The sequence below is a fragment of the Veillonella parvula genome (assembly GCF_032472435.1).
GTDB lineage: Bacteria > Bacillota > Negativicutes > Veillonellales > Veillonellaceae > Veillonella > Veillonella parvula_N.
This window is the reverse complement of sequence record NZ_JAWEGM010000003.1, coordinates 173,015-230,685: the sequence shown is the minus strand read 5'-3', so window position 1 is coordinate 230,685 and position 57,671 is coordinate 173,015. Positions and strand designations below refer to the sequence as shown.

General features: G+C 39.1%; 24 protein-coding genes (2 of these 24 running past the window's edge). 2 read left to right on the top strand and 22 right to left on the bottom strand.

What is annotated here, in order from left to right:
* From E7A03_RS06220 to E7A03_RS06210, 3 genes are all read right to left on the bottom strand, one after another.
* Positions 1–3,447, bottom strand: partial view of an ESPR-type extended signal peptide-containing protein gene (locus tag E7A03_RS06220; protein ID WP_316073866.1) — the 5' end (the start) only. 6,846 nt of this gene lie to the left of the window's left edge; the window shows 3,447 of its 10,293 coding nt (coding positions 1–3,447); its start codon is at positions 3,445–3,447; the stop codon falls past the left edge of the window.
* Between the two features lie 518 nt (positions 3,448–3,965).
* Positions 3,966–14,306, bottom strand: a complete 10,341-nt coding sequence (locus tag E7A03_RS06215) for an ESPR-type extended signal peptide-containing protein (protein ID WP_316073865.1) — start codon at positions 14,304–14,306, stop codon at positions 3,966–3,968.
* A 466-nt stretch (positions 14,307–14,772) separates the two neighbouring features.
* Positions 14,773–20,874 carry an ESPR-type extended signal peptide-containing protein gene (locus tag E7A03_RS06210; RefSeq protein WP_316073864.1) on the bottom strand — a complete coding sequence of 2,034 codons (6,102 nt, stop codon included), beginning with the start codon at positions 20,872–20,874 and terminating at the stop codon, positions 14,773–14,775.
* Between the two features lie 704 nt (positions 20,875–21,578).
* On the opposite strand from E7A03_RS06210, the gene E7A03_RS09965 reads away from it, so the two are divergent.
* Positions 21,579–21,845: a hypothetical protein gene (locus tag E7A03_RS09965; RefSeq protein WP_004692901.1), complete on the top strand. Its 267-nt coding sequence runs from the start codon at positions 21,579–21,581 to the stop codon at positions 21,843–21,845.
* Positions 21,846–21,962: 117 nt separating this feature from the next.
* On the opposite strand, the gene E7A03_RS06200 is transcribed toward E7A03_RS09965, so the two are convergent.
* The 6 genes from E7A03_RS06200 to E7A03_RS06175 all read right to left on the bottom strand — a co-directional run bounded on the left by E7A03_RS06200 (position 21,963) and on the right by E7A03_RS06175 (position 41,998).
* Positions 21,963–22,607: a hypothetical protein gene (locus tag E7A03_RS06200; protein ID WP_004692902.1), complete on the bottom strand. Its 645-nt coding sequence runs from the start codon at positions 22,605–22,607 to the stop codon at positions 21,963–21,965.
* Positions 22,608–22,713: 106 nt separating this feature from the next.
* Positions 22,714–28,212: an ESPR-type extended signal peptide-containing protein gene (locus E7A03_RS06195; RefSeq protein WP_316073862.1), complete on the bottom strand. Its 5,499-nt coding sequence runs from the start codon at positions 28,210–28,212 to the stop codon at positions 22,714–22,716.
* A gap of 419 nt (positions 28,213–28,631) precedes the next feature.
* A complete protein-coding gene (locus tag E7A03_RS06190) occupies positions 28,632–29,276 on the bottom strand; it encodes a hypothetical protein (protein ID WP_004692905.1) in 645 nt (214 codons plus the stop codon).
* A 75-nt stretch (positions 29,277–29,351) separates the two neighbouring features.
* Positions 29,352–37,769: a YadA-like family protein gene (locus E7A03_RS06185; RefSeq protein ID WP_316073860.1), complete on the bottom strand. Its 8,418-nt coding sequence runs from the start codon at positions 37,767–37,769 to the stop codon at positions 29,352–29,354.
* Between the two features lie 513 nt (positions 37,770–38,282).
* Complete coding sequence (locus E7A03_RS06180) at positions 38,283–40,691, bottom strand: YadA C-terminal domain-containing protein (RefSeq protein ID WP_287510023.1); 2,409 nt, start codon at positions 40,689–40,691, stop codon at positions 38,283–38,285.
* A 263-nt stretch (positions 40,692–40,954) separates the two neighbouring features.
* Entirely contained in the window at positions 40,955–41,998 is a 1,044-nt protein-coding gene (locus E7A03_RS06175; protein WP_278469361.1) for an inverse autotransporter beta domain-containing protein, read from the bottom strand.
* Between the two features lie 391 nt (positions 41,999–42,389).
* Here E7A03_RS06175 and E7A03_RS06170 point away from each other — a divergent pair, with 391 nt between their 5' ends.
* Positions 42,390–43,799, top strand: coding sequence for a YadA-like family protein (locus E7A03_RS06170; RefSeq protein WP_278469360.1), 1,410 nt, complete (start codon positions 42,390–42,392; stop codon positions 43,797–43,799).
* 679 nt (positions 43,800–44,478) lie between these two features.
* On the opposite strand, the gene E7A03_RS06165 is transcribed toward E7A03_RS06170, so the two are convergent.
* The 13 genes from E7A03_RS06165 to wbaP form a co-directional block, all read right to left on the bottom strand.
* On the bottom strand, positions 44,479–44,805 hold the full coding sequence (locus tag E7A03_RS06165) for a hypothetical protein (protein WP_058948373.1): 327 nt from the start codon (positions 44,803–44,805) through the stop codon (positions 44,479–44,481).
* A 66-nt stretch (positions 44,806–44,871) separates the two neighbouring features.
* Positions 44,872–45,948, bottom strand: coding sequence for an acyltransferase (locus E7A03_RS06160; RefSeq protein ID WP_278469357.1), 1,077 nt, complete (start codon positions 45,946–45,948; stop codon positions 44,872–44,874).
* Between the two features lie 362 nt (positions 45,949–46,310).
* Positions 46,311–47,861, bottom strand: a complete 1,551-nt coding sequence (locus tag E7A03_RS06155; RefSeq protein WP_278469355.1) for an O-antigen ligase family protein — start codon at positions 47,859–47,861, stop codon at positions 46,311–46,313.
* A gap of 43 nt (positions 47,862–47,904) precedes the next feature.
* Positions 47,905–49,146 (bottom strand): flippase, encoded by a 1,242-nt coding sequence (locus tag E7A03_RS06150; protein WP_278469353.1) that lies wholly within the window; start codon positions 49,144–49,146, stop codon positions 47,905–47,907.
* Positions 49,147–49,306: 160 nt separating this feature from the next.
* A complete protein-coding gene (locus E7A03_RS06145; protein WP_278469350.1) occupies positions 49,307–50,260 on the bottom strand; it encodes a glycosyltransferase in 954 nt (317 codons plus the stop codon).
* A 3-nt stretch (positions 50,261–50,263) separates the two neighbouring features.
* Positions 50,264–51,085, bottom strand: a complete 822-nt coding sequence (locus E7A03_RS06140; protein WP_287510030.1) for a LicD family protein — start codon at positions 51,083–51,085, stop codon at positions 50,264–50,266.
* An 11-nt stretch (positions 51,086–51,096) separates the two neighbouring features.
* On the bottom strand, positions 51,097–52,431 hold the full coding sequence (locus E7A03_RS06135; RefSeq protein ID WP_288565367.1) for an adenylyltransferase/cytidyltransferase family protein: 1,335 nt from the start codon (positions 52,429–52,431) through the stop codon (positions 51,097–51,099).
* A gap of 1 nt (position 52,432) precedes the next feature.
* Positions 52,433–53,509, bottom strand: coding sequence for a pyridoxal-phosphate-dependent aminotransferase family protein (locus tag E7A03_RS06130; RefSeq protein WP_316073857.1), 1,077 nt, complete (start codon positions 53,507–53,509; stop codon positions 52,433–52,435).
* A 14-nt stretch (positions 53,510–53,523) separates the two neighbouring features.
* Positions 53,524–54,378, bottom strand: coding sequence for a LicD family protein (locus E7A03_RS06125; RefSeq protein WP_227037436.1), 855 nt, complete (start codon positions 54,376–54,378; stop codon positions 53,524–53,526).
* A 33-nt stretch (positions 54,379–54,411) separates the two neighbouring features.
* A complete protein-coding gene (locus tag E7A03_RS06120; RefSeq protein WP_311574275.1) occupies positions 54,412–55,170 on the bottom strand; it encodes a DUF4422 domain-containing protein in 759 nt (252 codons plus the stop codon).
* Positions 55,171–55,228: 58 nt separating this feature from the next.
* Entirely contained in the window at positions 55,229–56,332 is a 1,104-nt protein-coding gene (gene glf / locus E7A03_RS06115; protein ID WP_316073856.1) for a UDP-galactopyranose mutase, read from the bottom strand.
* A gap of 10 nt (positions 56,333–56,342) precedes the next feature.
* Positions 56,343–57,290 carry an acyltransferase family protein gene (locus E7A03_RS06110; RefSeq protein WP_316073855.1) on the bottom strand — a complete coding sequence of 316 codons (948 nt, stop codon included), beginning with the start codon at positions 57,288–57,290 and terminating at the stop codon, positions 56,343–56,345.
* Positions 57,291–57,322: 32 nt separating this feature from the next.
* Positions 57,323–57,671 carry the end of an undecaprenyl-phosphate galactose phosphotransferase WbaP gene (gene wbaP, locus E7A03_RS06105; RefSeq protein ID WP_316073854.1) on the bottom strand. The gene runs 1,091 nt beyond the window's last position, so 349 of the gene's 1,440 nt are visible here — the last part of the coding sequence; the start codon falls outside the window, past its right edge; it ends in the stop codon at positions 57,323–57,325.

Genomic DNA, 57,671 nt, shown 5'->3' with positions numbered 1-57,671 from the left:
ACCTGCTGTACCATCAAGAACTACTTGATTGTTACCGCTACCTAATGTCACTTTGTTATTCAAACGAAGATCATATTTAGCACCTTCAGTGCTTGTAGCAGGAGTAGTTGTCAATTTGAGGTTATCATCGGAAACAGTAACTTTAGAATGTTTACCTGCTTCGATTTTCACATCATGTAATTGACTACCGTTTACAGCATCTGTAGAAGTAGAGGATACTTCACCAGCTTTCAAGTTAGTAATTGTTGTACCGCCTTGGCCTTCCAAAGTAACCTTGTTTTTATTAACAGTAGTACCGTTAAGATCATATTTAACAGCGCGTTCTGTCAATTTATCCAATTCAGTTTTGGATGCGATGTTGTTAATTGTTACTGTATTAGCAGGGTTGTTAGGATGAGCTTCATCTTTAACTTTTAAATCAACCTTGTTATTTTCTACAGAGTAAGAACCATCCGCAGAGTTTGTATTGTTGATCAAACGGTAATCTGTTTTAGCCGCATTAGTAGTCTTGATTTCATCAGACACTTTTTTCAACTGATCTTCAGTTGCTGCACGACCAGATGTGATGGTAGGGTTTTGAACATTCCATTCTTTATTGTCCAAACCAGTTACATAGTTTTTATTGTCGCTATGTTTACCTACACGCACAGAACCTGCAGTTACGCTATTCAAGCCAGTTAGGTCTTTTGCCAACTTAACATTAAGGTTACCGTCTTTAGCTACAACACCGATGTTGTTGTCTGTTAAAGCACCGGTATTTGCACCACCTGTAACGCCCAATGTATCACCAAGTTGTTTATTGATTTTAACATTGTCATCGCCTCTGAAGCTCAAGCCTTTAGCGATTTTGTTAGTGTTATTTGTGATATTAGTAGTGTTAATATCTTGTTGCTCTTTAGAAGCAAGGTTCGTCAACTTAACTTGTCTAGGGTTGGAACCGTCAGCATCAGCAACAGTCAATGTCATGCTACCATCAGCAGCTACTTTATATTCGCCATTGCTACCTGCTGCAGGGTTTGCAATCAAACGGTAGTCAGTTTTGGAAAGACCATTAGAGATTTTAGAGATATCAACATCGAATGTTTGATTGTCATTACGTGTCAATGTCAATCTCTTACCGTCATTGGATACTGTACCAGATGTAACATACGTGTTTTTCAAACCTGTTACTTCAGCAGTCAAACCATTTGTACCGGTCATGTTAATCTTGCCATTACCGTTTGCTTCATACGTTGCAGAACCACGTTGCAAGTATTTATCGTATTTTGCAGCAATACGAGAAATATCACCGATATTAGCCGCATTTGTTAATGTATCACCGCCAGATTGTACATTGGTAATTTGATAACCACCAGCATTGATACCGGTTTTGCTCATAGATACGCTACCAGTTGTAACGGAGTTGAAGTTTGCATTATCAACTGTTGCAACTGTAACATTGTCTCCGGCGCCTTCTAATTTAATATTTTTACCAGCGTTAAAGTTCACTGTACGGTTTGGAGCTTTTACATCTTTAACCTTTTGGCCATTAACTTGAAGTTCCCAACCGGAGTTTGCGGATTTAATAGCTTCATGAACAGTGTTTTTACCTGTATCACCAATATTAGTCATGGTGATAGTACCGTTTTGGTCAACCTGAGCATTACCGCCCAAGATATTCTTAGTGCTGTTAGCTACATTACCTACTGCATTAGCAACGCCATATAATTGGCTACCGTTAATAGCATCTGTAGATTGTGCGCTTACACGACCAGCAGCAACATTAGTAATTGTACGTTTTGTAGAAGTATTACCTACGCTAACTGTGGAATCAGCACTACCACCTGCATAGTTGTATTTCAAACCGTTAATTGTTTCACTAGCAGTACTTACAGGAGCAGCTGTTGCAGAATTAGCACCTAATGCAACGCCACGAACATTATTTACTGTTGCTTTGCTACCGAGAGCTAAGCCTTCGTTTTCTTGTACACTTGCTTCGCTACCGATTGCTACCGCATCAGTTACTTCTTTTTGAGCTTTAAGTTTAGTGATTAATTCAGGATTATCTTTGTAAACGCTACGATCACGTACACGTTCTAATGTACCAGCTTGAGCGCTTACGCCCAATGCGATGGAACGGGAACCAGTTGCTTGTGCATCATCACCGATAGCCACAACATTTTTCTTGTCCCCATCTTGAGTACTCAAAGCACTCGCTTCACGACCCATAGCAATAGAGCCGTAACCTTCAGAATGAGCATTGTTACCGATAGCTGTGGAACGTTCACCTAATGCCCATGCCGCATTACCTGCAGCCACAGAAGATCCGCCCAATGCATATGTATCATTACCAAGAGCAACGCCGGAACCACCATGAGCACGTGCAGAGTTACCTACAGCAACGGAATTATTTACTTTGTATTGAGGATCATTTTGAATGCCGGATTCAGCATTGTTACCGATTGAAACACCATCTACAGCATATGTTTTAGCATTGTTACCAATAGCTACTGCGTTATCACGATAATGAGCAGCACGATTACCAATTGCTACACCTTGTATTCCCTGAGAAAGGGCATTACTGCCGATAGCTATGCCATGAGTAAAGTTTTCACCTTTATAATTTCTACCTGCCGCTACATTAGCACCTGTACCCATAGCTATACTATCATCAGTATTTGATTTAGCACCTTGACCGATAGCAATAGCACGAGCTGCATTAGCTTGAGTATTAGTAGTTCCGTCATATGCTGTGTACGGTGTACCTTTTGCATCTGTTAATGGATCAGGATTTGCAGAACCGATAGCAATGGATTGATCACCTGTTGCTAATGCGGAGTGGCCCATAGCCAAGCTCGCTTTACCTTGTGCGGATGCTGCCGTACCAATAGCTGCCGCATATTGTTCACCTGCATAGGCTTGACGCATCATCGCCAAGGAGTTAAAGCCTTTTGCCTTCGCAGCAGAACCAACAGCAATAGCACCGATTTGTTCAGATTGAGCATAGTGGCCTAAACCGATACCCAACGCACGAGATTGGGAATAGTCACCGATAGAAATACCGGATACGGAGCCATCATTAGCACGAGCATTCGCATTGTTACCGATTTGGATACCAAACACCTTATTATTTGTATATAAATTTCCTAGTCCTGGATTCCCTGGTGTTTTGTAATCATACATCTGAATATAAGGAGAATTTTGGCTAGGATATAAATACGTAAACCCACCATCACTAGGGCCTTCACCAGGAGCCAAAGAAAGGCCTCTGTTAGGCGCTGCATCAACACCCGAAATCAACCCACTACCGCAGGTTAAAACCATAGCCGCCAAGCCAACTTTTACCGAAGCTTTAGCGGAATTACTAACAAAGCTTTTGGAGCCACGAGTATGGCTTTTTGCAATTTCAGATACAACGACATATGCGCCCCGTACCTGACTCCAAATTACCCTATAAATACGATTCATTTAGTAGTACCTACCTTTCACACAGTTTTATAAGGGATTCTAAAACCAACACTAAAACACTAAAAATAATAAAATTTTCATCAAAAATTTAATTACTATACATATAAAATATCAGATTAGTTTATGAATGTAAATATATTTTTTTCACATTTCGCTCATTTATTTTCAGAACTTTAAACTTCTTTTAAAAATTGATTTTCTTACTCATTTAAATATATTTTCAATCATAAAAACCCTTGCTACAATGGGCCAAACAACACTTATAATCTAAAACTAATGATTTTATAGTAAATTAATCATATTCATAATTTTCGATTAAAATTATATGTTCTGTATTATACACTATTATGAAAGGTTTGTGAAGTCAAATACAAAAAAAGAACAAAAGTCTTTTCACAGTAGACTTTCGTTCTTTCATCTTATATACCATATAGGGTTAAAATCATCTAATCTTCATGGGTATTTTCTGGTACATTAACAGATTTTACCACATGAATATAAAATGAAATTTATATGATTTACATGCCTAAACGACTCATAATAAGAGCTAATTGTCGTTTAGTTTCTTCGTTATCTTTCTGTAGACGAAGGTTGTCTTCTTTCAATGCCGCATAGTCTGCAGTTAATTTTTCATCCTGCGCTTTCATGCGTGCATTTTCAGCTTTCAAAGCAGTCATTTCATCCTGCATTACGTACATAGAGCTGATAGGACCGCCCTTGTAGCGCTCAGGAATAGCCTTCTTCTCATCAGAAGAACCGAATTTACGAGTTACACCGGCATTCACCATATTATGACGACTACCAACAGATACGCCTGCATGGAACATAGTATCTTCCGATGTATAATGTGCAACACCTAACGCCGCTGCGGTTTCACCTCTGTAATTGCCGATACCAGCCATCACTTGAGTTGGTTCTAACGGATCATATTGAATCGGTTTCAACGCAGACATAGCTGCCGCATGAGCACCTACACGTTGCGTTTCGCCCGCCACGGAATTAATAGCATTAGCCATTCCTTCCGTAACACCCTTCAATTGATTTACGTTAACCGCATCCGTGCCGTTTACACCAGGGCCTACATTGCTAATTGTTTTACCACCGTTATTCAATCCATCTTTAGTAAGGCTTACGGTGTTACCGCTAGCAGGAGTAATGGTTATGCCACTGCCGTTTACAACCGTAGAGTTACCTCCAGCATCCTTAGTAGTTACAGATGTAAAACCTTTCAAATCTTTCGCCATACGAACTTTAAGATTAGTCCCGTCAGATACGACGCCTACATTATCTTCGGACGTCAACTTGCTAGCATCAGTAATGCCACCGACTACGTTTACCTGTTCGTTAAGCTTTTTGTTAATCACATTACCGGAATCGCCACCGTATTTCATACCATCGTCTTTGGTTGCCACTTGATGTGTCTTGCCCTGTTCATCTTGGTACTTAATACGAGTAATAGCATTGCCTCCGAGATCAGAATCACCCTTATCAGCAGTTATATCCGCATTGCGACCATCTTTGCCAGTTAAACCGATGTGACCAACGCCGTCTTTGCCCGACATAGATACAGCATCTTTACCGTCTTTACCTGTAACAGCTACTTTGCCGTCTGTACTATTCGCAGCGTCTGGACCTGTAATGGAAACGCCATCTTGACCATTTTTGCCGACTTTCACCTTATCAGTCGTTACCGTATCGGCAGTGACCGTTTTGGTAGTAATGCTATCGGTCTTAAGATTCTTAGCCATTTTAATAGTAACATTACCATTTTCGGCTACTGTTTTAATATTTTCTCCAGAATAATCACTATCGGCCCCTTGGCCTTCACCTTTTATGGTAACCTTTTGACCTAAATCACGGTGGAAATCACCTGTATTACCGGCAAAATCCATGCCTTTCTTCGTAATGTCATCACCTAAATTATTAATCTTATTATCCAAGGCTTTATGGGACTTCTGCAATTGATCTTCTGTAGCAGCACGACCACTTGTGATATTGTTAGGATCCCAATCTTTGTTTTCCAAACCTGTCACATGACCGTCCTTGCCATCAACAGAGACCTTACCTGCTGCAATCTTACCATCTTTACCATCAATAGTTACCTTGTCGCCAGCCTTAATTGTACCGTTTGTACCGTCAATCGCCACATTACCAGCCTTGATTGTGCCCTTATCACCATCGATTTCAACTTTATCACCTGCTTTAATGGTGCCTTTGTTGCCGTCGATTGTAACCTTGTCACCGGCTTTGATTGTACCGGTTGTACCATCCATCGCAATTTGTTTCGTAGCATCAGATCCCATTGTTATTTGGTCTTTGAGGCCCACTTTGTAATTTGTAGAGCCATCACCATTAGTGGTCTTATCTACTTTAATATTATTACCTTCTGTTACGATTGCCTTAGCAGCGTTAGCCGCTGTATCCAATTGAGATTTATTAACCGCATCCTTAGGATTTGTACCGTCAGCTACGTTTGTAATCTTATTGCCGGCTGCATCAATACCATCTTTCGTCATAGATGGACCATTGGTAATCTTCACGCCGTCCTTTGTAATAGCAGTCAACGGGTTGCCATCCTTATCTTGAACGGTCATGCCTTCACCATTAACAACGGTTTTACCGTTTGCACCATTAGTGCCATTGTTGAAAGTTATGGAATCTAGGCCTTTCAGATTTTTTGCCAAACGAACATTAAGGATATTATTTTTGCTAATAACACCGATATTGTTTTCGGTCAACTCAGATTCATTGGTGACACCACCCTTAATGTCCAATTGTTCATTAAGTTTCTTCTTGATGGTAGTACCGGAGTCACCACCATATGCCATGCCATCATCTTTGGTTGCCACTTGATGGGTTGTGCCATTTTCATCTTGGTATTTAATGCGCGTGATTTCATTTCCATTAACATCAGCAGCGCCTTTATCAGCGATAATATCCGCACTGCGACCATCTTTACCAGTTAAACCGATGTGACCTACACCGTCTTTACCGGACATAGACACTACATCCTTGCCGTTTTTATCTGTAACAGCTACTTTACCGTCGGTGCCATTCGCCGCATCCGGACCTGTAAGAGATACGCCGTCCTTACCGTCTTTGCCGACTTTCACAGATTCAGCCTTAAGGTTTTTGTTCATTTTTACATCAATTGTTGTATTACCTGTTGCAGCATCTTGTTTGATGAAAGTCTTAATATTGTCACCGCTATAGTCGGCATCAGCAGCTTTTCCTTCACCTTGAACAGTGATAGTAGAGCCTAATTTATTAGTTTGTACACCGCCTACATTGGCATTGAATTTAAGGCCTGTATCAGTTTGACCTGCCAAGGCTTGTTTCAATTGGTCCTCTGTTGCAGCACGACCGGATACGACATTACTTGCATCCCAAGTCTTATTATCAAGACCTGTTACGTAGTTACCCATATTAACAGGGCTTGCACCATCGGACTGTTTACCCATGGTTACAGTGCCAGCTTTCACAGTTTCCGCTGCCGTAACAGTGGTAACGTTAAGGTCTTTCTTCAATTTAAGGCCAATCTTCGTATCGTCACCGGTTTGCGTGATTTCCGTCGTAATATTGTCGTCGCCGTTTACTGTTACCTTAGAGCCTAGTTTATTCGTTTTTTCAGCGTTATTATCTGCGTCAAAACGAAGGCCTTTATTGGTAAGTTCAGTTTTAGCGTCATTAATATTATTGTTGAGTTCAGTTTTGGTATCACTGATATTTTTATTCAACTCGGTCTTAGCATCGCTAATATTTTTATTTAACTCAGTTTTAGCGTCATGCAATTGACCGCCGTTAACCGCATCTTTAGAATTAGCCGCAATATTACCATCAGCAACATTGGTAATCTTTTGGTCGTTCGCATTAATGCCATTTGGAGATACATAATTCTTACCGCCTACGGTCAAACCACCACTATTGATGGTTGTACCGCCAGCTGTTACGCTATCTAAACCAGTTAATGTTTTAGCCAACTTCACGTTCAATGTGCCTGTGCCATCAGATACAACACCAATATTATTATCCGTTAAATCTGTAGCCGCAGCTCCACCTTTAATGGCAACAGTACCACCTAGCTTCTTATTGATAGTCGTACCAGAGTCACCGTCAAAGTTCAAGCCTTTATCCACTTCGGATTTAGACGCCACATCTTTAATCGTTACGGTTTTTGTTTGATCTGGATGATTCTTATCTTGAACTGTCAATGCTACGTCACCGTTGGCATCTACAGTGTAGTCACCATTGGAACCCGCCGTAGGATTCGCAACGAGACTAAAGTCTGTTGCACTAGCACCTTGTTTCTTAACTTCATCACTAACCGTTTTCAATTGATCTTCCGTTGCTGCACGGCCAGATGCAATCGTAGGGTTATCAATGCTCCACGCCTTATTATCAAGACCTGTTACGTAATTACCCGTATTAGCTGGAGTTACACCATCGGCTTGTTTACCCATGGTTACAGTGCCAGCTTTCACAGTTTCCATAGCCGTAACAGATGTAACATTAAGATCTTTCTTCAATTTAAGGCCAATCTTCGTATCATCACCGGTTTGCGTGATTTCCGTCGTAATATTATCGTCGCCGTTTACCGTTACCTTGGAGCCTAATTTATTCGTTTTTTCATCGTTATTATCCGCGTCAAAACGAAGGCCTTTATTGGTAAGTTCAGTCTTAGCATCATTAATATTATTGTTGAGTTCAGTTTTAGTGTCACCAATTTTTTTATTGAGCTCAGTCTTGGTATCACCGATGTTTTTGTTTAATTCGGTCTTAGTATCACTAATGTTTTTATTTAATTCAGTCTTTGTATCAACGATATTTTTGTTTAACTCAGTTTTGGCTTCATGCAGTTGACCACCGTTAACCGCATCTTTGGAGTTTGCCGCTACTTCACCGTTAGCCACATTGGTAATCTTTTGGTCATTTGCATTGATACCGTTCGAAGATACATAAGTCTTACCACCTATGGTCAAACCACCACTATTGATGGTTGTACCGCCAGCTGTTACACTGTCTAAACCAGTTAATGTTTTTGCCAACTTCACGTTTAATGTGCCTGTCCCGTCAGATACAACGCCAATATTATTATCCGTTAAATTGGCAGCTGCAGCTCCACCTTTAATGGCAACAGTGCCACCCAACTTTTTATTGATAGTTGTACCAGAATCACCGTCAAAGTTTAGACCTTTATCTACTTCGGATTTAGACGCCACATCCTTAATCGTTACGGTTTTTGTTTGATCAGGATGATTCTTATCTTGAACTGTCAATGCTACGTCACCGTTGGCATCTACAGTGTAGTCACCATTGGAACCCGTCGCTGGATTAGCAACAAGACTGAAGTCCGTTGCATTAGCACCTTGAGTTTTGATAGCTTCAGTAACTGTCTTCAATTGATCTTCTGTTGCAGCACGTCCGCTGACAGCAGTAGGATTAGTTACACTCCATGTCTTATTATCAAGACCTGTCACGTAATTACCCGTATTAGCAGGAGTTGCACCATCGGATTGTTTACCCATGGTTACAGTGCCGGCTTTCACAGTTTCCGTAGCCGTAACAGATGTAACGTTAAGATCTTTCTTCAATGTAAGGCCGATTTTTGTATCGTCGCCAGTTTGGCTGATTTCCGTCGTAATATTGTCGTCACCGTTTACAGTTACCTTGGAGCCTAATTTATTCGTTTTTTCGTCATTATTATCTGCGTCAAAACGAAGGCCTTTGTTGGTAAGTTCGGTCTTAGCGTCATTAATATTATTGTTGAGTTCAGTTTTAGTGTCAGCGATGTTTTTATTCAACTCGGTCTTAGTATCGCTAATGTTTTTATTTAATTCAGTCTTTGTATCAGCGATATTTTTGTTTAACTCAGTTTTGGCTTTATGTAATTGACCACCGTTCACCGCATCTTTGGAATTCGCCGCAATTTCACCATCAGCCACATTGGTAATCTTTTGGTCATTTGCATTGATACCGTTCGAAGATACATAAGTCTTACCGCCTACAGTTAAACCACCAGCATTAATAGTTGTACCACCAGCTGTAACACTATCTAAACCAGTCAATGTTTTCGCTAACTTCACGTTCAATGTTGTGCCATCAGATACGACACCGATATTATTATCCGTCAAGTTCGCAGCCGTAGCACCACCTTTGATGCTGAGCTTATCGCCCAACTGTTTGTTAATTACAGCGCCGCTATCTCCATCGAAGTTAAGACCTTTAGCGATAGTCGTATTAATCGTAGAGATAGCATTTCTATTGGTCGTAATATCTTGTGTATTTTGAGCGATATTTTGTTTATTTTGTGCAATATCAGTCGTATTCTTGCCAATATCGGTTGTATTCTTGGTGATATCAGCCGTATTTTTAGCTATATCTTGCTTATTCTTACTGATATCAGTCGTATTCTGAGCTATATCAGTCTTGTTCTTAGCTATATCTTGCTTATTCTTGCCGATGTCAGTTGTATTTTGAGCTATTTTGTCCTTGTTTGTATTAACTTGTGTATTAACAGACTTCAACTGATCTTCCGTTGCAGCACGGCCGGTTACGGCTTGAGGATTATCTACATCCCAAGCAGTATTGGTAAGACCTGTTATCGTGCCTGCAGTACCATCAACAGATACAGGATTAGCAGTTCCTAGGGTGATTTTATCGCCTAGTCCGATTGTAAATTCCTTACCACCAGCTGCATTTGTACCTTCTTCTACAGTGATATTGCTGTTTTTAGCTTTCACAGTACTTGCCTTAGCAGTTCCACCGATAGCATCCTGCAACTGACTAAAGTTAACCGCATCAGTAGGATCTGTGCCTTTTGCTAGACCGGTAATCTTTTGATTATTCGCATTGATACCGTTCGTCGTCACATAGGTCTTACCGCCTACAGTCAACCCACCACTATTAATAGTCGTTCCGCCAGCTGTTACGCTATCCAAACCGGTTAATGTTTTAGCCAGCTTCACATTTAATGTGCTGCCATCAGATACGACACCGATATTATTATCTGTAAGATCCGCCGTAGCACCACCTTTAATGGTAACAGTGTCGCCTAATTTTTTATTAATCGCAGCACCGCTATCACCGTTAAAGTTTAATCCTTTATTGATATTAGTTACATTTGTATTGACCTTATCATTAACGGATTTCAACTGATCTTCTGTTGCAGCACGACCACTTACAGCTTGAGGATTATCCGCATTCCAAGACTTATTATCGAGCCCTGTCACAAAGTTACCGTTTGCACCACCGGCACCACCTGATTGTTTGCCCATAGTCACAGTGCCAGCTTTCACAGTATCAGCGGCAGTAACAGTAGTAACATTGAGATCTTTCTTTAATTTAAGACCGATCTTAGTATCGTCACCAGTTTGACTGATTTCTGTCGTAATATTATCATCGCCATTTACCGTTACCTTGGAACCCAGTTTATTGGTCTTAGTTCCACCTGTATCCGCATCAAACTTGAGACCGGTATTAATCACATCATTCTTCGCTGTCGATATATTATTGTTTAGCTCGGTTTTTGCATTATCTATATTGCCGTTCAGTTCGGTTTTAGCGTCATTAATATTTTTATTGAGTTCAGTTTTGGTATCACCGATATTTTTGTTTAATTCAGTCTTAGCATCATTAATGTTGTTATTTAATTCGGTTTTAGCCGCATGAAGTTGACCGCCGTTAACTGCCTCTTTGGAGTTAGCCGCCACGTCACCATCAGCAACATTAGTTATTTTCTTGTCGTTTGCATTGATGCCGTTCGGAGATACATAGGTCTTACCACCTACGGTTAACCCACCACTATTGATCGTTGTACCACCAGCCGTTACGCTATCCAAACCGGTTAATGTTTTAGCTAGTTTTACATTTAATGTGCTGCCATCAGATACGACACCGATATTATTATCCGTCAAATTCGCAGCCGCTGCACCGCCCTTGATGCTAAGCTTATCGCCCAACTGTTTGTTAATTACAGCACCGCTGTCTCCATCAAAATTTAGACCTTTAGCAATAGTTGTATTGATTGTAGAGATAGCATTTTTATTAGTCGCAATATCTTGTGTGTTCTGAGTAATATTTTGCTTGTTTTGTGCAATATCAGTCTTATTTTTACCGATATCAGTAGTATTTTGAGCTATATCAGTCTTGTTCTTAGTTATATCTTGTTTATTCTTACCGATATCAGTCGCATTTTGAGCAATGTCAGTTGTGTTCTGAGCTATTTTATCCTTATTTGTATTGACTTGCGTATTAACAGTTTTTAACTGATCTTCCGTTGCAGCACGACCAGTTACGGCTTGTGGATTATTTACATTCCAAGCAGCATTAGTAAGTCCTGTTACAGTTCCTGCGGTTCCGTCCACAGTTACAGGATGTGCCGTACCTACCGCAAGTTTATTGCCCAATCCAACAGTGTATTCCCTACCACCATTCACATTGGTACCTTCTGTTACGGTTACATTTGCATCCTTTGATTTTACTGTAGTCGCCTTTGCAGTACCACCGATAGCACTTTGTAATTGACTGAAATTAACCGCATCGTTAGGCGCTATACCATTAGCAACACCAGTAATCTTTTGATTATTAGCATTGATGCCATCAGGTGTTACATAGGTTCTAGCACCTACACTCAAACCATTTTTACTAATAGTAGTATTTCCTGCATTAACGCTCTCTAATCCTGTTAAATATTTTGCCAACTTTACAGTCAATCTACCGGTACCATCGGATACAACACCAATATTATTATCGGATAATGCCCCTGTAGCACCGCCTTTAATGACTAAAGTATCACCTAATTTTCTCTTAATCGAAGCACCTGTATCGCTGCTAAAATAGAGCCCTTTTTCAAGAGTATTATTGATAGTGTTAATATCATTCTTATTAGTAGTAATATCACCTTGTATTTTTGTGATATTTCGTGCATTGGCACCAATACGGCTTGAGTTATCTGAGATATTCTGCGTATTTTGATTAATAAAATACTGATTGGAATTAACTCTCTCATTAACCCGCTTTAACTGATCTTCCGTAGCAGCACGTCCTGTAACAGGTGCTGGATTATTTACATTCCATGATGTATTGGTAAGACCTGTGACCGTTCCTGTACCACTATCTATGGTTACAGGATGCGAGGCCGCCCCTTTCCCTACAGTAATCTTATAATTTAAGCCAACAGTATACTCCTTACCACCTTTCGCCGTTGAGTTTTCTTTTATCGTAATATTACCATCATCATTTGCTTTTACTATGGCTTCTTTAGCTGTACCGTTAATTGCGCGTTGCAACTGACCGTAGTTAACTGCATCCTGACTACCGCTACCGTCTGCAACACCTCTAAGCTGTTGATTATTGGCATTAAGACCACCTGTTGACACATAGAGTTTACCGCCTACAGACACCCCTTTATTATCAATCGTAGCAGTTCCTGCTGTTACGCTATCCAAACCAGTTATTTTTTTAGCCAATTTCACATTTAGTGTGCCATTTCCGTCTGCTTGAACCCCAATATTGTTGTCAGCCAAAGCACCGGTAGCGCCACCTTTTATTCTTACTGTGTCACCTAATTTTACTTGGTTCTGAACAAAGTTATCACCATAAAAGAACAATCCTTTATCGATATTGTCCTTATTATATCTAATAGCATCGTGGATCGTGCTTTTACCTGTAAAGCCGATATCACTCATCGTTAATTTACCGGTATCAGGATCGAGCGCTGCATTACCGCCAAGGATATTTTTAGTAGTAGTGGCTAAATTGCCTAAGCTATTTGCTACGGCATATAGCTGACTACCATTAATAGCATCTGTAGACGAAGAATTCATACGCCCTGCTGCCACATTGGTAATCGTACGTTTTACCGTATCATTACCGATACTAACAGTAGAATCCGCATTGCCACCAGCTAAATTCTTATACCACAAACCATTTACAAGTTGATTCGGTGTACTATGAGTATCCGCAGTCGCAGAATTAGTACCTAATGCAACTGAACGATTATGATTTTTATTTACCGTCGTATTTCTGCCGAGAGTAACGCTATCCTCTGCATAGCTAACTGCACGATTACCGATGGCAATACTATTTTTCTGAACTGAATCAGAATTTGTACCAATAGCTAAAGAAGAATCCTCACGTGCATTACTTTCCCAGCCCATTGCAATGGAGTTGAGTCCTACTGCATAGGAGTTTACACCAAGAGCTCTGGACCCTTCGCCCTTAGCTTGTGCATTATTACCGATTGCAACACCCCATTTACCTCTTGCTTGCGATCCATTACCAATCGCTACTGCACCAGCACCGCCTGCTTTAGCATCATTACCAAAGGCCATGGAGGATCCACCCCAAGCTCTGGCATTGGTACCAAATGCTTGATCATTATCAGCTCCTATATAATTACCCGCCTCATCATATCCAGCCCAAGAGGTATTCCCGAGGGCAAAACCATTTAAAGAGGCTACCTTTGTCGCATTTCCTATCGCAACACCATTATTGACTTCAACTGTTGCATTTCTTCCGATTGCAATGCCTTGCACATTACCAACATTAGCCCTATTAGTTTTTGTAACAGTAGCCCCTGTCCCCAAAGCCACACTGTTATCTGCCATTGCTGTACTATTGTCACCTATCGCTACAGTGCCATTTTTAGCCTGAGCACCGGCCCCTTGTACAATAGTACTCCCATGCACGATCATTGGAGACATCACGGACATACACAAAGCCGCAGCGATTACAGGCCCTGACATCTTGGCAAATACCGTTGTCATTGTCGAGCGTTTCGACATATTTTTCGCTGTTTCAGCTACAACGACATAACATCCCTTTGTACGACTCCAGATTACTTTAAAAATTCGGTTCATCTCGTCTTACTCCTTGCATAAAACTATCAGATTATATGAATATAATAAAATATTTTATAACTATTTTAAAAAGTAAAAATACAGTTAATATATGGCTATTTACCGATGCATATCATATTAAACATATCATATTCTATGGTAAAAGTAAAAAATTTTTCACGCTACACTCACTTCCAAATCATAAATATTTATGAATATACAAAAACACCATCATATACTTTATGAATATGCTAAATGTACTAATTTTTTCGCATAAAATTAACTTCATAAAAAAATGTATTTCACCTTAGTAAACTATTATGATCCAATTATTACTCACCTATTTTAATTACATTACAAATTAACCATGACATATATATGCTCATAACAGCCATTTAAACTATTTTTTTATATAGAAAAAGGCGCCAAAAGCATTTCGCTTTTGGCGCCTTTTATAAGCACTGCCGTATCAATATGTTATTTCATATTATTTCAAGCCCGCTTGTTGCATCAATAATGCAATTTGTGCTCTCATTTCTTCATTGTCGCGTTGTACTTTTTCGTACTTAGCTTTCAAAGCAGTCATTTCATCTTGCATTACGTACATGGAGCTAATAGGGCCACCTTTGTAACGTTCAGGAACTGCTTTCTTAGCATCAGAAGTACCGAATTTACGAGTTACACCAGCATTCACCATGTTATGGTGGCTACCAACAGATACACCTACATGGAACATTGTATCTTCTGCTGTGTAATGTGCAACGCCAAGAGCCGCCGCAGTTTCACCTCTGTAATTACCGATACCAGCCATTACTTGAGTTGGTTCCAATGGATCATATTGAATAGGTTTCAATGCAGACATAGCCGCTGCATGTGCGCCTACACGTTGTGTTTCGCCTGCTACGGAGTTAATAGCATTAGCTAAACCGTCTGTAGCACCTTTCAATTGATTTACGTTAACTGCATCAGTGCCGTTTACACCAGGGCCTACATTGGTAATTGTATTACCGCCGTTGTTGAGGCCATCTTTAGTAAGGCTTACAGCATTACCGCTAGCAGGTGTAATTGTTACACCGCCACCGTTCATAACAGTAGTATTACCTGAAGCATCCTTAGTGGTTACTGTTTCAAGGCCTTTCAAGTCTTTCGCCATACGAACCTTAAGGTTACCAGTACCATCGGATACGACACCTAAATTGTCTTCTGTAGTCAACTTGCTAGCATCAGTAATGCCACCCACTACATTAACTTGTTCGTTAAGCTTTTTCTTGATTACGGAACCGCTATCGCCACCGTATTTCATACCATCATCTTTAGTTGCCACTTGGTGGGTCTTACCGTTTTCGTCTTGGTACTTAATACGAGTGATGTTGTTACCGTCTAAGTCTGGATCACCTTTATCAACGGTAATGTCCGCATTACGGCCGTCTTTACCAGTTAAACCGATATGACCAACACCATCTTTACCGGACATGGATACAGCATCTTTACCGTCTTTGCCTGTGATACCTACTTTGCCGTCTGTACCATCAGCACCGTTAGGGCCTGTAATGGATACGCCATCTTGACCGTTTTTGCCAACTTTTACTTTATCAGTAGTTAAGCTGTCAGTCTTAAGGTCTTTCGCCATCTTGATATTAACATTACCATCTTGGTCGGCTACTGTTTTAATATTTTCACCAGAGTATTTATCGTCAGACTCTGTACCTTCACCTTTGATAGTAACCTTTTGGCCTAAATCACGGTGGAATTCACCTGTATTACCGGCGAAATTCATACCTTTTTTCGTAATTTCATCACCTAGGTTAGTAATCTTATTATCCAAGGCTTTGTGAGATTTTTGCAATTGGTCTTCTGTAGCAGCACGACCGCTTGTGATATTGTTAGGATCCCAATCTTTATTTTCCAAACCTGTCACGTAGCCGTCTTTACCATCAACAGATACCTTGCCTGCCGCAATCTTACCATCTTTACCGTCGATAGTTACCTTGTCGCCAGCTTTAATGGTACCGTTTTCACCGTCAATTGTTACATTGCCAGCTTTAATTGTGCCTTTATTGCCATCGATTGTAACTTTATCACCAGCCTTGATGGTACCTGTAGTACCGTCCATCGCGATTTGTTTCGTAGCATCAGAGCCCAATGTCACTTGATCTTTAAGACTTACTTCATAGTTCTTGGAACCGTTCGCATTGGTGCTAGGTGTCACAGTAATATTATTACCTGCCGATACCGTTGTAGATGCAGCTGCTGTAGCTTTATCCAATTGAGATTTATTAACTGCATCGTTAGGGTCTGTGCCGTCAGCTACATTCGTAATCTTGTTACCGCCGTTATTTAAGCCGTCTTTTGTAAGACTTACTGCATCGCCACCAGCACGATTGATGGTCATACCATCACCATTGATAACAGTATTATTACCACCGTTTGTGAAAGTAGCAGATGTCAAGCCTTTCAATTCTTTCGCCAAGCGCAATTTCAATGTATCGGAACCGTCAGAAACTACACCAATGTTATCTTCAGCAGCTAATTTGCTTTCATCGGAGATACCACCCTTAACATTCACTTGATTGTTAAGTTTCTTTTTAATTACATTACCTGTATCGCCGCCGTACATCATACCATCATCAAGGGTTGCAAGCGTATGTGTATTGCCATCTTTATCTTCAGTCACTAAACGATTAATGCTTGTACCATTTACACCGTTTTTAGCGTCGCCACCTTTAAGTGTAACGCCATCTTGACCCGGTTTACCAGCAATAGCCACACTATCAGCTTTGAGGTTTTTGTTCATCTTCACATCGATAGTTGTGTTGCCATTTTTATCTTGTGTAATGAAAGTTTTAAGGTTTTCACCGCTGTAGTTAGCATCAGCATCATTACCTTCGCCCTTAACAGTAACCGTAGAGCCAAGTTTATTAGTTTTTACACCGCCACTGTTAGCGTCGAATTTCAAACCTTTATTAGTTAATGCATCTTCGCTATCTTTGATTCTATCTTTCAAGTAATCCACATTAACCGCTTCGCTGCCATTATTACCTGTCGCATACGCCACATTTGTTACGTGAGTACCACCAGTCTTATTACCATAGGCAGGGCCTTCATAAGTTACTTTTGTGTAATCTGGACTGCCAGCAGGATCCAAGTCATACTTAACAGCACGATCGTTTAATTTTTCGAGGCTAGATTTAGACGCAACGTCCTTAATCTTAACAGTCTCTTTTGTACCTGCATGGTTTTTATCCTCTACAGTCAAGTCAACATCACCGTTAGAATCAACTGTATAAGCATTATCTGCAGCAGCTGTATTTTTCACCAAACGGTAATCTGTAGCAGCAGCACCTTGGTTCTTAACAACATCACTAATCTTTTTCAATTGATCTTCTGTAGCAGCGCGACCGCTTACAGGATTAGTTGTATTCACATCCCAATCTTTATTATCAAGACCAGTTACATAGTTGTTAGAATCAGCGTGTTTACCCATTGTTACACCGCCGGCTTTCACAGTATCTGTAGCCGTCAATGTTTGAACATTAAGATTTTTGTTCAATTTAACGCCGATTGTAGTATCATCGCCGGTTTGCGTAATTTCAGTAGTAATATTACCATCACCATTTACTGTTACTTTAGAACCAAGTTTGTTCGTTTTTACATCGTTATTATCAGCATCGAAACGAAGGCCCTTGTTGATAAGTTCATTTTTAGCATCGTGCAATTGACCGCCGTTGACTGCATCTTTGGAATTAGCAGACACATCCCCGTTAGCAACATTCGTTACCTTTTGGTCATTTGCATTGATACCTGTTGGAGATACATATGTTTTACCACCTACAGTCAAACCGCTGTTGTTGATAGTAGTACCACCAGCTGTAACGCTATCTAAACCGCTTAACGTTTTCGCCAATTTCACATTCAATGTGCCATTGCCATCAGATTCAACACCGATATTACCGTCGGATAATGTGCCTGTTGCACCGCCTTTGACAGACAGTTTTTCACCTAATTTTTTATTGATAACTGCACCGGAGTCACCATCAAAGTTCAAACCTTTATCAATAGCAGTTTTATTAGTGTTAACTTTATCATTAACCTTTTTCAACTGATCTTCTGTAGCACCGCGACCGGATACAGCCACAGGATTATCTACATTCCAATCTGTATTTGTAAGGCCTGTTACATGACCAGCATCACCGTCTACAGTTACAGGGTTTGCAGTACCTACGGTAATTTTATTACCTAAACCAACAGTATATTCCTTACCGCCTGCTGCGTTTGTACTTTCTGTTACAGTTACATTCGCATCCTTTGCTTTTACAGTGGATGCTTTGGCTGTACCGCCGATAGCAGCTTGTAATTGTCCATAGTTAACTGCATCATTAGTGCTACTACCATCTGCAACATTAGTAATCTTTTGATTATTCGCATTGAGACCTGTTGTAGATACATAGTTCTTACCACCTACGGTCAAGCCACCATTATCAATCTTAGTATTACCAGCTGTAACGCTATCTAAGCCTGTCAATGTTTTAGCTAATTTCACATTCAATGTGCCATTACCATCGGATACAACACCGATATTACCGTCAGACAATGTGCCTGTAGCACCGCCTTTAACAGTTACAGTATCACCTAATTGTCGATTACTTACAGTGCCTGTGTCGCCAGCAAAGTTCAAGCCTTTATTAATCTTTGTGTTAATAGTGGAAATATCTTGCTTATTTTTAGCGATATCAGTTTTGTTATTCGCAATGTCGCCAGCATTTTTTGTGATGTTTTGCTTGTTAGTATTGATATCTCCAGCATTTTTATCGATGGCAGCTTTATTGGTATTAACTTTATCGTTTACCTTTTTCAACTGATCTTCTGTCGCAGCACGGCCGGATACAGCTACAGGATTATCTACATTCCAGTCTTTATTTTGAAGGCCTGTTACATGGCCTGTAGTACCATTAATCGTTACAGGGTTCGCTGCACCTATTGTAACGGTGTTACCCAAAGTCATATTAATAGTTGTATCACCATTAGCTTGTGTAATTGCGGCATTAATATTGTTGCCGTCACCTTTGATGGTAACTTTAGAACCTAATAGATTATTTTTCGTGCCACCTGTATTAGCATCAAAGTTAAGGCCTTTATCTATTGTGTCTTTATTGAATTTAATAGCATCGTGAATCGTGCCTTTACCTGTGTTACCGATATTGCTCATCGACAAGTTACCCGTATCAGGGTCAAGCGCTGCATTGCCACCTAAAATGCCTTTTGTAGTACTTGCCAAATTACCTAAAGTATTAGCAACACCATATAATTGGCTACCGTTGATTGCATCTGTAGATTGTGCATTCACACGACCGGCAGCTACATTTGTAATGGTACGTTTTACCGTATCACTACCTACACTGATTGTGGAATCAGCAGAACCGCCGGCATAGTTTTTATACCATAAACCATTTACCAATTGATTTGGTGTGCTTACTGTAGCATCAGTCTTGGAGTTAGCACCTAGTGCAACGGAACGTTCATGTGCAGCATTAGCAGATACACCTAATGCCATAGAGTTTGTTTGCTCAGCTTTACTGCTTAAACCTAATGCTACAGCACCTACCGCACCAGTAGATGTAGAAGATTGCACACCTATTGCTAGGGAATTACCACCAGATGCAACAGAACCATCACCAGCCGCGATATCAGCGTAGCCATTTGTAGTACTACCCCAACCGAGTGCAGTAGAGTGAGAGCTATTAGTTGTAGCATTCGTCCCCAATGCAGAAGAGCCCTGTTTCAAAGCTTTAGAGCCATTACCGATAGCTACCGCCCAATCACCTCTAGATTGAGAACCGTTACCTATAGAAACCGCACCACCACCACTGGATTTCGCATCATTACCGAACGCCATGGAAGAACCACCATAAGCACGTGCATTGGAACCGAAGGCTTGGTCATTAGGAAGACCTATCAATTTATTGGTTTCATCATAGCCGGCACGCGCATTATTACCAAGAGCAAAACCATTAAGAGATGCCACGCGTGTTTCATTACCTAATGCTACACTGTTATTGGTAATCGAACGAGAGTTATGACCGATAGTTACAGCTTGTGCACCATCAGCACTAGTACCGGAACCAACAGCAATTGCATTAACAACCTTGGTCGTTGCACCTTGACCGATGGCGATACCACCTGTTCTTTGATCTGCTGGAACATCTGCCCCTTTGGCAACATCAACAGTTACAGTTGCACCTTGTCCGATAGCAATACCGCTCTGTGTTTTACCTTCATCAGTATCACCTCTACCTACAGATGCATTAGTACCGATTGAAATACTATAGTCACCCTTAGATGCCGTATTATCACCGATAGCAATACCACCGTCATTTTCAGCTTGTGCACCGTTACCTCTTGTAATAGGTGCCCCTAAGGCATCGGTAGGCATCATAACGCCTGTCAGCATAACGGCAACTGCTGTAGCACCTACCATTTTAGAGAATACAACCGACAAAGAAGAACGTTTCGTCATGTTCTTTGCTGTTTCTGCCACAACAACATAGCAGCCCTTTGTGCGATTCCAAATCACTTTAAATACTCGATTCATTAATCTTTCTCCTATAAAACTTATAAAACTTACTAACTAACTATCTACATATTTAATGAAATAACAATGATGTATCGATGATGTATTAAGAATTCATCGACATTCTTGAATGTGTATATCTAAAATACCACATATTACGGGAAAAGTAAACTTTTTTTCATTTTATTTTCATAAAACTTTTGTGTTTAAGTTATTAATAATTTCGATAAAATTAAATATACTGAATATTCTGCATAAATGCTGTATTTTTTTACTATTATTCACCAACTTTCATAAATAATACTAATATGCTCCATAATTATGTACCAATATTACACCATATATAATCAATTTATTTTCTCTTCATCATTCTGATTTATGATAGATCATATAATAGAATGATATCTTTTCATAAATGGATATCGTACAGTGTTTCTGCCATTTTGACTCAATGTACGTACACAATTACTACATACCTACTTAAGCCAATTAACTATTGCACAATCAATAAAGGTAGCATTTTATTATATAGTAAAAGGAATGACAGGTGAAATTCAAATCGCCTTCATTCCTTTTTTTATTCCAAGTCCCTCTAAAGGCGTATCGGCGGGCTTTATAGGCTTTATAGAAATAGAGCATATGTGTATAAAAACAATTTATACGATTACTCCATGTGTTTTTTAATTTTTATTGTTATACTGAAAGCAGAAAGGAGGAAGAAATCTATGTCAGAACTCAATATCTTACAACAAAATATAGATAAACCAAATACGGTTACCGAAGAAGATATCGTAGTTACACGAGATAATCAAACTTTCACAATCAAAGGTCGCTTTAATGGGGAAGAAGGCGTATTCACATATGATGCGGACGTTCAACCTAACGATCAGTTACAATTTCTGCATCACAACTTTACGGCCATCGTAAAAAAAATTACATATAAGGTGATTCAAGGTCAGCGAATCACATTGATTGCAAAATTATATGCATAAAAATATCGGGGTATTGTTAATACAAACAACACCCCGATATTTTTTATCGGTCATACAATTATAAGAAATACAATACAACACAACAACACTTAATTCTTATAATTGGATAATCTAAAATTATTGAATTGTTGGTGCATTAATCGCTTTACGAAGATCCACTGTGTGAAGTTCGTCCATCGCAGGAGCTGCTTTTTCATCCACAGGTTTCACGCGATTATTGCCGTCTTTCATAGCTTCATTCAAGCTGAAGATCACCATTTCGTTCATGTAGAAACGCAATTCATCATCATGTACATTGGCTGTATTGCGATCCAAGATATCGATGATTTGTTGCGCATAGTCTAATTTAGCGTCTTCAGATACAGTCGCATGTTCTGTAAAGAACTGTTTGTAATCATTATACAAACGATCTAACGCCAAACGACCATAGCTATCATTTTTATAACGATGGCTCACGATGTACCAGCTGCGGCGAACGTTCATGTAGTACAACACATTGTTACGGTAACGCTCTTGACCAGTCATAACGCGGGAATCATCCATGATACGTTTGCCCTTTTGGTCCAATTGGAATTGTGTGAAAGCATTAACAACGTCGCGAACTTCTTCGCTAGGTACAGGAACAGCTACTTCCGCTTCAATTACGTTTAATGGTTCAGCCGGTTGTTCTGGCATCATCAATCGATCTTGAGCCGCATCCGCTTGACCTACCGCGCATACACAAGCAAGTGCCAATACAGGCATAAATGTTTTGAATTTCATAAATCCTCCTAATGACGAGCCGCCCCCCGAAGGGCGGCTTTCATATTCCTTACATGATTCTTACATGACTAGAGTATACTAAATAACCCATTTAATCAAGTCAAATTTACTTTGTAAGCCCTGCTTGTTGCATCAACAATGCAATTTGAGCCTTCATTTGTTCATTATCTTCCTTCACAGAGGATAATTCATCAATACGTTGTTGCATGCGTGCATTATCAGCCTTCACTGAAGACAATTCGTTAAGGCTTTCTTGCATGCGTGCATTTTCAGCTTTCAATGCTGTTACTTCATCTTGCAACACATAAACAGAGCTGATAGGGCCACCTTTATAACGTTCTGGAATCGCTTTCTTCGCATCGGAGTTACCGAATTTGTGAGTTACACCAGCATTCACCATATTATGATGACCACCAACAGATACGCCCAAATGGAACATAGTATCTTCTGCAGAGTAATGTGCAACACCTAACGCCGCCGCAGTTTCACCTCGGTAATTACCAACACCAGCCATTACTTGAGTTGGCTCCAATGGATCGTATTGAATTGGTTTCAACGCAGCCATAGCCGCTGCATGTGCGCCTACACGTTGTGTTTCGCCCGCTACAGCATTAATTGCATTCGCCATCTTATCTGTTGCACCTTTTAATTGATTTACGTTAACCGCATCAGTGCCGTTTACACCAGCCGCAACATTGGTAATTGTATTACCACCGTTGTTAAGGCCATCTTTAGTAAGGCTTACTGCATTACCGCTAGCAGGTGTAATTGTTACACCGCCACCGTTCACAACTGTGGTGTTGCCCGCAGCGTCCTTAGTGGTTACTGTTTCAAGACCTTTCAAGTCTTTAGCCATACGAACCTTGAGATTACCAGTACCGTCGGATACGACACCTAAATTATCTTCTGTAGTCAACTTGCTAGCATCAGTAATACCGCCGATAACGTTTACTTGTTCATTAAGCTTTTTGTTAATCACCGCACCGCTATCGCCACCGTATTTCATACCATCGTCTTTAGTTGCCACTTGGTGGATTTTACCATTTTCGTCTTGGTATTTAATACGCGTGATTTCGTTGCCTTCGATATCAGGGTCACCTTTTTCAACAGAGATATCAGCACTGCGACCGTCCTTACCATTAAGACCGATGTGACCTACACCGTCTTTACCGGACATGGATACAGCATCTTTACCGTCTTTACCAGCGATACCTACCTTGCCGTCTATGCCGTTCGCCGTATCTGGGCCTGTGATGGATACGCCATCTTGACCATCTTTACCAACTTTAATAGTCCCTTTATCGCCGTCGATTTCAACCTTGTCGCCAGCTTTGATTGTGCCTGCATTGCCATCGATAGCGATTTGTTTCTTCGGATCGGAGCCCAATGTTACTTGGTCTTTAAGACTTACTTCATAGTTTTTGGAACCATTCGGATTGTCGCTTGGCGTAACCTTAATATTATCGCCCGCTGTTACCGTTGTAGTCGCAGCAGCTGCAGCTTGATCCAATTGAGATTTATTGACTGCATCAGTTGGAGCTGTACCAGCAGCTACATTCGTAATCTTGTTACCACCATTATCCAAACCATCTTTAGTTAGACTCACAGGGTTACCGCTAGCAGGTGTAATTTTCATGCCGCCGCCATTTACAACTGTAGTGTTGCCTGCAGCATCTTTAGTTGTTACTGTTTCAAGACCTTTTAAGTCTTTTGCCATACGAACCTTGAGGTTATTGCTACCATCGGATACGACACCTAAATTATCTTCAGTAGTCAACTTGCTAGCATCAGTAATGCCACCGATTACGTTTACTTGCTCATTAAGCTTTTTGTTGATCACGGCACCGCTATCACCACCGTATTTCATACCATCGTCTTTAGTTGCCACTTGGTGTGTTTTACCATTTTCGTCTTGGTATTTAATACGCGTGATTTCGTTGCCTTCGATATCAGGGTCGCCTTTTTCAGCAGAGATATCCGCACTACGGCCGTCCTTACCATTAAGACCGATGTAACCTACACCGTCTTTGCCGGACATAGATACAGCTTCTTTACCGTCTTTACCAGTAATGCCTACCTTGCCATCTGTACCGTTCGCACCATCTGGACCTGTGATAGATACACCATCCTTATTATCACCTTTGCCAACTTTTACAGATTCAGCTTTAAGATTTTTGCTCATCTTCACGTCAATGGTCGTGTTGCCTGTTGCTGCATCTTGTTTGATGAAAGTCTTAATATTTTCACCGCTATAATCGCTATCAGCAGCTTTACCTTCGCCTTGTACGATTACGGTAGAACCTAATTTACTAGTTTGTACACCGCCTACATTGGCATCAAATTTAAGACCTGTTGCCGTTTGATTTGCCAAAGCTTGTTTCAATTGGTCCTCTGTTGCGGCACGACCAGATACAACATTACCTGGATCCCAAGTCTTATTATCAAGACCAGTAATATAGTTGCCTGTATTACCAGGGTTCGCACCATCAGCTTGTTTACCCATTGTTACGTCCCCTGCTTTCACAGTGTCCGTAGCCGTAACAGATCTAACATTAAGGTCTTTCTTTAATTTAAGAGCAATCTTAGTATCATCACCAGTTTGAGTAATTTCTGTAGTGATGTTATCATCGCCGTTTACAGTTACTTTAGAGCCTAATTTATTCGTTTTTTCATCGTCATTATCCGCGTTAAAACGAAGGCCTTTATTGATAAGGTCAGTTTTAGTATTATCAATTTTATTATTTAAATCATTCTTGGTATTCGTAATTTGGTCACCAAGATCTTGCTTAACTTGATGTAATTGACCACCGTTAACTGCATCTTTGGAGTTTGGAGCCACGTCGCCGTTAGCAACATTTGTTACCTTTTGGTCGTTTGCATTGATACCATTTGGAGATACATAATTCTTACCACCTACGGTCAAACCGCCGTTATTGATAGTAGTATCACCAGCTGTGACGCTATCCAAACCTGTCAATGTTTTAGCCAATTTCACATTCAATGTGCCCGTACCATCGGATACAACACCGATATTGTTGTCAGACAATGTGCCTGTAGCACCGCCTTTAACAGCAACAGTATCACCCAATTTCTTATTGATTGTTGCACCGGAGTCACCATCAAAATTCAAACCTTTTTCAATAGTTTTATTGATGGTAACGATATCGCCAGCGTTCTTTGCGATATTTTGCGTATTATTAGCAATATTACCGGCATTTGTTGTGATATTTTGTTTGTTATCTGCGATAGCTTGTTTATTTTTATCGATTTGATCCTTATTGGTATTAACTGTATCGTTAACCTTTTTCAACTGATCTTCTGTAGCCGCGCGACCAGGAACAGCTACAGGATTATCTACATTCCAATCTGTATTTTGAAGGCCTGTAACATGGCCTGCATTACCATCTACAGTTACAGGATGTGCAGTACCAACATTGATTGTATTACCTAATCCAACAATATATTCCTTACCACCTGCTGCATTTGTACCTTCTGTTACAGTTACATTTGCATCTTTTGCTTTCACAGTAGGCGCTTTATCGATAGAGTTAATCACATTTTGTAATTGACCATAGTTAACCGCATCATTAGAGTTAGTGCCATCAGCTACATTGGTAATCTTTTGGTTGTTCGCATTGATACCGTTTGGAGATACATAGTTTTTACCATCTACGGTCAAACCGCCGTTATTGATAGTAGTACCGCCAGCTGTAACGCTGTCCAAACCGGTCAATGTTTTAGCCAATTTAATATTTAATGTATCAGTGCCATTGGAAACGACACCGATATTGTTATCTGTCAATTTAGTTACATCAGTCACGCCGCCTACAACATTAGTTTGTTCGCCTAATTTACGCGTGAATTTATTATCTGCAGCTGCTGCAGCTTTTACATCGCCTGCATAGGATACGCCTTTTTCTACTTCCGTTTTAACTGCAAACAATTGGCTGCCATTGATAGCATCAGTGGATGTAGCAGAAATACGACCAGCCGCTACATTAGTAACAGTCCGTTCCATACCTGCCTTACCTACACTTACTGTGGAAGCAGGGTTTGTGCCTGCAAAGTTATGAGTTACCCCATTGATTGTAGCAGAAGGAGTCGCCACAGCCGCTGCTGTTTCAGAGCCATTACCGATGGCTACGGCATTGTCATTGGCTACTTTTGTATTATTGCCAAGAGCTAAACCGTTAGCCCCTGTTACAGTAGCACTATTACCTAAAACCATGCCGTTATCTGCGGTAATAGTGGAGTTACTACCTACCACGTAAGAGTTATCCGTTGTAATGGTGTTCTTGTAACCGAACGCACCAGCTTTATTACCTTTAACTGTACCAGCAGTAACCTTTTTAATTTTATCGCCATTAGACTCTGTAGTTTCTGTAACAGTAGCCGTCCCTACTGTATTTTCACTACCGATAGCGTATGCATTATTACCATACACCTTATTGCCTCTACCTAGAGCACCTGCAGCTGAACCAGATAGAGTGGCATTCGTCATATCAAAACCCACTGTATTCGCATCACCGAGGGATGTAGATTTTTCACCATAAGCTCCTGCTTGGCTACCGATAGCAAGAGAGTTATTTCCCCAGCTACGAGCCATAGCACCGATAGCGGAGCTAGCCACACCTTTTGACAAGGAGTTAGCACCGATAGCATTAGAACCCGTGCCTAAAGACTGCGTCATCATACCAATAGCAAGGCTTGCATTTCCGATAGATGCAGTATTTACATAGTTCTTACTATCATTAAGAGCTGCTGTACCCAATCCACCTGGATGCAACGCAGCCACTTCACGGTTAAAGTTTTTCTGCGTACCTGGCACCGCTAAATCAGGAATAGCCTTATATAAATCAGGTTTTGCTTTATCGATATCATCACCGCCGATAGCGATAGAAGAGTGTCCAATAGATCTTACATCACCACCGATAGCGACAGATTGTGTGCCATATACCTTCGCTACACTACCGATAGCTACAGATTGTGAAAACAGCTGTCCGTCACCATCAACAGTAGCATTCTTTCTAATTATATTAGCTTCCGCTGCAGCACCGATGACTACGTCACCACGAGAACCGTAAGAAGCAGCTTCTGCACCCATTACAACTGCGCCGGAGCCAGGTTGTTGATGATACATGGAAATCGTGCTCTTTGCTTGACGACCTATTACAATATCGCCATTTTCCTTTGCCACTGATCCTTGACCGATAGCAATAGTACCCGCAGGATATGGAACCTTCACTCGTTGTTGACCTTCAGCCTTCGCACCATTACCGATGGCAATACCATTTTCACTTGTTGCTAATGTAGCCGCGTCATTACCTATCGCCACAGACTTAGCACCTGCGGATTTTGCATTATCGCCGACTGCCACGCTATTGCTACCAGTAGCAGCAGCGCCAGGGCCTTGTATTACATTTGCTTCTGCAATTCCCGATACTAAACAACCCGTAATAGCAAACGCGCATAAAGCCGCACGAAAAGTAATGCTCGTTCTTGCAGAATTCACACTAGCTTTACCGCCACCGCTCTTAACTAACTCAGATACTACAACGTAGCAATTTTTAGCTTTACTCCAAATTACATTATAAATTCGATTCATGTTATTCCTTTCTCACCGAATTACCGGACTTGCCGGTTACGCATTATGTTTATAGCCTCATATAAAAAAGTAAAATAAAAGAAGAAGTAATAGATATAAAAAATCATCTACACTTCTAACATAAAACAATAGTACTCAATACTATAGTTTAAGTACTATTACGTATATCTTTTCCTATAAGATACTCACTCTAGCGACTACTATATCAAAAATATTCAATATTGTAAACAACTTTTTCATGTTTCATTCATTTTTATAGTTTATTTAATAGATTTAAAAAATAAGATAAAAATTCTTCATCTTTTCTATATATTTATGGAATTAAATTTACATATTTATATATAAAAGATTTACTCTATGTATGACAAAAGCCGAGGCAATTTGTGCCTCGGCTTTCATCATATGATATAGTCTAAATTTTATTGAATTGTAGGTGCATTAATCGCTTTGCGAAGGTCTACTGTAGGAAGTTCATCCACCGTAGGACCCATTTTTTCATCCACAGGTTTCACGCGATTATTACCGTCTTTCATAGCTTCGTTCAAGCTGAAGATCACCATTTCGTTCATGTAGAAACGCAATTCATCATCATGTACATTAGCCGTATTACGATCCAAGATATCGATGATTTGTTGCGCATAGTCCAATTTAGCGTCTTCAGACACCGTCGCATGGTCCGTAAAGAACTGCTTGTAATCGTTGTACAAGCGGTCTAAAGCCAAGCGCGCATAACTGTCGTTTTTATAACGATGGCTCACGATGTACCAGCTGCGACGAACGTTCATGTAGTACAACACATTGTTACGGTAACGCTCTTGACCGGTCATAACGCGGGAATCGTCCATGATACGTTTGCCCTTTTGGTCCAATTGGAATTGTGTGAAAGCATTCACTACGTCGCGAACTTCTTCGCTAGGTACGGAAAGGGCCACTTCTGTTTCAAGCACATTCAATGGTTCAGTCGGTTGTTCCGGCATCATCAATCGATCTTGAGCCGCATCCGCTTGACCTACCGCGCATACACAAGCAAGTGCCAATACAGGCATAAATGTTTTGAATTTCATACTTCCTCCTTATGATGAGCCGCCCCAAAAAGGGCGGCTTTCATATTCCTTACATAACAAGACTAAGAATTCTTTCTATTTAGAAAGTCCTACTTGTTGCATCAACAATGCGATTTGAGCTTTCATTTCTTCATTATCGCGTTGTACTTGATCGTATTTAGCAGTTAACTCTAAGTCATGTTGTTTCATGCGTTCATTTTCAGCTTTCAACGCAGTTACTTCATCTTGCAATACATATGCAGAGCTGATAGGGCCTGCTTTATAACGAGCTGGAACTGCTTTCTTAGCATCGGATGTACCAAATTTGTAGGATACGCCCGCATTAATCATGTTGTCATGACCGCCGAGAGATACGCCCATATGGAACATTGTAGATTCATTAGTATAGTGCGCTACGCCCACAGCAGCAGCTGTGCTGCCTTTGTAGTGACCTACAGCAGCCAATACTTGAGTTGGTTCCAATGGATCATATTGTAATGGTTTAAGGCCGGAAATAGCTGCACTAGTAGCACCTACATCAGCGATCTTACCATCTACGCTACGCATAGCACTGCTCAATTGATTTACGTTAACCGCATCAGTACCATCTACGCCAGGGCCTACATTAGTAATTCTATTACCGCCGTTGTTAAGGCCGTCTTTAGTAAGGCTTACTGCATTACCTTGAGCAGGTGTAATTGTCACACCGCCACCGTTCATAACAGTCGTATTACCAGCAGCATCTGTAGTAGTTACGGACTCAAGACCTTTCAAGTCTTTAGCCAACTTGATGTTATAGCCATCACCAGCAGCATTTTTCACAACACCAATATTGTTGTCTGCCAAACGGTTCACATCAGCACCACCAGTAAGGTTCATAGTATCTCCCAATCCACGAACCACTTTACCGCTATCGCCAGGTTGATCACCTTGGAATACACGGCCTGTTCTTGCTTTGTTATTGAAGTCATCATTAACAGCTTTCAATTGGTCTTCTGTTGCGGCACGACCAGGAACTGCTACTGGGTTTTCAGGATCCCAAGTTTTGTTATCCAAGCCTGTTACGAAGTTGCCTTCTTTACCGTCAGAAGTTTGCTTGCCTACAACTACATCGCCAGCTTTCACAGTATTTGCCGTTACGGAACCGTCATTGCCGTCAATCTTAACTTGATTACCGCCGTTGCCAGCTGTAATTGTACCTGCAGAACCGTCGATATTAACTTGTTTTGCTGGATCTTGACCAAGAGTGATCTTATCATTTAATGCCATCTTGATAGCGCCGTTGTCTACGGAAGTCTTAATGTTGCCGTCACCTTTCAAGTCGATTGTTTCGCCCAGAGGTTTCTTCACGGATTGACCGTCTTCCGCTTTAAGGCCAAAGCCTGTGGATTTGATGTCTTCGATAGCTGTATGCAATTGACCGCCGTTTACAGCGTCCTTGCTACCAGCGCCAATAGTACCATCAGCTACATTAGTGATCTTCTTATCAGCCGCATCGATACCCTCTTTTGTTACCTTAGGACCGTTTTCGATTGTTAAGCCATCTTTGTTGATAGTAACAGCTTTATTACCACCATCATTGATTTGCAAGCCGTCTTTAGTCAACTTAGTTGCTTCATTAGCGCCGTCCTTGATAGTAACGCCGTTTGTATCCATCTTAGTGTCGCCTGTTGTTACAGTGGTAGCTGTTACAGTGTCTACAGTGATGTCTTTTTTCAATTCTACCTTAACAGCGCCGTCGTCTACGGATGTTTTGATATTCGTGTCATCACCTTTAACTTTAACAGTTTCACCAAGAGCTTTTTTCACAGATTGGCCGTCTTCTGCTTCTAGACCGAAGCCTTTGGATTTAAGGCTTTCAACAGCATCATGCAATTGGCCACCGTTTACAGCGTCTTTGCTATCTTTTGCAACATTACCGTCTTGAACGTTTGTAATTTTATTACCAGCTGCATCGATGCCATCTTTCGTCATGGATGGACCATCAGTAATCTTCACGCCGTCTTTTGTAACAGCTGTCAATGGATTACCTGCTGCATCATTAATAGTCATGCCTTCGCCGTTTACAACGGTTTTACCATTTGCACCATTAGCTCCGTTGTTGAAAGTAATGGAGTTCAAGTCTTTAAGGTCTTTTGCCAAACGAACATTGAGAATATTATTTTTGCTGATAACGCCAATATTGTTTTCAGTCAAATCAGCTTCGTTTGTTACGCCGCCCTTAATGTCCAATTGTTCATTAAGTTTTTTCTTGATAACGTCGCCGTTGTCACCACCATATGCCATACCGTCATCTTTGGTTGCCACTTGATGTGTCTTACCCTTTTCATCAGTGTATTTGATACGAGTGATTTCGTTACCGTTGAGGTCTGGATCACCTTTTTCAACAGAAATGTCAGCGCTATGGCCGTCTTTACCGTTAAGACCGATGTGACCTACGCCGTCTTTACCAGAAATAGATACAGCTTCTTTACCGTCCTTACCAGTCACAGCTACCTTGCCGTCTGTACCGTTATCAGGACCTGTAATGGACACGCCGTTCTTACCGTCTTTGCCAACTTTCACGGATTCAGCTTTAAGGTTTTTATTCATCTTTACGTTGATAGTTGTATCACCAGATGTTTGGTCTTGTGTGATGAAAGTTTTAAGGTTTTCGCCGCTGTAATCTTCGTCAGCTGCCGTGCCTTCACCTTTAATAGTCACTTTAGAGCCAAGCTTATTAGTTTTTTCTCCGCCTTGATTAGCATCAAATTTCAAACCTTTATTAGTCAATGCGTCTGCACTATCTTTGATTTTGTCATTTAAGTAGTCTACATTAACCGCTTCGCTACCATCGTTGCCTGTAGCATATGCCACATTCGTTACGTGAGTACCGCCTTGCTTATTGTTATATGCAGGACCTTCGTAAGTTACCTTGGATTTATCAGGATTACCAGTAGGATCCAAATCATACTTAACAGCGCGGTCATTCAATTTATCAAGTTTGGATTTAGAAGCAACGTCTTTGATGGTAACGGTTTCTGTTTTATCTGGATGATTCTTATCTTGTACAGTCAACGCTACATCGCCGTTCGCATCCACAGTGTAGTCTCCATTGGAGCCTGCTGCTTGATTTCTGATCAAACGATAATCAGTGGAGTTAGCACTTTGAGCATCCAACGCTTTTTTCAACTGATCTTCTGTTGCCGCACGACCGGATACAATCTTATCTGCATCCCAATCTTTATTATCAAGACCTGTTACATAGTTGCCTGTTTCGCTGTCGCCGGCCGCGTTGTTAACAGTTTGACTACCCATAGTAGCACCGCCTGCTTTCACAGTCTTAGCAGCCGTTACGGAATCAAGATTTTTAAGGTCTTTCGCCAATTGAAGTTCCAATTTGTTAGTGCCATCAGCTTTTACGTTGATATTGCCGGCTGCGCTCTTGAACGCTGCAGATTCAGCTTCAGTTACGCCTTCACCTTGTACTTTCACCAAGGAATTCAATTTTTGTTTATTCACAGTACCAGAATTGTTACCAGTGAATTGTAAACCGTCCTCCATAGTCGCAACTTGGTGTTCGCCGTTGCCGTCTTTGTAAACGATACGTGTAAGACCGTTTGTACCGTCTACACCTTTTTCGCCTTTAACGCCAGTAGCAGGATCATCGTAACCAGGTTTTACGGACAAGTCGATACCATTAGTACCGTTCACGCCGTTTGTTCCGGCAGGGCCTGTCAAGCCGATGTGGCCTACGCCATCCTTACCGGAAATAGAAACTGCTTCTTTACCATTTTTGTCAGTAACAGCTACCTTGCCATCTGTACCGTTCGCTGTGTCAGGACCTGTAATAGATACGCCATCCTTACCATTTTTGCCAACCTTCACAGATTCAGCTTTAAGGTTTTTATTCATCTTCACGTCGATAGTCGTATTGCCTGTCGCCGCATCTTGTTTGATAAAAGTTTTAAGGTTTTCACCACTGTAATCAGCGTCAGCTGCAGTGCCTTCACCTTGAATTGTAACAGTGGAGCCTAATTTGTTAGTTTGTACACCGCCTACATTAGCATCAAATTTAAGACCTGTATTGATAAGATCTGTTTTCGTATTATTGATATTATTATTTAATTCGTTTTTAGCATCGTGTAATTGACCGCCGTTTACAGCATCTTTAGAACCAGCCGCTACGTTACCATCTTTCAAGTTAGTAATTTTTGTGCCGTTAGGACCTTCCAAAGTTACTGTATCTTTATCAGTATCACCGTCATATTTTACGGAACGGTCTTTTACCTTATCAAGTTCAGTTTTGGACGCAATATCCTTAATCGTTACAGTTTTAACATCACTGGATTTTTCGTCTTTTACCTTCAAGTCAACTTGATTGTTTTCAACTTTATAAGAGCCGTCTACGGCGTTGTTCGGATTAGCAATTAAGCGGTAATCTGTAGCACTTGCATTAGATGCTTTCAAAGCATCGCTAACCTTCTTAAGTTGGTCTTCTGTCGCTGCGCGTCCCTCTACATACGTAGGATCTGAAATGTCCCAAGTTCTATTATCTAAACCTGTTACAAAGTTACCAGTTTGGTTGCCACCTTTTTTATCCGCTACCGTATGATTACCTACAGTGGCAGTGCCTGCTTTCACAGTGTCGGATGCCGTTACAGATTGCAAACCAGTCAAGTTTTTCGCCAATTGCAATTGTAATTTTGCATTGCCATCAGCGCCGACAGACGCAGAAGTAACACCGATATTATTACCTGTAGCAAGATCAGAAGCACTTGTTACACCACCTGTGATGTCCACTTGTTTGTTAAGTTTAACATTAGATGTAGCACCCATGTCGCCTTTGAATTTAAGGCCGTCGTTCAAAGTTGCCACTTCTTCGTTAGAGCCATCAGGTTTTTGGTACGTAATACGAGTTGTAGTCCCGCCAGGAGCACCATCTACACCGGATTGACCGTCACGAGTAACGGAAATGTTAGTTGTTACACCATCTTTACCGTTGATGCCGATTTTACCTTCTTTGCCGTTTGCACCAGTAGCAGTAATTGTTTCTACATTAAGGTTTTTACCAAGTTTTACATCAATTGTGCTATCGCCGTTACCGTCTTGAGAGATTTCCGTAATGATGTTGGAATTATCACCTTTAACAGTTACTTTGGAGCCCAATTTATTTGTTTTTTCACCGCCGTTATTAGCGTCGAATTTAAGACCCTTATCAATAAGATCTTGTTTAGTTGTATCAATCTTATTGTTTAAATCATTTTTAGTATTTGTGATTTGGTCACCAAGATCCTGCTTAACTTGATGTAATTGACCACCGTTTACAGCGTCTTTAGAGCCAGCCGCTACGTTACCATCTTTCAAGTTGGTAATCTTTGTACCATTAGCACCTTCTAATGTTACTGTGTCATGGCCTGTATTACCGTCATATTTTACGGAACGATCTTTTACTTTATCAAGCTCAGTTTTGGATGCAATATCCTTAATTGTCACAGTATTAACTGTACCGGATTTATCGTCCTTCACTTGTAGATCAACTTTATTGTTATCAACTTTATAAGAACCATCTGCCGCGTTATTCGGATTAGCGATTAAACGGTAGTCCGTAGCACTTGAGTTAGCCGCTTTCACAGCATCACTAACAATTTTAAGTTGATCTTCTGTTGCCGCACGACCAGATACAAAGGCAGGATCTGTTAATGTCCAATTTTTATTGTCCAAACCGGATACAAAATTACCGTTCTGAGCAGCACTCTTGTTGTCTGTTACAGATTGGTTACCCATAGTAGCAGTACCAGCTTTTACAGTTTTTGTAGCAGTTACCGTATTAACATTGATGTCTTGACCCAATGCAACCTTAATTGTTGTATCGTCACCGGTCTGTGTAATCGTAGTGCTGATATTAGTACCATCACCAGCTACTGTTACCTTGGAGCCTAATTTATTTGTTTTTTCGCCGCCTGTATTAGCGTCGAATTTAAGACCTTTATTGATAAGCTCTGTTTTTGTATCATCAAGTTCTGTTTTAGATGCAATATCCTTGATAGTTACAGTTTTCTTATTCGCAGGATTTTTAGCATCTTGTACAGTCAAGTCAACTTTATTGCCAGATACAGTGTAAGCCTTATCAGCAGCACTACTGTTTTCAACTAATTGATAGTCAGGAGCATCTACGTCAACTTTATATGTTTTATATGTACCGTCAGTACCTTCTGTAATCGTTGTGTTTTTACCAGCAACAACTTTAACTGCTTTTTGAGCTTCATCACGGATAACGGATTTACCGCCGTCCGTAATGTTGGACAAGTCTTTATTTGCCGCATTGTCAATCTTGTTCTTAGTGGCATCAGTCAACGTCACATCGATTGTCTGATTGTTAACAGATGTCGTAACATAAGAACCGTCGCCTTTTACTGTCAATGTCTGGTTGTCCAATAAAACGTCGTTTTTACCGGTATTGCCGGCTACTTTCAAATTAACATTGCGCAATTGTGCCACGTTAACAGCATCAGTATCAGCTGTACCTGCAGCCACGTTTGTGATCTGACGAGTTTTTGTACCGCCGTCACCTACGGACACTGCACCCATAGTGGATGTCAACGCAGCACCTGTCAATCCGCTATATCCGTTTGTACGGCTGTCTGCAGTTTTAACATTATAACCTGATTTACCGGCCACAACGGAAGCAACGGAATTCGCACCCAATGCAACGCCGTCATCTACGCTGGATTTAGCTTTATAACCGATAGCAGTGCTGTTCGCATTCGCTGCAGTCGCATCAGCACCGACAGCTGTAGCGAAGTTACCTGCTGCAGAAGTACGTACACCGGCTGCTGTCGCGTTATTGCCTGTAGCACCTGTGTTATCGTAGTTCGCATCGGCAGATGTGCCTTTAGCACTAAAGAAATTCGTTTGCGCCTCTTCAACAGCCTCTTTTACCGTATGGTATGTGCTATTCTTGATATTGAAATCAGGCGCTTTATATGTAGAACCATTCGCTTCATAGCCCGTATAGGTAGGACCAGCGATGGATTTTGCCAAGTTACTGTTTACAAATTTTAATTGTTTTACATTTGTTGCGTCAGTATCGTTTTCACCGCCTGCTACATTGATGATACGGCGTTCAGAACCTACGTTACCTACCGCAACTACACCGTTTGCAACATTGTTATTTTGTTGGTTAGTGAAAGCAGAGAAACCATTAACCAAGGCACCTCTTACTTCCGTACCAGTACCCAATGCCAAGGAGTTATTGGATTCTGCAACGGCATTTGTACCAATAGCCATGGAGTTAGTACCTGTAACAGTTGCACCAAGACCGATAGCTGTCGTATTAGTATTGTTTGCTTTTGCTTCTTTACCGATTGCAATGGCACCATCTTTAGAGGCATTCGCCGCACCACCAAGTGCAAGCGCATCAGCACCCAAGGATTTAGCATTACCACCTAATGCGATGGAGTTGGATAATTTTGCTTGGGAAGAACTACCCATAGCGATAGCATCAGCACCAGCAGCATTAGAACTACTACCCATAGCAAAACTACTTACACCACTTGCATTTGCACTTTTACCCATCGCTACCGCATTTTGTGCGGATGATTGCGCTGTATTACCGATAGCAAACGCATTCTCTGCACTAGCATTAGCACTATAACCCATAGCTACCGCATTGGCGCCACCAGTGCTGGATGAAGAACCGAATGCCATGGAGTCAGATGCAGCAGTAGATGTTCTCGCCTTTGTACCGAATGCAAGAGAACGAACACCTTCTGTTACGGTATTACCATTGGCATTATATTGTGCACTAGGAGTACCATGTTGTTGACCAGGTAATTTTATAGTTTCTGCTGCACCGATTGCAATAGATTGATCCGCTTTTGCTGTAGCGGAGTAACCCATGGCGAAACTACCATTACCCTTTGCCCAAGATGCAGTACCTAATGCTGCAGAGAACTCACCTTCTGCAGCGGATTGACGCATCATAGCCAAGGAGTTAAATCCGCTCGCCTTTGTAGCTGTACCAAGAGCCATAGCAGATGGTGATAAAGCCTGAGCATAATGACCTAAAGCAAAGGAAATACCACCTGTAGCTTGAGCATAGTTACCAATAGCTAAACCGGAATAATAGTTTGTAGTACCTTCTCGTATATTTGTATTACTACCGATAGAAATACCGGAGAACATATTTGTTGTATAATTGCTGCTATCATTACTATTATCAAATGGTTTTAAATTCCCTGGATTTTGATAGTTGTATAAATAACTACCATCACTAGACTGTGGTTTGCCAGTAACATACCCAGCACCATTTACACCATCAATAATCATAGCAGTATGATCGCCAGCCGCATGAACCGCAGTAATATTACCACCCATCAATAATGCAGCTACCGCCATAACTGCACTCATACGAGCCCAGGTTGTACCGTTTTGTACGGATTTCGCCTTACCACCACCTGTTTTTACGATTTCAGATACTACTACATAGCATTTTTTTGTCTTACTCCAAATGACATTATAAATTCGATTCATGATTATCCTTTCTTACCGAAAACTCAGTAAAACACACCACTTGTGTTGCATAACATTGCAAAGATAATAAAAAGAAGAAGTATAAAGATTAATTATCATCTACACTTCTTGCACAGAATAATAGTATTCTAAATTACAATCTGAATACTATAAATATTTATGATGTATCATCATATACTCACCCACGGCAATACAATATCAAAAAATTTCTATCTTGTAAACAACTTTTTCATCTTTTCTTCATTTTTGTCGTTTATTTATTTCATATTTAATACTTTTTAATTTTAAGAAATAGAATCTTCATCTTTCCTATCAATTATTACGATAAATCCACATATCGGAATATAACGATTATTGTAATTACGTAATCAATTTCATATTTTTAGACTTTTCAGTTTAATGCTTTCATAGATAAGATAATTTTATATACAGAAAATTTATCACCTACAGGTACACGAAAAAGCCGAGGCCCTAGAGCCTCGGCTTTCACAATATAAATCATATATATATATTCTATTTTTTATTAACCCTTACACGTTCAATAGTTGGTTGTCCTTCATGATTCTTGGCAATAGTATCCACACGGAATAACGCCATTTCAGGACCAAATTCAGATACGAGTCGATCATCGACGACAACACCGTTTTGAATAGCTCGGTACACAATTTGAGCAAATTCATAACGGGTCAACATACGATCCCCTCCGAATGTACCATCAGGATAGCCTTCCACAAGACCCCGTCGAGATAGATCGCTAACCGCCGCATATGCCCAGTGATTATTCGGCACATCAGGGAATAATGTGCTGTGGTCTGCTTTCATATTTGTTCCAGCCAGGCCATTCAAAAGAGCAGTCAACTTTTGAATCTGTGCATTTTGTACCGCTACAGTTTTCTTAAGTTCCAAAACTTCCTTACCGATAGCTACACGAGAACGGGATACATTACTGTGAGCACCTACTTTCACAGACATACCTGCATTTACAACGGTTTCGCCATTACCAACAGTAGATCCTACACTAAACTGCAAGTCCTCATTCGGTCTATAAAAAGCCCCCAATGCAGCGGCGTTGCCGTCATGATAGTGGCCATAACCAGCAGCAAAGTCCCATTTTGCATCAGGATCGAAATCCAATGGATGCAAAGCGGCAAGTGCAGCCGCTCCGGCCACAGATTTGTTAACCTTTTTATCGAGGCGAGCTACATTCCGCCCCATATTCGTTACATCCTGCTTGATATTAGTAATGTCACCCTGAATATTGGTTACATTCTTTTTAATATTGGTCACATCACCTTGTATATTGTTAATGTTTGTCGTGTTATTTGTAATCTGATTCGTTATATCGTCAGATAGGCTTACCTTATAATCTTTAGTCGTTCCGTTCGTCGTAGTTGTCACATTAATATGTTTACCTGCACTGACGGTAGTGGAGCCGTTCGCATTCACTTGATTTTGCAACTTTTTGAGCTGTGCCACATTCACCGCATCCGTATCCTTTGTACCGGCTGCTACGGATGTAATCTGACGCGTAATATTGTTATTTGCATCACCGACAGATACGGCTGATTTAGTCGCCTTCCACGTAGAATCCGTATTCGTGGACTGTGCCTTTGTACTCGGATCATACCCAACGGATCCAGCCGCCACAGTAGCCTTCGATTCACTGCCCAATGCAACGCCGCCCTCTACGGTTACATTCGTATTATGTCCGACAGCGACCGCATTATTAACAGATGTCGTAGTCTTGCTGTCTGTAGAACCGATGAGAACCGCATGATTGGCATCTTTTACCTCACGATTATCCCCCATCACAAGACTGTTCTTAGAATTAGTCACCGTATTTTCAGACCCTATTACGGTCGTATTGGACACCTTATCCGCCGTATTGTGAAAGCCCGTTAACATGGTATTCTCACTTTCTTTGCCTTGGGAGCCAGTCAATGTGTTATTTACACCCATAAGTGCAGAGCGAAGTGTATAATCCGCCTTATTACCGCTACCAAATGCCATAGTAGAACCGCCACCGTTAGAATTTTTGACAGCGGAACGTAATTTCTCAGCTAATTCCTTAGCGGAATTACCGCCCGAACTTGGCGCTGAAATACTGGTTACAGAATTCGTTATTTCATTCCCAGCACCAAATACGAGAGACCCATTGGAGTTAAAGGTCCGATTGGCCGTGCCTACGATACTATTTGCAACACCAGAGTATTGAGAGCTAGCACTTGCCGATTCAATACTATTTAAAGACCCTGTAATAGTAGCACCAAAATTCTTAGTGGCATCAGCGGTAGTAGTAGGATAACCTGAAGAGGCAATCGAATAAGCCCCTACAATAGAAGAAAACAAACCATTAGAATAACTATTCGCTCCTATAGTTGTGGAAAATAAATGTCCATTATTATTTTTGGTATTAGAACTATCTACATCCACATCACCTAATTTTCCTTTATAATTATGGGTCCCCAACATAATACTGCCAGAACGAGCATAGGTGTTTTGACCAATAGCCATTCCGGTTACCATCTTTTCAGGATTTTTTGGGAGCCCGAAAGGTATACCCAAAAAATTTTTATATCCAGCCTGATTAAAATCAAACGCTCTTTCCATTCCGCCTACCATATTTTCGACGAATGAATTCGCACCTATGGCAATGCCGCCACCTTGATCAATATAATTATTAATATGTGCCTTGCCACCAATTACAATATCACCTGTGGACGGCTGTCCGACACCACCCGAATACGCTATAGTAGCCCCTTTACCAATGGCTACGTTTTCCGCCTTCGGTGCACTACTGCCCGTGCCAATTGCTACACCGTTCCCGTTGCCCGGTGACACATCCACCGCTCCGGCCACATATAGACTCGATAACAACACACCATTAATCAACACAGATAATATAAGTTTACGCTTGCTCATTTTATCCTCTCCATTCCCTAATGAATTCCACGTGTAACTTATTCTTCATTATATTTTCATGAATATTGTGCCACTCTTTTTCTATTTTGTAAACAAAATAAATTTTTATGAATTAATGTATAAAAAAGGAACTGTCTTTTCATACCAAATGATAATCATCTGATACTATAAAACAGCTCCTTATGTTGCTTTTATCTAAAAAATAAATATAGATTCTTATGCTACTTTTATCAAAATAATAAATATATATATCAATCTATCTATCAATCAACGTGCACCGTATGTTGACGACGCACATTTTCCAACATATTAGCACGAACCGATGTTTTTGTATCCGATCGATGGTTACCACCAAACCAAGCCGTATCGACACCGGCTAGACGGAACATGATTTTACCGTACGGACTGCCGTGCTCATGCTCCGGCTTGTTGTAGCCCATGTCTACGGAAATTCTCGGCGTGAGCTGCAACTCCGTACCGATCCGCAAGCCATGCTTATCCGCACTGCGCCGCAACTGCCAACGATAGGCCTCCATATACACGCGCGCCCAACGGGCATTCTTGAAACTAGTCCCGTACTCCGCAGTATATCCGTTAGACACATTTTCCATGCGTGTCGCACCATCAAGGAAACGCTCGCCAGACACACCGCGATACCAGTTCATGCGAAACGCACCGATCCCCGACACGTACTCTAGCCCAACACTCATGCGACCGTGATTGCCTCTGAACCGATGGTCATAAAACAGATTGCCTCCGTAATAGTGTTCATTGTTCGCTGCGATTCGGCGATAGCCGATGCCCACATTCGCCGTCGTTCCTGTATCCGCTGCATTCGCCAACCGCTCCTGTGTAAACCACACATGACGAGATGTCTCATCATAATAACCTAACGGCTGCAATGTTTCCACACCGTACAAGGGCTTCCAGTTTTTCTGAAAGCGCAATGACAAGACGGTTCGCTGCATCCACGGTTTTGCCTTCGATCCGTGCATTGCGGAATGAACACCAGTCATGACCACCGCCTGCAACGCAGAGTTGACCGCATCCGTATCGGAATAACGAGTCGTCTTTTTATCTGTGGAGTCTGGCATCTCCAATCCGCCCTGACCGATGACATGATCTGGAGTATGAGATGAATTAACATGGAATGTATCTAAGTCGTCAGATAATACGGTCTTACTTTCACTATGAACTTGTTTTACCGTAGTCCCCTGCATAGGCTGCTCTGCTTTATTTACCTGCTCCCCCGATACGGGCATAACGAACATGCAAAGGGCACTCATCAACACGATTATATATTTCATTACACACTCTTACGTACAAACACACTTCTCATTACTTAATACCGTACATACTTAATCATGTACATAATACTTAATTACACACGATTACGCATGCCGATAACTCATGATTTTATCATGAATAACACATGAAAGTATTTCTATTTTATATAAATATATAGAGGATTGTCAATCCATATAGATTACAATTTATAGAATAAATAAATATTTAAACTTTATAATTATGTGTCAAAGATTTCTTATCAACTATAAATACCTATAGAATATATTGTATATTTATTGGAATTATACGAATATTTTATTTACAATATACCTTTTTGGTATTATAGTAGCCATGTAAGTCTTTTTATGAAAGTTTTGTGAAAGTTTGTTTGTACACAAAGGAGTGTATACGATGAGTAAGAAACGTTTTGTATTAGCAAGTGTTGTAATGGTAGCTTTATCCGCCTCAGTTTATGCGGCGCCGGTTAATATCGTTGATAACAATGGTAACATCGGCAAGGAAGGTCAAACTTTCACCACAGGAACAGGCGGCAACATCACCCTCGGTGAGAATGCCGGTGCGGCGAACGGAAAAGGTAAGGGGCCCAATGCCCAAGGCAATAACATAGCCTTGGGTGCAGCTGCTGGGGCCGGCTCATCAGGCGGCGGCAATATCAACCTTGGGGCGAAGTCATTCCGAGACAGTACCGGCGATTTTAACATAACCGTCGGTTTCGCCGCAGGTAATGCAAGCCAGTTGACAAACTCCATTGTCATGGGGACTCAATCAGGGGAAAAATCCGCAGGTGATAAAAACGTGTGGATTGGGAACTTCCAGGGTGCTAACAGTAAAGCCAGCAATTCTGTAGCCATCGGGTCAAATTCGACAGTAAACGGACAGTTCGACCTTGCCGTAGGGCATTATGTGAATGTAAAGGCTGCTAAGGGCTTGGCCGTAGGCTCTTATAATACACTATCTGAAAAAGCGACCGCATCCGGTGTATTCGGCCAGGGCGAATACGGTAAAACAGCTATTGATGCAGCCAATTCTTACAGTATAGGTAATTACAACCACATTTCTGGAGAAAACACCTTTGTTCTCGGCAATAATGTGACTACCTCTCTAAAAAACGGAGTTGTCCTTGGCAATGATTCCGCTGACGGCGATGTAGTCGGTACAGCAAGCCATACCTTTGAAAATGGTACTACCGTCAACTATGCCGGCACCGCCCCTGTATCAACAGTATCCATAGGGGCTAAGGGCAAGGAACGGACAATTACCAATCTCGCAGCAGGTCGCGTGAGTGCTACCTCTACTGATGCAATCAACGGATCCCAACTCTACGGCGTTCATCAAATGATTGATACCCTTGGTAAAAGTACAAGTCAACAGCTTAATAATTCTATCAGCACCATTGAAAAATCTGTACAACATGTATCTCAAGAGGTACAACGTGTCGAATCAGAATCCAATAAAGGCGATGCTCGTGCCGCTGCGTTAGCCGCACTGCATCCACTACCATATGATCCAGATAATCGCGTTCAATACATGGCAGGCTACGGTCATTATAAAAATGCGAATGCAGTAGCTCTAGGTGTAGGCTATTATCACAAAGATAATCTTTTACTCACCACAGGATTTACGATGAACAATCACGTTATGGCCAATGTAGGCATCACCTATAAACCGGGAAAATCTTTATCTACGGCTATGTCCCCTGCCTCTTATAACGCACTAGAACAACGCGTACAAGCATTAGAAACACAAAATAAAGATCTACAAGAAACAGTAAAACGCTTGGTAGACAAACTTGAAAAATAATAAGATCACTTTATAGTAGTCCTATAACTACTTTCACACAAACACACTAAAACCAAAACACCAAAAAGCTGTACACACATAGTCGATTTTTGAACGTCCCTTTGATGTAAAATAATTTTGACATCAAAGCCGTTTAGTCTAATCTATGTATGTACAGCTTTTATGATTATTTATATGTAGTTATTATTAATATGTAGTTTTAGTCATACGCAGTTTTATAACTATTTAATTAGCATTCATTCATTATCAAATATGAGTACATTGTTATAAAGTGTTTCATCTCAATTTGACGATATATGTGATTATCTCTATAATATAAGTAGATAGCCAAGCGAGTGGTTCCGTTAGGCTCATCTCAGAACTATAAATAATTGATGAAATGGCCTTTCAGTTATCCAGTTACTGGTAACGAAGGGCTATTTGCTTTTTCCAAAGCAAATAAGTGCTACTAGAGCTCCGAAAGCGATGACAACAGCCATTACTTGAAGCAGGAGCATGATTAGTTCATAATCACTCATAGACACCCCTCCCTTCATTAACGAAGAGAGGCCCAACCTCGCCGGCTATCCTAAGATAATTATATGGCGAACATATAAGCGAATCAATAAGAATCTATATATAGAAATATACGAAAGTATGTTAACAAAAAAGGCAGCGATTTAATCGCTGCCTTTTATTCTTATTTACGCGCCACGCGCATAGCTGCCATCATGCCTGGAGATTTCCAGACGGATTGGCCATTATCCGATACGAGTTTATTATTATCGTAAAACACGTCTGCATTGTAATAGTTGTCATCACTAGATGTCACTTTATAGCTAAGACCTGCTGTTGTGTACACTGTAAAATTAAGTATATCTCCCACTCGCTTTACAGAGTCTTGATCTACATACCAGCTGTTACCGAGATATGTCGTAGCATACACATCTTGACGAGCTTCTACATCGTTTGTGCTAATGCCAATTAATACAAGCAATACTGCTAACATATACAAGAATTTACGCATTATAATTACCTCCCGTTTTATGGTAAGAATACTTATATATTATACCAAAAAATACCGATAATCGCATTATAATGGCAGTACTTTCTCAACCCTTGACTGAATGCGCTCGAGGCTTGGCGTGATTGCTTTCATCACAGGTTTTTCTATGAAAGCTAGCCGCACATAGTCTACGGTCATACCGATGACAAAAATGAGAGCCACTACAAAGATTGCATACAGAGGTAATACTATTGAATTATAGTACTGATACGTTGCCAATACATTATCCCACATGTAATGAAGAAATAGCTTATTATCATGCAATAGGTATATGCCAAAGGTAGTAGATGCCACCACATTAATCCAAGGACGATAAGTGATCTTTGCTTTCAAAAAAATAATAAATAAGCCAATGCCTAATAGCAATTGAAAGAAGCCATAATCATTTTGTGTAAAGTAGAAAATCTGTTTCATATATACTGGATTCGTCATGGCTAGTACATCGACGAGAATATCCCCTAGAAAGGCCCCTACAAAGCCTATGGTGCTAAATATAATACCTATTTTCTTTGTTATATGTGAACCGTACAGCTTGATGTACGCCCCCATCGAATAGAATATGACAAAGGAAAAGATATGTTTGAAACCAAAGGTAGTATGCGGTACATTAGGCCACAAATTCAATGCCGTCGGTATTAAGAACCAAATTACCGTGGAAGCCACTAGGAGTATAACGTAGTATTTATGCTGTAGCCAATGAAGCACTCGATTAATAATAGGCGTTAATAAATAGAGTACTAAAAAGTTCTGGGCGAACCAACTCATGGCACCAATGGTCAATAGCGCAAGCATCATATTTCTTGACGTCACCGTATCGAGTCCTAAACCCATAGCCACGCCCAACATGGCAATGCTGCAAAACCATATTTGCCCTACTAACTTGACAAACTTGTGCAGCTTAAAACTACTAGAAACCATAAAATAGCCCGTTATCATAACAAAGGCAACTACACCAGCCTTGCCTCCAAGTCCAAATACTTGGAGAAACACCTTATTAAACGTTAAATCTGGCATAAAGGGAAAACAACCGTGCACGCTAAAATGGTGCATAATAATTAGTATCATCGAAATGATACGCAACAATTCAATATTGCTCGCTCTCATTCTCTATACCTCATATTCTTCCTCTCAAACTATATGAATACTACGCCAACTGATAACTACCAGGATGACTTGTATACATCATAAAATACATGAAATATATGAGAATGTTGTGACAAATTTTACACATAAAAAGACAGCTGATTATACACCAGCTGCCTTTTTATTAAGCTATAGTTATTACGATAATAATTAATGTACAAAAAATTAGCATTTTGTATCATCTAATCAACTAATAGTTTTTGGCAATCGTATTTTCATTTTCCTACCACTTATAAGCTCCTCTATTATTAATTTCTTGATAACAGCACATTTTTTTATCGTATCAAAAATTGTAGCAAACATAATACCTGTACATATACAATTTATATGTTACTATTCTCATAAAATTTAATATAACAAATCAAAATTCCTACAAGGGTTGGATACGCTAATATAAATTCATTACTCATAAAGCATACAATCTGACCAAAGAATGCTACTAATAAATAAACTAACGTCGGATTTTGTATATGTCGTCTAATTCTATATGTTTTATATAAAATATATAAAATTGGTGTAATAAATAATAGTTCCCCTATAACACCAAACCAAGCCAATATGGCTGCAAATTCGTTGAGTACAGGGTATTCAAACGCTAAAAACCCTTTTCGTAACACATCCTCTGTCCATTGCTTAACCTCTCCACTATCTTTAGCAAAATCCGGGAATCGATCCACCATATAGTTAGAATGCAAACCTCTACCAACACCAAACAGAGGGTAATCTAGACCTACTTTAAACATAGCTACCGTATTACCAAATCTTGCTGAGTTAGACCGTGAGCTCGCATTACTAACAGATTTAACATTACTATCAATATAGTTATCTAGCGCTTTTTCTACCGATACAGCTTTAGAGGTTTCATCAACAGTGTTTATTTCTGAAATACTTGCTCTAATAAGAGGGCTCGCCACGGAGTCTCCCACAATGACAAACGAATAACTTAATACACTAAGACCAATTATAAATAGACATAGCTTCCACCAAGATTTATATCTAAACATTAGGCTTAATACAATAAACGCAACAAGTTCAAATAGATAAACAACAACACCAGTTCGCGCTTTAGTTAAGAAAATCATAGAAATCAATAGAAATGCTAATACAATATCAAACTTATTTTTGTCACTCACATAATGAATACCTAATAATGGAGCTAAAAATACGGCAATCATACTAAAATAGGATGGTTCTAATGCAAGGCTTCTAAGTTGGCCTGGCCATAATTCTGGAGGCCACCACCCACTTTGTACAACAGGATCATATAAGCTATTATTAATAGTTACTAGTATACTAGCTAAATAATCCGAACCACTCCATAGCCAAGAAACCTCTATAACAGAGTAAGCTATACATAGAATTGTTAATATTCTTGCAGCATTAACAATGGTATCAAGGCCTTTTTTATAATCATCTTTATAAAGATTAAAAATGATTAAGAATAAACCAATTAATGGAAATATAAAGTTTCTGAATAAATACCAAACTAAGGACACCATCAACTTTACTTGTAGAACAAATTCATTACCTACAAATGAAGGGAATAGAGTATATAATTTTTGAACAACGGATGTATTGATTAAGTACGTATAAATTACAGTATCGTAAAAAGGGAAAGAAAATACCCCCAATATAGTACAAAAAACAATCCAAACAACAGATATTATAAAATACAGTTTAAATGGAACCTCTGTCTTCTTTTTCCATATGCTATACACAATAAATAAAAAAATAGAAAAAAACAAAAATACCATCGACAGATTATTTCCCATCGAAAATAAGGTATACCGATCTGGTATCCGCATTAAGGGTAATGAAATTATCATTGCACAAAGCAAAATCTCTTGAATTTTATAATATGCTAAACTAATCATATTGAAACAAACCTCTCAAATCTCTCAAACTACTTAATACCTCTTAAAAGAGTTGCTTCCTTAATAAACCTCCCATAATACTCATAATTAAAAATTCTGTTAATAGCATTGTTATTGCTACTCCTTTAGCCCCCCACAAATAACACAATGGAAATATAGATATCAAACTAAAGAAAGCTCCCAATACTAGAGTCCGACTATAAGCACTATTCATATTAAGGGGTAACATCGTTTCTTCACCCAATACAGTACTAATAGCAACAGCTAATGGAACAAAAGACAAGATTCGTAATACATCAACAGTTAAATCATAATCAGCTCCGAACAATAGCCTAACTATAGTATCTGAAAAGAAAAATAAAGATGTACAACCAACAAGGCCTACAATCAAATACAGGAATAATTGCTTTTTAATAAACTGTAATCCCTTAGGAATATCATCTCTCATCATCTTACTTATAAATGGATATATTGCATCACTTACAGCATATATACCTCTTCGAACACAGGTAATTAATTTATCAGCAGCACTATAGTAACCAACGATAACATTATTCGTAAGCATACCTAATACTACTACATTAGTTGCAGTATACAAGTTAACTGCCAACGAAGATACGAATATAGACCAGCCTTCTTTATAAGAATTAATAATCTCACCCATAGGTGGCAATTTGAATAATCCTGTATAGTGTTTTCTTAACCAAACTATTGAAAAAATACCTGCAATTAATGGAGTACAAGATTGTAAGAATGCAGCAAGTATATAATCATCTGGAGATTTTACAAGTAAAAATATACCTAGCATTGTACAGATACGACCACTCATATTTAAGATGGTAATATACCGCATCTTCTGTATGCCCTGGAAAAACCATACAGGAAATAAAACATTGCCTATAATTCCACAGTACATGACCTGAAATAATAATATATCAATTGTATTTCCTAATAATATGCGTTGTAGATTATAAATAGCAAAAAATACCGCGGTAATAAATATTAATATACATACTTTTCCATAAAAATATTTGGCAAATAGAGAGCTTATGTTCTGTTCTTCAGCCTGTGCTATTGCCTTTGGCGCTGTTAAGGAATAACCAAAATCTACAAAAATACGGAAATATTCCATAATCCCCTGCATAAAGGCAATCATCCCAAAATGCAATGGTCCTAATACGCGAATCAAATATGGTACTAAAATAAACGCTAATATATATTCTAAAGCGCGCAAGGTCAGTAAAGAAAATATATTCTCTATTAATACGGAGTAACTCTTTCTCACATTACCCATCCTCTAACATTAATATCTATTAAATATTACTAACTATACTTTCATAATTAGAGAAAACCCCATAGTATTATCAATAAAAATATAAAGATAATCTCTATGGGCTTTAATTATATGTAATATATAATCGTACAAATATGACTATGATTCATATTTAATAATACAATTTAACCAATAGCCTTTTTATATATTGTTTACACTTCCACATTGGATTATGGCTAGTATCAGCCGTATGATCTAATACATAGTGTTTATATTGAATTAGTAAATCATTGTACTCTTTCTTACATTTATTGGCACAGACTCTACGAGATAATTCCACATAGGAATTTAAAAGATATAATTGCAACTCATTCTTTACACTACTGCAGTGATTCATAAGATAATCACTCATATATATGTGGGACTCTATTGTATCTATCATAAAACGTCTAGTGAAAGTAGCCATTATACTACCTGCGCGTTGTACATAATAATAAAGTGGTTCATTTACTGTTACTATACTATTAGCATTCAAAAATAACATGAAAATAGTAAAATTATCCTCTTGAACTCGTCCCTTTGGAAAACGAACTGGCACCACTCCATTGAATAAATCCAATTTAAAAATTTTATTCCATACTACATTTAAATCAAATGGTTCCGTTTTTAGTAGATAATACCGTAACATATCCATGCCTGTAAAAGTTCGTTTATCATATTGAACAGACATAGTATGTATACTGATATCATCATCACCTCTATAGATATAATAATTACAAGATACTATATCAGCATTGTTATTATTCGCTACAGTAATCAGTCTTTCACACATTGTATTCACAATAAAGTCATCACTATCAATGAATAAAATATAGTCCCCTGTAACATGATCTAAACCATAGTTACGAGCATCGGAAAGCCCCCCATTCTCTTTGTGAAAGACCTTAATTCGTTTATCCTTCGCCGCATAAGAATCTGCAATAACACCACTACAATCCGTTGCACCATCATCAACTAAAATAATTTCTAAATTCTGATAGGTTTGATTTAGTATAGATTGAATGCATCTGTCCAAATATTGTTCAACATTATAAATAGGAACAATAATAGAAAGTAAAGGTTGCATAATTTAATCCTTTCGATCTATCTTATACGCAATAATATTATGTCCACAGCGTTGATCCTCAGGAGGCATCTGCATATAATCATCATACATATTGTCCAGGTATTCTCTCCAACAAGACATAACAGAGAATGATTGGTCTTCAAATTCAATGGTAGTCATCTTTTCAAAATCTTGTTTAGGTAATCGTTCCTTTACACCTTCACCCCATGCAATTACACCAACATGCTCTGATGTAGTGTAATCATAGGATTTAGCTAACTGATCCATGATATCAATACAATGCTGTTTACCAAATAAACGACATAATGGCACAACAACTAATTTGCCTAAAGTATGGATGAGAGATTGACCCTTAAACAGCTTAGCACTAGCTAATGTAAGTATTCTTTGATAAAAAATCGATTTATCATAAATCTCTTTCATGATGGACATATCTTCACTAAATCCATCAACAGGGAAAATATCTATCCACAAATACTTACTACGCAATGTATTAGAATATGTGTTTTCACAAGGAATGTTTTTATTAATTATAGCTGCATAGGTTGCATCCAAGCTATAATTAATAGGATTGGCGATTAACTCTAATCCATCATGATCATAATGCTCTTTTAACGTTAATAACCGTTCATAATCAGGTCTAGGCATGCAAACATCAATATCATCATCCCAAGGTATAAATCCTTTATGTCGAGCTGCACCTATTAATGTGCCATAACACAGACTATATTTTAAATTATATTTTTTACAAAATTGGTCAAAATCTTTGAGCAGATTCAACTCTTCTAATTGGACTTCACGTAAAGATAATTGTTGCATACTCATCCAACCCTATACTAAATAACAGTAACATCTGTATTAGATACAAATTTATCGAGAACACGCACCTCTTCAATCATATCTTGATGGCTCATTAAGAAACTTTCAGAATTCTTTCTAATACATGTTAAGAATTCAACAATCTCGTAGCGTAAACCTTCCCCTTCAAATTTATAGAAGTATTTTCGATTCAAGTTCACATCTTCAAAACGCAATTCAAAAAATTCTGTTTTCCACCAAGGCGCTGGTACGTAAATATACCCTTTTGAACCAGATATAACTAAATCACCTTCTGCTTTGGCATTAATAGCTACTGTAGCAGAAGCCATAGCATCATCATAGACAAAATTAATCTTTGATAAAATATCGACATCATCGACTTTATGGCTTATAAAATCAACATGATTATAATCAAAACCCAATAATTTAAAGATTGCTAATAAAGGATATGCAGCGAGAGATAAAATACTGCCCCCTGCTATCCTAACTTGATTCTCTAAATCATCGCCTAATACCTGTGTGAAATTGGCTTCCACATTAAATATCTTACCGATTTGCCCACTACGTGCCATGGCTATTAATTTACTAAAAGCAGGACTATACGCTGTCTTCAGTCCTTCCATTAATACTAAGTTGGAAGTTTTCGCCAAGTTCATTAAACGTAATGTTTCATCAAGGTCACTGCTAAATGGGAATTCTGTTAATACATGTTTTTTGGCTTGTAGTGCTTTTTCGATATAAGTTACACGTTTAGATAATGGCATATTAATGTATACCGCATCTACCTCATCTAGCAATATTTTAGATGAACTAAATTGCTCTAAATCATTAAACTGATGTGATTTATAGATAGTATCAACCGCATCTATTTCTGTGTAACCACCTATAATATCAATACCACTTACAAATTTAGCTTCATCTAAAAATCTATCTAAAATAACTTCATTACCGATAATACCCAATCTAACATTCTTGGAATTTCTGATTTGAGTACTAGAAATGCCTTGTGTTCTTGGTAAGTAAACTACCTTACAATACTCATTTAAATAATCAAAATATCCTTCCCAATCAGATCCCACAGTAAATATATCTATATTGAATCGTTTGATATCATCTATTTTTTGTCCAAAATATTCTTCTACTACGATTTCATCTGCAAAACCTGTAGCGCGCACATTATCAATACGCGTCATCAAAGAATCACGAACATTAAATTTACCTCTCGACTTATCAAAGTAGTCAGATGTAACACCAACAATAAGGTAGTCACCTAATGCTTTCGCATTTTTTAATAGATTATAATGCCCTTCATGAAACAAATCATATGTTCCATATGTTATTACCTTTACCATGCTATTTACCTGTAATCTCTTTAATTACTGATTTCAATGTTTCAACGAGAAATTCATTATCTTCAATGGTCGTATCCCCAATATGTGCCACCCTTAGAACATAGTCCTCGTTAACGCCACCCGTAGGATTTACAAAAATATCATATTTATCCTTCAAGATTGTAAATACATCTTTAGCAATTGGTTGTTCAAAACGAATGGGCGTAACTGCATTACTAATAGTGAAAGTAGGAATAGATACAGGTAATTCTTTAATTCTATTTCTAAAATCCTTAGCCACACTATCAATACGAGCTAAATAATTTTCAAAACCTTCCTCTTCAATAAGATGTAATGCCTTATTCATTTCTAAACATACCCCAACAGCAGGTGTGAATGGTGTTTGACCTCTCGTAAAGTTTTTTACATATTGGTTAAAATCGAAGTAAAGATTCTTAATATGATTATTTTTTACACGTTCTTCATATAATCTATCACTAATTACAATAGGAGATATACCTGGTGCGATACAAAGTCCCTTTTGAGAACTCAAAATAGTAACATCAATATTATTACCAGCCATATCATAATGATCAATTAAAAACGAACTAATCGCATCAATTACCAGGTACGCTTGTTTCTTTTTCGCAAAACAACTTAATAAATTAATATCATATAACTGCGCTGTAGAAGTTTCATCAATATTAGCAATAACAAAGGTAAAAGCTTGTTCTTCTACTGCCGCAAAGTGTTTAGCAGTCAACGCCTCACCATCTTCTAGTTTAATCATAGTATGAGGAATTTCATGAAGTTCACATAAATCGACAAAACGTTGACCAAATGTACCACCATTAATAACTAGTACATGGTCTGTTTCATTCATACAATTCATAATAGTCGCTTCTAATGCACCTGTACCAGAGGCTGTTAGATAGATGGATTTATAGCTTTCTGGTGCATTCATAAACTTTTTGAGCAGTCTATCTGAATCTAACATAACTTCAGAAAATTCCGTTGTTCTAAAATAAGGAACTTGTTGATGTCTTACATCAAGAATTTCCTGTCTCATTTGAGTTGGTCCTACTGTAAATAGTTTCATAATATAATCCCCTCTTATTGTTTCCAATACACTCTGTAGTTATGATGCGGTACCTGTCGATCTTTAGGTGGTGCTTCCATATAATTATTGTACAAATGACTTAAATAGAAATCGCTATCTGTAAGTCCCCAAAACTCAGTATCCTCAAAAGGATATAAGCTTCTATTATCAAACAAGGTCTTTTCATATACCTCTCGTTTATTACCACTTGCACAATCAACGAGAACACTTATGTATTTCGCATTGGAAAATGGATACTGTTGTGCATCTTGGTTAATCTTTTTAATTAAACTTGTAGTTGGCAAAAAATGCATTAAGCCGATAGCACCAAATTTTAAAAATGTCCGAACATAACCTTTTAACTTAGCAAAGCTACCTTTAGAGTCTACATAGCGATTACTGAATGTAAACTTCATAGAAGACCCATGGAATAACAAGTTTAAAAGTTGTTGGTGTCTAAAAAGTTTTTGTTGAGCCTGTGTATCATCCGGTAACCCATCAATAGGAAAGATATCTATAAATACACCAGCTTTATCAAAATTACGCCACAATGTATTATCAACCATAACTGTTTCTTGATCGAATACCTTTGCCATTGTATAGGTATAACTATCATCGGTTTCAATAGAATATACTTGATATCTTGGATTATGGTCATTATATGACTTAATAAAGCGATTATAATCATCGCGTGGCATCATGATATCAATATCATCATCCCATGGAATAAAGCCTCTATGTCTAACGGCTCCCAACATCGTTCCATACGCTAATACATATCGAATATCATGTGTATCACAAAAATGTGCCACATCTTTTAAAATATCTAAAGCGACACCCTTAATCTCCGAAAACCCAATTTCTCGCATCAAAAAAATTCCTCCATAATACAAATAAGTCTATTATTTAAAGAATTTTCTTTTTAAGAATAATCCACCTTTTTTCAACCAGTTTTGTGGCTCCATAAATGATACGTTTTGTTCTTTATAGTTGATGTTATTCGCTTCGAGCCATACATCGAGCAAAATTTCACTTACAAAACCATAAATACGTGCTTCGTACCTATCGTAATTAGAAATATCAACACGATTTTCAATTTCTTCTAAAATGGAGAACATCCACTCGCAGTATTGATCAAATAAGTCACGACGCATAACAAACATGTTAAACATATGCGCCCAAGTACGGTTACAAACCTTTGTAAATGCAGCACTATATTCTGGATATTTCTCAGCGATAATTTGCTCTGCCACATCAAGGCCTTCTGAATGATGAGCATGATTATAATGAGAGCGATTGGATTCGATATAATATTTACGCTTATCCGCTACTACTACAGGATATTCGGAAAGTAATTGTTCCCATTCAAAACCAGTCAAGATTTGCTCTTTTTTCGCCTCTACAGAACGAACTTCTTTGCGCGTAAAGTAACGTCTATAATGAACGAGACCAATATAATCCGCATCAAGATTTTTCCACGCCCAATAGAGGCCCGTCAATTCACAGTAATTAGCATTCTTTAAAGATATATTATCTCCTGTATGATCCCCTGTATAACCAATATCAGACTTACCTTCTCGCCCTACATGAATTGGCATATAGACAGAATCTTCAGGCATCCAATATTGTTTATGTGTTGCTACTAAAATCTTAATATTCACTAGTACTCTCCTACATGAGTATTGATTATCAAATCTATACCTACGACAGTAACAAAACTTATGCTAATTCCTTTTTTACTAATGCTAAAGCACTAGCAATGACCTTATCCATATCGTAATATTTATATTCCCCTAAACGACCACCAAAGATAACATTAGAAATCGCTTTAGCTTTTTTAACATATTTAGAATATAAATCTAAATTCTTTACGTCATTTACTGGATAATATGCTTCCTCACCGATTTTCCAGTCCTTTGGATATTCTTTTGTTACATACGTAACAGACTGTGTACCAAACTCAAAATGCTTATGTTCAATGATACGAGTATACGGAATCTCTCCTTCCGTATAGTTCACTACCGCAACGCCTTGATGATTTTCCTCTTCGAGACGCTCTGTTTCAAAGTGAAGACCACGATATTCTAATATCCCTTCAGAATAACCAAAGTATTCATCTATAGGGCCTGTGTAGATAATCTTATCTGCCAGAGTTTCGTATTCGTTCCGATATTTGAGGAAGTCTACACCTAAACGGACTTCAATGCCTTCTAACATGCGTTCAATCATCTTGGTATAGCCACCCATAGGAATACCTTGGAAGCGATCATTAAAATAGTTATTATCATATGTATAGCGCACAGGTAATCGTTTAATAATGAAAGCTGGTAACTCTGTACATTTACGGCCCCATTGTTTTTCCGTATACCCTTTGATGAGCTTTTCATAAATATCCGTACCTACAAGACTAATAGCTTGCTCTTCTAAGTTCTTTGGCTCCCCTAATATAGCAGCTCGTTGTTTAGTAATGATATCTTGTGCCTCTTTTGGAGTTCGAATATTCCACATTTTAGAGAATGTGTTCATATTGAACGGCAAATTGTACATCTCACCTTTATAATTTGCTACAGGACTATTTACATAGTGATTAAACTCAGCAAATTGATTGACATAATCCCACACATGTTTCAAGGATGTATGGAAAATATGAGCACCATAGACGTGAATGTTAATATCATCTTTGCTTTCACAATATAGATTACCTGCTATGTGATTGCGACGATCAATGACAAGTACAGATTTACCACGCTTGTGCGCTTCATGAGCAAATACAGCACCAAATGGGCCCGCTCCAACTACTAAATAGTCAAATTTTTTATTCATATATATATCCTTATTTTTTTATTCCAAGACATAATAATCGTGAATAATGATTTTTTCTTAAGATATAACCTATCAAAATAGATAGAGTTGTAGATGCTAAGAAGCAAACAATAAATGCTTCATAATACAATCCTAACTTAGACCAAAGTACAATTCTAAATGGAATTTTAACAATATCACTAAAGATATATATATCCATTGAAACAGTACCTAAAAAGACTAAAAATATTTTATATAGACCAACCTTAGATTGAATTTGATTAGCAATATAATATGTAATATTAATCCCCGAAACCGCTGTTATAAAAGTCACTATTTTAAAAGCATTAATATCATGAAGTAATGCATAATTACTTACAATGAAAATCACCATAGATGTAAGTGCTATCACTGTAGATTTCATATGATCTAATAGCATATACTTTTTTATATATAAGCCTAGGATATAGAAAAATTGAAAATATAATATCTTTGATACCATAGATACAGAAAAGATATTTAATACATCAGAAAAGATTCCAACAATGAAAGATATTAGTAATAAACCCAAATTTACACGTTTAACAAATAAAGCAATAAGGATTGAAATAAAGAACAAACAATATAAAAACCAAAGTTCTCCATCTGGATTAATACCAATAAATATTTTCCATATATCCTGTGCATTTATTTGTTGATTTGCAAATTTTGATAAAGCTAATTTGAAAGGAAAATATAGTGTTCCAATTGTAAAATAGGGAACCATCAAACGTATGCTTTTATCTTTTATAAACTTCTGAAAGCCTTCTTTCAAAGGTATATGCATAAAATAACCAGCCACAAAGAAAAAAACTGGCATATGGAAACTGTAAATTATCGTCCGCATCAAATATAAAGGATAACTAGCAATTCCACTAGCACTTGCTTGATCTGGTACAGAATGGCCCAAAACAACAAGTAAAATTGCAATTCCCTTCATAATATCAAAACTAGTATCCCTCATAATAACGATTAATAGGCCCCTTTCGATTTAGCAACAGCCAATACAGTTTTCAACAGATATACAATATCAATCCATACAGACCAATTATGAACATACCAAGAATCCATAAGAACTCGTTCTTCATAGGTGGTATCACTACGACCACTTACCTGCCAAACACCAGTAATCCCTGGTGGTACAAGGTAAAAGTCATTAATATAATCGCCGTATTTTACAATTTCATCTCGAACAATAGGTCTTGGCCCAACGAGGCTCATATCCCCAACGAGAACATTCCACAACTGTGGCAATTCATCAAGACTTGTCTTTCGAAGAAATTTACCGATTCTTGTAACGCGAGGATCATCCTTTAATTTA

Bases quoted from the DNA above. Each gene is read 5' to 3' on its own strand.
- E7A03_RS06145 (WP_278469350.1), bottom strand. From the start codon at position 50,260: ATGCAACCTTTACTTTCTATTATTGTTCCTATTTATAATGTTGAACAA.
- E7A03_RS06160 (WP_278469357.1), bottom strand. From the start codon at position 45,948: ATGAGAGCGAGCAATATTGAATTGTTGCGTATCATTTCGATGATACTA.
- E7A03_RS06155 (WP_278469355.1), bottom strand. From the start codon at position 47,861: ATGATTAGTTTAGCATATTATAAAATTCAAGAGATTTTGCTTTGTGCA.
- E7A03_RS06110 (WP_316073855.1), bottom strand. From the start codon at position 57,290: ATGAAGGGAATTGCAATTTTACTTGTTGTTTTGGGCCATTCTGTACCA.
- E7A03_RS06210 (WP_316073864.1), bottom strand. From the start codon at position 20,874: ATGAATCGAGTATTTAAAGTGATTTGGAATCGCACAAAGGGCTGCTAT.
- E7A03_RS06200 (WP_004692902.1), bottom strand. From the start codon at position 22,607: ATGAAATTCAAAACATTTATGCCTGTATTGGCACTTGCTTGTGTATGC.
- E7A03_RS06175 (WP_278469361.1), bottom strand. From the start codon at position 41,998: ATGAAATATATAATCGTGTTGATGAGTGCCCTTTGCATGTTCGTTATG.
- E7A03_RS06130 (WP_316073857.1), bottom strand. From the start codon at position 53,509: ATGAAACTATTTACAGTAGGACCAACTCAAATGAGACAGGAAATTCTT.
- E7A03_RS06185 (WP_316073860.1), bottom strand. From the start codon at position 37,769: ATGAATCGAATTTATAATGTCATTTGGAGTAAGACAAAAAAATGCTAT.
- E7A03_RS06215 (WP_316073865.1), bottom strand. From the start codon at position 14,306: ATGAACCGAATTTTTAAAGTAATCTGGAGTCGTACAAAGGGATGTTAT.
- E7A03_RS06190 (WP_004692905.1), bottom strand. From the start codon at position 29,276: ATGAAATTCAAAACATTTATGCCTGTATTGGCACTTGCTTGTGTATGC.
- E7A03_RS06125 (WP_227037436.1), bottom strand. From the start codon at position 54,378: ATGCGAGAAATTGGGTTTTCGGAGATTAAGGGTGTCGCTTTAGATATT.
- E7A03_RS06140 (WP_287510030.1), bottom strand. From the start codon at position 51,085: ATGAGTATGCAACAATTATCTTTACGTGAAGTCCAATTAGAAGAGTTG.
- E7A03_RS06180 (WP_287510023.1), bottom strand. From the start codon at position 40,691: ATGAGCAAGCGTAAACTTATATTATCTGTGTTGATTAATGGTGTGTTG.
- glf (WP_316073856.1), bottom strand. From the start codon at position 56,332: ATGAATAAAAAATTTGACTATTTAGTAGTTGGAGCGGGCCCATTTGGT.
- E7A03_RS09965 (WP_004692901.1), top strand. From the start codon at position 21,579: ATGTCAGAACTCAATATCTTACAACAAAATATAGATAAACCAAATACG.
- E7A03_RS06170 (WP_278469360.1), top strand. From the start codon at position 42,390: ATGAGTAAGAAACGTTTTGTATTAGCAAGTGTTGTAATGGTAGCTTTA.
- E7A03_RS06165 (WP_058948373.1), bottom strand. From the start codon at position 44,805: ATGCGTAAATTCTTGTATATGTTAGCAGTATTGCTTGTATTAATTGGC.
- E7A03_RS06135 (WP_288565367.1), bottom strand. From the start codon at position 52,431: ATGGTAAAGGTAATAACATATGGAACATATGATTTGTTTCATGAAGGG.
- E7A03_RS06195 (WP_316073862.1), bottom strand. From the start codon at position 28,212: ATGAATCGAATTTATAATGTAATTTGGAGTAAAGCTAAAAATTGCTAC.